General features: G+C 71.6%; 59 protein-coding genes (1 of these 59 only partly in view). 34 read left to right on the top strand and 25 right to left on the bottom strand.

All coding sequences use genetic code 11. The features are described from left to right. On the bottom strand, positions 1-596 hold the 5' portion of the coding sequence (locus GVL05_RS11540; protein WP_159573224.1) for an ABC transporter ATP-binding protein. It extends 367 nt beyond the left edge of the window; 596 of the gene's 963 nt are visible here — the first part of the coding sequence; it begins with the start codon at positions 594-596; the stop codon falls past the left edge of the window. Between the two features lie 38 nt (positions 597-634). Then, positions 635-1,711 (bottom strand): sigma-E factor regulatory protein RseB domain-containing protein, encoded by a 1,077-nt coding sequence (locus tag GVL05_RS11535; RefSeq protein WP_159573223.1) that lies wholly within the window; start codon positions 1,709-1,711, stop codon positions 635-637. Positions 1,712-1,850: 139 nt separating this feature from the next. Between GVL05_RS11535 and GVL05_RS11530 the strand changes: the two genes are divergently transcribed. Next, positions 1,851-3,320 carry an FGGY-family carbohydrate kinase gene (locus tag GVL05_RS11530; protein ID WP_159573222.1) on the top strand — a complete coding sequence of 490 codons (1,470 nt, stop codon included), beginning with the start codon at positions 1,851-1,853 and terminating at the stop codon, positions 3,318-3,320. Between the two features lie 86 nt (positions 3,321-3,406). On the opposite strand, the gene GVL05_RS11525 is transcribed toward GVL05_RS11530, so the two are convergent. The 4 genes from GVL05_RS11525 to GVL05_RS11510 are packed head-to-tail and all read right to left on the bottom strand — an operon-like array spanning position 3,407 to position 8,114. Continuing rightward, the gene (locus GVL05_RS11525; RefSeq protein ID WP_159573221.1) at positions 3,407-3,889 is read right to left on the bottom strand and encodes a ribose-5-phosphate isomerase; all 483 of its coding nucleotides are present in this window, start codon (positions 3,887-3,889) and stop codon (positions 3,407-3,409) included. Then, entirely contained in the window at positions 3,886-5,628 is a 1,743-nt protein-coding gene (locus GVL05_RS11520) for a dihydroxyacetone kinase family protein (protein WP_159573220.1), read from the bottom strand. Before GVL05_RS11520 ends, GVL05_RS11525 begins: the two co-directional genes overlap by 4 nt. A gap of 11 nt (positions 5,629-5,639) precedes the next feature. After that, positions 5,640-6,956 carry an MFS transporter gene (locus tag GVL05_RS11515; protein WP_207895492.1) on the bottom strand — a complete coding sequence of 439 codons (1,317 nt, stop codon included), beginning with the start codon at positions 6,954-6,956 and terminating at the stop codon, positions 5,640-5,642. A gap of 27 nt (positions 6,957-6,983) precedes the next feature. Further along, complete coding sequence (locus GVL05_RS11510) at positions 6,984-8,114, bottom strand: zinc-binding dehydrogenase (protein ID WP_123672438.1); 1,131 nt, start codon at positions 8,112-8,114, stop codon at positions 6,984-6,986. A 105-nt stretch (positions 8,115-8,219) separates the two neighbouring features. Here GVL05_RS11510 and GVL05_RS11505 point away from each other — a divergent pair, with 105 nt between their 5' ends. Together GVL05_RS11505 and GVL05_RS11500 are read left to right on the top strand one after the other, a co-directional pair. Next, positions 8,220-9,032, top strand: coding sequence for a GolD/DthD family dehydrogenase (locus GVL05_RS11505; protein WP_159573219.1), 813 nt, complete (start codon positions 8,220-8,222; stop codon positions 9,030-9,032). Between the two features lie 25 nt (positions 9,033-9,057). After that, positions 9,058-10,020 (top strand): sugar-binding transcriptional regulator, encoded by a 963-nt coding sequence (locus tag GVL05_RS11500; RefSeq protein WP_131879444.1) that lies wholly within the window; start codon positions 9,058-9,060, stop codon positions 10,018-10,020. A gap of 126 nt (positions 10,021-10,146) precedes the next feature. Here the strand turns inward: GVL05_RS11500 and GVL05_RS11495 are convergent, their stop codons facing one another. Next, positions 10,147-10,671 (bottom strand): DinB family protein, encoded by a 525-nt coding sequence (locus GVL05_RS11495; RefSeq protein WP_132100000.1) that lies wholly within the window; start codon positions 10,669-10,671, stop codon positions 10,147-10,149. Between the two features lie 210 nt (positions 10,672-10,881). Between GVL05_RS11495 and GVL05_RS11490 the strand changes: the two genes are divergently transcribed. After that, on the top strand, positions 10,882-12,414 hold the full coding sequence (locus GVL05_RS11490) for an MFS transporter (protein ID WP_159573218.1): 1,533 nt from the start codon (positions 10,882-10,884) through the stop codon (positions 12,412-12,414). Positions 12,415-12,635: 221 nt separating this feature from the next. On the opposite strand, the gene GVL05_RS11485 is transcribed toward GVL05_RS11490, so the two are convergent. Next, positions 12,636-13,664 carry a GTP-binding protein gene (locus GVL05_RS11485; protein ID WP_159573217.1) on the bottom strand — a complete coding sequence of 343 codons (1,029 nt, stop codon included), beginning with the start codon at positions 13,662-13,664 and terminating at the stop codon, positions 12,636-12,638. A 57-nt stretch (positions 13,665-13,721) separates the two neighbouring features. On the opposite strand from GVL05_RS11485, the gene ykgO reads away from it, so the two are divergent. Then, the gene (gene ykgO / locus GVL05_RS11480) at positions 13,722-13,844 is read left to right on the top strand and encodes a type B 50S ribosomal protein L36 (RefSeq protein WP_022905672.1); all 123 of its coding nucleotides are present in this window, start codon (positions 13,722-13,724) and stop codon (positions 13,842-13,844) included. Positions 13,845-13,872: 28 nt separating this feature from the next. Beyond that, positions 13,873-14,529: a histidine phosphatase family protein gene (locus GVL05_RS11475; protein WP_159573216.1), complete on the top strand. Its 657-nt coding sequence runs from the start codon at positions 13,873-13,875 to the stop codon at positions 14,527-14,529. A gap of 100 nt (positions 14,530-14,629) precedes the next feature. On the opposite strand, the gene GVL05_RS11470 is transcribed toward GVL05_RS11475, so the two are convergent. Next, positions 14,630-16,408 carry a glycerol-3-phosphate dehydrogenase/oxidase gene (locus tag GVL05_RS11470; protein ID WP_159573215.1) on the bottom strand — a complete coding sequence of 593 codons (1,779 nt, stop codon included), beginning with the start codon at positions 16,406-16,408 and terminating at the stop codon, positions 14,630-14,632. A gap of 191 nt (positions 16,409-16,599) precedes the next feature. Here GVL05_RS11470 and GVL05_RS11465 point away from each other — a divergent pair, with 191 nt between their 5' ends. The 4 genes from GVL05_RS11465 (at position 16,600) to ald (ending at position 21,243) form a co-directional block, all read left to right on the top strand. Beyond that, positions 16,600-17,562 carry a sugar-binding transcriptional regulator gene (locus tag GVL05_RS11465; protein ID WP_165901120.1) on the top strand — a complete coding sequence of 321 codons (963 nt, stop codon included), beginning with the start codon at positions 16,600-16,602 and terminating at the stop codon, positions 17,560-17,562. 49 nt (positions 17,563-17,611) lie between these two features. Then, on the top strand, positions 17,612-18,571 hold the full coding sequence (locus tag GVL05_RS11460; protein WP_133937936.1) for an AraC family transcriptional regulator: 960 nt from the start codon (positions 17,612-17,614) through the stop codon (positions 18,569-18,571). A gap of 54 nt (positions 18,572-18,625) precedes the next feature. Next, positions 18,626-20,014, top strand: coding sequence for an FAD-binding oxidoreductase (locus GVL05_RS11455; RefSeq protein ID WP_159573214.1), 1,389 nt, complete (start codon positions 18,626-18,628; stop codon positions 20,012-20,014). Positions 20,015-20,142: 128 nt separating this feature from the next. Beyond that, complete coding sequence (gene ald / locus GVL05_RS11450) at positions 20,143-21,243, top strand: alanine dehydrogenase (protein ID WP_159573213.1); 1,101 nt, start codon at positions 20,143-20,145, stop codon at positions 21,241-21,243. 101 nt (positions 21,244-21,344) lie between these two features. Here ald and GVL05_RS11445 read toward each other — a convergent pair whose 3' ends face one another. Next, positions 21,345-22,145, bottom strand: coding sequence for a tryptophan-rich sensory protein (locus GVL05_RS11445; protein WP_159573212.1), 801 nt, complete (start codon positions 22,143-22,145; stop codon positions 21,345-21,347). Positions 22,146-22,309: 164 nt separating this feature from the next. Between GVL05_RS11445 and GVL05_RS11440 the strand changes: the two genes are divergently transcribed. The 7 genes from GVL05_RS11440 to GVL05_RS11410 all read left to right on the top strand — a co-directional run bounded on the left by GVL05_RS11440 (position 22,310) and on the right by GVL05_RS11410 (position 29,554). After that, complete coding sequence (locus GVL05_RS11440; protein WP_235035943.1) at positions 22,310-23,293, top strand: magnesium and cobalt transport protein CorA; 984 nt, start codon at positions 22,310-22,312, stop codon at positions 23,291-23,293. Between the two features lie 14 nt (positions 23,294-23,307). Next, positions 23,308-25,422 (top strand): alpha-galactosidase, encoded by a 2,115-nt coding sequence (locus tag GVL05_RS11435; protein ID WP_200849210.1) that lies wholly within the window; start codon positions 23,308-23,310, stop codon positions 25,420-25,422. A gap of 60 nt (positions 25,423-25,482) precedes the next feature. Continuing rightward, positions 25,483-26,766 carry a chloride channel protein gene (locus GVL05_RS11430; protein ID WP_131921814.1) on the top strand — a complete coding sequence of 428 codons (1,284 nt, stop codon included), beginning with the start codon at positions 25,483-25,485 and terminating at the stop codon, positions 26,764-26,766. 54 nt (positions 26,767-26,820) lie between these two features. Further along, a complete protein-coding gene (locus tag GVL05_RS11425; protein WP_327785640.1) occupies positions 26,821-27,075 on the top strand; it encodes an antitoxin in 255 nt (84 codons plus the stop codon). A 134-nt stretch (positions 27,076-27,209) separates the two neighbouring features. Beyond that, positions 27,210-28,502: an aminotransferase class V-fold PLP-dependent enzyme gene (locus GVL05_RS11420; protein WP_159573228.1), complete on the top strand. Its 1,293-nt coding sequence runs from the start codon at positions 27,210-27,212 to the stop codon at positions 28,500-28,502. Then, positions 28,499-28,948: a Fe-S cluster assembly sulfur transfer protein SufU gene (sufU, locus tag GVL05_RS11415; RefSeq protein WP_123291997.1), complete on the top strand. Its 450-nt coding sequence runs from the start codon at positions 28,499-28,501 to the stop codon at positions 28,946-28,948. Before GVL05_RS11420 ends, sufU begins: the two co-directional genes overlap by 4 nt. A gap of 135 nt (positions 28,949-29,083) precedes the next feature. Beyond that, positions 29,084-29,554 carry a GNAT family N-acetyltransferase gene (locus GVL05_RS11410; protein ID WP_159573211.1) on the top strand — a complete coding sequence of 157 codons (471 nt, stop codon included), beginning with the start codon at positions 29,084-29,086 and terminating at the stop codon, positions 29,552-29,554. Here GVL05_RS11410 and GVL05_RS11405 read toward each other — a convergent pair. Together GVL05_RS11405 and GVL05_RS11400 are read right to left on the bottom strand one after the other, a co-directional pair. Then, complete coding sequence (locus tag GVL05_RS11405) at positions 29,547-29,954, bottom strand: hypothetical protein (RefSeq protein WP_159573210.1); 408 nt, start codon at positions 29,952-29,954, stop codon at positions 29,547-29,549. The genes GVL05_RS11410 and GVL05_RS11405 overlap by 8 nt on opposite strands. A gap of 421 nt (positions 29,955-30,375) precedes the next feature. Beyond that, positions 30,376-31,428, bottom strand: a complete 1,053-nt coding sequence (locus tag GVL05_RS11400; protein WP_159573209.1) for a zinc-binding alcohol dehydrogenase family protein — start codon at positions 31,426-31,428, stop codon at positions 30,376-30,378. 95 nt (positions 31,429-31,523) lie between these two features. Between GVL05_RS11400 and GVL05_RS11395 the strand changes: the two genes are divergently transcribed. Continuing rightward, entirely contained in the window at positions 31,524-32,099 is a 576-nt protein-coding gene (locus GVL05_RS11395) for a TetR family transcriptional regulator (protein ID WP_159573208.1), read from the top strand. Here GVL05_RS11395 and GVL05_RS11390 read toward each other — a convergent pair. The 4 genes from GVL05_RS11390 to GVL05_RS11375 form a co-directional block, all read right to left on the bottom strand. Further along, positions 32,053-32,508: a GNAT family N-acetyltransferase gene (locus GVL05_RS11390; protein WP_159573207.1), complete on the bottom strand. Its 456-nt coding sequence runs from the start codon at positions 32,506-32,508 to the stop codon at positions 32,053-32,055. The genes GVL05_RS11395 and GVL05_RS11390 overlap by 47 nt on opposite strands. A 61-nt stretch (positions 32,509-32,569) precedes the next feature. Continuing rightward, positions 32,570-33,145, bottom strand: coding sequence for an HdeD family acid-resistance protein (locus tag GVL05_RS11385; protein WP_159573206.1), 576 nt, complete (start codon positions 33,143-33,145; stop codon positions 32,570-32,572). Positions 33,146-33,197: 52 nt separating this feature from the next. After that, positions 33,198-33,464 (bottom strand): hypothetical protein, encoded by a 267-nt coding sequence (locus tag GVL05_RS11380; protein WP_200849209.1) that lies wholly within the window; start codon positions 33,462-33,464, stop codon positions 33,198-33,200. A gap of 27 nt (positions 33,465-33,491) precedes the next feature. Beyond that, complete coding sequence (locus GVL05_RS11375; RefSeq protein ID WP_123938545.1) at positions 33,492-33,974, bottom strand: MarR family winged helix-turn-helix transcriptional regulator; 483 nt, start codon at positions 33,972-33,974, stop codon at positions 33,492-33,494. A 61-nt stretch (positions 33,975-34,035) separates the two neighbouring features. On the opposite strand from GVL05_RS11375, the gene GVL05_RS11370 reads away from it, so the two are divergent. The 3 genes from GVL05_RS11370 (at position 34,036) to GVL05_RS11360 (ending at position 36,382) form a co-directional block, all read left to right on the top strand. After that, positions 34,036-34,404 carry a VOC family protein gene (locus GVL05_RS11370; RefSeq protein WP_123292001.1) on the top strand — a complete coding sequence of 123 codons (369 nt, stop codon included), beginning with the start codon at positions 34,036-34,038 and terminating at the stop codon, positions 34,402-34,404. A gap of 66 nt (positions 34,405-34,470) precedes the next feature. Next, positions 34,471-35,874, top strand: a complete 1,404-nt coding sequence (locus tag GVL05_RS11365; RefSeq protein ID WP_200849208.1) for an LLM class flavin-dependent oxidoreductase — start codon at positions 34,471-34,473, stop codon at positions 35,872-35,874. Positions 35,875-35,878: 4 nt separating this feature from the next. After that, the gene (locus GVL05_RS11360) at positions 35,879-36,382 is read left to right on the top strand and encodes a GNAT family N-acetyltransferase (protein WP_123938546.1); all 504 of its coding nucleotides are present in this window, start codon (positions 35,879-35,881) and stop codon (positions 36,380-36,382) included. Between the two features lie 4 nt (positions 36,383-36,386). Here the strand turns inward: GVL05_RS11360 and GVL05_RS11355 are convergent, their stop codons facing one another. Then, on the bottom strand, positions 36,387-36,974 hold the full coding sequence (locus GVL05_RS11355) for a VOC family protein (RefSeq protein ID WP_123292003.1): 588 nt from the start codon (positions 36,972-36,974) through the stop codon (positions 36,387-36,389). Between the two features lie 117 nt (positions 36,975-37,091). Next, positions 37,092-37,847: an SGNH/GDSL hydrolase family protein gene (locus GVL05_RS11350; protein WP_200849207.1), complete on the bottom strand. Its 756-nt coding sequence runs from the start codon at positions 37,845-37,847 to the stop codon at positions 37,092-37,094. A 173-nt stretch (positions 37,848-38,020) separates the two neighbouring features. Here GVL05_RS11350 and GVL05_RS11345 point away from each other — a divergent pair, with 173 nt between their 5' ends. The 6 genes from GVL05_RS11345 (at position 38,021) to GVL05_RS11320 (ending at position 45,204) form a co-directional block, all read left to right on the top strand. Beyond that, positions 38,021-39,580 (top strand): NCS1 family nucleobase:cation symporter-1, encoded by a 1,560-nt coding sequence (locus GVL05_RS11345; RefSeq protein ID WP_123292004.1) that lies wholly within the window; start codon positions 38,021-38,023, stop codon positions 39,578-39,580. A gap of 82 nt (positions 39,581-39,662) precedes the next feature. Then, entirely contained in the window at positions 39,663-40,427 is a 765-nt protein-coding gene (locus GVL05_RS11340; RefSeq protein WP_131879412.1) for an aspartate/glutamate racemase family protein, read from the top strand. Continuing rightward, complete coding sequence (allB, locus tag GVL05_RS11335) at positions 40,424-41,842, top strand: allantoinase AllB (protein ID WP_159573205.1); 1,419 nt, start codon at positions 40,424-40,426, stop codon at positions 41,840-41,842. The genes GVL05_RS11340 and allB overlap by 4 nt, the downstream gene beginning before the upstream one ends. 43 nt (positions 41,843-41,885) lie before the next feature. Beyond that, complete coding sequence (locus GVL05_RS11330) at positions 41,886-43,118, top strand: alanine--glyoxylate aminotransferase family protein (protein WP_159573204.1); 1,233 nt, start codon at positions 41,886-41,888, stop codon at positions 43,116-43,118. After that, positions 43,115-44,374: an allantoate amidohydrolase gene (locus GVL05_RS11325; RefSeq protein ID WP_159573203.1), complete on the top strand. Its 1,260-nt coding sequence runs from the start codon at positions 43,115-43,117 to the stop codon at positions 44,372-44,374. The genes GVL05_RS11330 and GVL05_RS11325 overlap by 4 nt, the downstream gene beginning before the upstream one ends. Continuing rightward, on the top strand, positions 44,371-45,204 hold the full coding sequence (locus tag GVL05_RS11320) for a MurR/RpiR family transcriptional regulator (protein WP_123292009.1): 834 nt from the start codon (positions 44,371-44,373) through the stop codon (positions 45,202-45,204). The genes GVL05_RS11325 and GVL05_RS11320 overlap by 4 nt, the downstream gene beginning before the upstream one ends. On the opposite strand, the gene GVL05_RS11315 is transcribed toward GVL05_RS11320, so the two are convergent. Beyond that, positions 45,171-45,686 carry an SRPBCC family protein gene (locus tag GVL05_RS11315; protein WP_159573202.1) on the bottom strand — a complete coding sequence of 172 codons (516 nt, stop codon included), beginning with the start codon at positions 45,684-45,686 and terminating at the stop codon, positions 45,171-45,173. The two genes, GVL05_RS11320 and GVL05_RS11315, sit on opposite strands and share 34 nt — an antisense overlap. Continuing rightward, a complete protein-coding gene (locus tag GVL05_RS11310) occupies positions 45,683-46,258 on the bottom strand; it encodes a GNAT family N-acetyltransferase (RefSeq protein ID WP_159573201.1) in 576 nt (191 codons plus the stop codon). The genes GVL05_RS11315 and GVL05_RS11310 overlap by 4 nt, the downstream gene beginning before the upstream one ends. Positions 46,259-46,302: 44 nt before the next feature. On the opposite strand from GVL05_RS11310, the gene GVL05_RS11305 reads away from it, so the two are divergent. After that, entirely contained in the window at positions 46,303-47,340 is a 1,038-nt protein-coding gene (locus tag GVL05_RS11305; protein WP_159573200.1) for a dipeptidase, read from the top strand. 53 nt (positions 47,341-47,393) lie between these two features. Here the strand turns inward: GVL05_RS11305 and GVL05_RS11300 are convergent, their stop codons facing one another. Further along, entirely contained in the window at positions 47,394-48,065 is a 672-nt protein-coding gene (locus tag GVL05_RS11300) for a DUF899 family protein (protein WP_159573199.1), read from the bottom strand. A 166-nt stretch (positions 48,066-48,231) separates the two neighbouring features. On the opposite strand from GVL05_RS11300, the gene cysK reads away from it, so the two are divergent. Further along, positions 48,232-49,170 carry a cysteine synthase A gene (cysK, locus tag GVL05_RS11295; protein WP_123292013.1) on the top strand — a complete coding sequence of 313 codons (939 nt, stop codon included), beginning with the start codon at positions 48,232-48,234 and terminating at the stop codon, positions 49,168-49,170. After that, on the top strand, positions 49,167-49,751 hold the full coding sequence (gene epsC / locus GVL05_RS11290) for a serine O-acetyltransferase EpsC (protein WP_235035942.1): 585 nt from the start codon (positions 49,167-49,169) through the stop codon (positions 49,749-49,751). The genes cysK and epsC overlap by 4 nt, the downstream gene beginning before the upstream one ends. A gap of 64 nt (positions 49,752-49,815) precedes the next feature. On the opposite strand, the gene GVL05_RS11285 is transcribed toward epsC, so the two are convergent. Then, entirely contained in the window at positions 49,816-50,115 is a 300-nt protein-coding gene (locus tag GVL05_RS11285) for an excalibur calcium-binding domain-containing protein (RefSeq protein WP_235035941.1), read from the bottom strand. A 155-nt stretch (positions 50,116-50,270) separates the two neighbouring features. Between GVL05_RS11285 and GVL05_RS11280 the strand changes: the two genes are divergently transcribed. Beyond that, positions 50,271-50,645: an MmcQ/YjbR family DNA-binding protein gene (locus GVL05_RS11280; RefSeq protein ID WP_159573198.1), complete on the top strand. Its 375-nt coding sequence runs from the start codon at positions 50,271-50,273 to the stop codon at positions 50,643-50,645. On the opposite strand, the gene GVL05_RS11275 is transcribed toward GVL05_RS11280, so the two are convergent. Then, complete coding sequence (locus GVL05_RS11275) at positions 50,646-51,293, bottom strand: MOSC domain-containing protein (protein ID WP_123938558.1); 648 nt, start codon at positions 51,291-51,293, stop codon at positions 50,646-50,648. Between the two features lie 106 nt (positions 51,294-51,399). Here GVL05_RS11275 and GVL05_RS11270 point away from each other — a divergent pair, with 106 nt between their 5' ends. Genes GVL05_RS11270 through GVL05_RS11260 form a run of 3 tightly spaced genes read left to right on the top strand, consistent with a single transcriptional unit; the run spans position 51,400 to position 52,900 of the window. Then, positions 51,400-51,954 carry an RNA polymerase sigma factor gene (locus GVL05_RS11270; protein WP_111084365.1) on the top strand — a complete coding sequence of 185 codons (555 nt, stop codon included), beginning with the start codon at positions 51,400-51,402 and terminating at the stop codon, positions 51,952-51,954. Beyond that, entirely contained in the window at positions 51,951-52,595 is a 645-nt protein-coding gene (locus GVL05_RS11265) for a hypothetical protein (protein ID WP_131921795.1), read from the top strand. Before GVL05_RS11270 ends, GVL05_RS11265 begins: the two co-directional genes overlap by 4 nt. Next, positions 52,592-52,900 (top strand): hypothetical protein, encoded by a 309-nt coding sequence (locus GVL05_RS11260; protein ID WP_159573197.1) that lies wholly within the window; start codon positions 52,592-52,594, stop codon positions 52,898-52,900. The genes GVL05_RS11265 and GVL05_RS11260 overlap by 4 nt, the downstream gene beginning before the upstream one ends. 166 nt (positions 52,901-53,066) lie before the next feature. Here the strand turns inward: GVL05_RS11260 and GVL05_RS11255 are convergent, their stop codons facing one another. Continuing rightward, positions 53,067-54,233: a low temperature requirement protein A gene (locus GVL05_RS11255; RefSeq protein ID WP_235035940.1), complete on the bottom strand. Its 1,167-nt coding sequence runs from the start codon at positions 54,231-54,233 to the stop codon at positions 53,067-53,069. A gap of 93 nt (positions 54,234-54,326) precedes the next feature. Beyond that, the coding region (locus GVL05_RS11250) for a phospholipase (protein WP_159573196.1) at positions 54,327-55,197 on the bottom strand (871 nt) is incomplete at its 5' end.

The raw sequence follows: 55,197 nt of genomic DNA, 5'->3' as shown, positions 1-55,197 counted from the left end.
AACACCGTCGTGCCGTCGTCCGCCAGGGACCGGATGAGGTTGCGGACCTCGCGCGTGCCCTGTGGGTCGAGCCCGTTCGTCGGTTCGTCGAGCACCAGCAGGTCCCGCGGGGAGAGCAGGGCGTTCGCCAGGCCCAGTCGCTGCTTCATGCCGAGCGAGTACGCGTGCGCCTTCTTGTCCGCCGCGTGCGTCAGGCCGACTCGGTCGAGGGCACTGGCCACGCGGGCCTTGCGGGTGCGCGGGTCCGACGTGGGGTCGGCCGCGTCGAAGCGCTGCAGGTTCGCGCGCCCGGACAGGTACGGGTAGAAGGCCGGCCCCTCGACCAGGGCACCGACGCGCGGCAGCACCTGGTGGAGCGCCTTCGGCATCGACTGGCCGAGCACCTCGATCGTGCCGCCGGTCGCGCTCGACAGCCCGAGGAGCATCCGGATCGTGGTCGTCTTGCCGGAGCCGTTCGGCCCGAGGAACCCGAACACCGCGCCGCGCGGCACCGACAGGTCGATGCCGTCGACGGCGCGCTGCTTGCGGAAGACCTTCTGGAGGCCCGTGGTGCGGATCGCGAGGTCGGTGCCCGTGGTCGGACGGGTCGCGTCCACGGCGGCCGGTTCCGTCGTGTGCGCGGGTTCCGGTGCGCTCACTTCGCGGCGGCGACCAGCGACGACACCGGCACGGCGCCGGCGAGGACCCGGCCGTCGTCGGCCAGGTAGACCGACACGAGCGAGGTCTGCACGGCACGGCCGCCGTCGACGGCCTTCGTGAGCTGGCCGAGCAGGCCCGAGGCCTCGTCGCCGAGGGACGACTGGTCCACCGTGCCGGCGGGGAGCTCGGCGATCGTGCCCCAGCCCTCGCCCGTGAAGGTCGGCTCGTCACCGTCGTGCGCACCGCGGGCGTGGTCGCCCTTCGCGTGCGCACCGTGCTCGGCGTCGGACAGGTCCTTCTCGGTGACCTTCGCGTTCGACGGGGGTGTGAAGTCGAAGAGCCGCGCGGCCGGTGCGCCGTAGTCGAGGCTCGTGAACCCGACCTGCACCGCGGGGGCGTCCTGCCCGGCGGCCTGGATCGTCGCGCGCAGCGGGAGCCCGGTCTGCTGGTCGACCGCCAGTCGGACGGTGCCGACCAGGGTGTCGGAGGACTTCGGCGTCAGCGTGATCTGCCAGGCGTCGTGACCCGCGACGCTGACCTCGGTCGGCTTCGAGACCGTGGTGCTGGGGGTGATGGCGTCGATGGCCTGCTCGGCGATGTCGGTCGGCGTGGTGGCGCCGTCCTGCAGATCCTTCGCGGTGTCGGAGGGCAGGGTCACGTGCGTGGCCGTGCGCTCCTTCGAGTCCCAGGTCCAGACCTCGGACCCGTTGCGGACCACGTCCTGCTCGGCGAGCTGCTGCGTCAACTGCACGCGCTGCTTGTCAGCGCCGTCGACGTACACGCGGGCGGTGTGCGACGAGGTGAGCAGCCCGAGCACGTCCGAGGCGTCGCCCTCGAGCGAGGAGCCGCCGGAACCGGTCGGCAGTTCAGGGAGTCCGAGGTCGCTCGACTGCGAGAGCTTGCCGGAGTACTGCGCGTCCGAGGACTTCGCGATGCTGGCGATGACGTCGGCCGCGGTCGGGTTCGTCCCCGCGATCGGGTCGTTCGCCGCGTTCGCGATCATCGGGGCGGCGACGGCGCCGGCGACGACCACCGGCGCGATGACTGCTGGCAGCCAGGCTGACTTCTTCATCGGGTTCCCCTCGTGGAGCATCGGAGTCGTGAGTACGGTACGTCCGGCCCCCGACAGGACGCTGGGCGTCGACGGATCGCGATCGTTCGTAGACTCGGGACGCGACCGACGGCGGTCGCGTGGCGGCGAAGGAGGCGGCATGCGGGCGGTGCTCGGTCTGGACATCGGGACGTCGAGCACGAAGGCGCTGCTGGCCCGGTTCGACGGCACCGTGATCGCCGAGGTGAGCCGCCGACACGACGTCGACCGTCCTGCCCAGGGACTGGTCGAGATGGACGCGGCCGTGTGGTGGGACGAGTTCACGACGCTGACGCACGAGCTCCTCACGCTCGTCCCCGATGCCGACGTGCAGGCCGTGGGCGTGAGCGGCATCGGCCCCTGCGTCCTGCTGACCGACGACGTGGGTGATCCGCTGCGCCCGGCGGTCCTGTACGGCATCGACACCCGGACGGCCGACCTGCTCGACGAGGTCACGGCGGAGCTCGGGGGCGAGGACACGATCCGCGCCCGGTGTGGCTCCGGACTGAGCACCCAGGCCGCCGGCGCGAAGCTCGCGTGGGTCGCCCGCCACGAGCCCGACGTCTGGGAGCGGGCGGTCCGGTTCACGATGCCGGCGTCACGCGTGGTGGAGCTGCTGACGGGGGAGTACGTCCTCGACCACCACTCGGCCAGCCAGACCACGCCGCTCTACGACGTCCACGAGAACACCTGGATCACCGAGTGGTGCGAGCATCTTGCGCCCGGCCTGCCCCTGCCGCGGCTGCTGTGGTCCGGCGACCAGGCGGGCGTGGTGACGCGCGAGGCGGCCGCGGCCACGGGCCTCCCGGTCGGTATCCCCGTGACGGCCGGCACCATCGACGCATGGGCGGAGGGCGTGAGCGTCGGGGAGTCCGTGCCGGGCCGGATGTTCCTGCAGTACGGCACCACGATGTTCATGATCGCGCCGACCGCCGAGCCGACGCCGGTGCCGGGCATGTGGACGACGGTCGGGACGCACCCGGGGCAGCCGAGTGTGTCGGGTGGGATGGCGACCTCCGGGGCGATCACCGACTGGCTGCGACGGCTGGTCGACGGCGAGTGGCCGACGATGCTCGAAGAGGCTCGGTGCGCCGGGATCGGCGCGAACGGGCTGCTGATGCTGCCGTACTTCGCGGGGGAGCGGACGCCCATCGCCGATCCGGACGCGCGCGGGGTGATCGCCGGGCTGACGGTGCGGCACACGCGTGGGGACATCTACCGGGCGACGCTCGAGGCGACGGCCTACGCGGTCCGGCACAACATCGAGGTGCTGCGCGCGGCCGGGGTCGAGGTCCGCGAGCTCGTGGGGGCGGGCGGCGGGTTGCTCGGACGGCTCTGGCCGACGATCGTGTCGGACGTCACCGGGCTGCGGCAGACGGTGCCGTCGGTGACCGTGGGAGCGTCGTACGGGTCGGCGTTCTTGGCGGCAGCGCTCGTGGCCGACGTCGACATCCGGCAGTGGAACCCGCCGGCCACCGTCATCGAGCCCGACCCCGTCGCGACGGCGGCCTACGAGCCCGGGTACCGCGACTACCGCGAGCTCTACGAGGCGACGAAGGCCGTCGTGCACCGGTTGGCCGCGCGCAGCTGACCGTTCGACCCCGCGCAACGGACGCAGCACCGCGCAGATGCACGGTGCTGTGTCCGGAACCTGGTTCCGCGGGAGTGCCGCCGCGCCTACGCCGAAGCGTCGACGCCGGCGGGCGCGCTGCCGTCGTACTCGCAGATGGCCGCGACCTTCTCGGCGCTTGCGCTCGTTCGGTCGAACTCGTAGCCCAACCACTCGCGAGCCATCCGGCGGGCGACCTCGACGCCGACGACCCGCTGGCCCATGCAGAGGACCTGGGCGTCGTTCGACAGGACCGAACGCTCGACGCTGAACGAGTCGTGCGCCGTGACGGCCCGGATGCCCGGGACCTTGTTCGCCGCGATCGCGACGCCGAGTCCGGTGCCGCAGATCAGGATCGCGCGGTCCGCTTCACCCGACGCGACGAGTCGCGCTGCGTCGACGGCCACGTGCGGGTACGCGGTGTGCCCGTCCGCGTCCACACCGACATCGACGACCGACGCCACCCGCGGGTCGGCCTGCAGGTCCTGCTTGATGATCTCCTTGTAGTCGAACCCGGCATCGTCCGAGCCGATCACGAGACGGTACGTCATGCGTGTGTTCCTTCCAGTTCGTTCGCACGGGCAGCGAGGACCTCGCCGACCCGCGTGAGGATCATCCCCATCGAGGTGGCACCCGCGTCGGGTGTCCCCAGGCTCTTCTCCGCCAGCGGCCGGGCACGCCCGACCTTCGGCGTGAGGTCGGCGGTCTTGTCGGCCTCGTCACGAGCGACTTCCGCTGCAGCCTGCCACGCGTCGGTGAGCGAGGAACCAACCGACACCGAGGTCCGCAGTGCGTCCACGAACGGCAGCAGCGCGTCGAGCAGCGTCTTGTCCCCGCGGGACGCCCCGCCCAGGTGCACGATCGAGTCGGCAAAGGCCTGCGCGGCCTCGACGACGTCGGACGCCTCGTACGCGGAGCGGTCGTCGCGCAGCGACCGACCGAAGGCCTCGAGTGCCGCACCCCACAGGACTCCCGAGGTGCCGCCCGCGAACTCGGCCCACGCGTCACCGGCGCGTCCGAGGACGAAGGCGACCCCTGCCTCCTGGCCGACCCGGTCGACCGCCTTCCGGGCCGCGCCGATCCCCTTGACCATGCCGCGTCCGTGGTCGCCGTCGCCGGCGACGGCGTCGATGCGGCCGAGCTCCTCCTCGTGCTCCCGCAGGAGCGCGTCGATCGCCTCGATCGCGTCGCGTGCCGTCTGCGCGGCCTGCCGGGAGGCATCACTCGCGTCCGGCACGGCCGTCGCCTCGTCCTCGGCGTCGTCCACGGCGTCGGCCGGCAGCAACGCCGCGATCGGCGCCGCCGCCTTGCGGTAGGCCGGCGTGTAGGTGTCGGCGCGCCACAGGGGGTCGAGCTCGTCGTCGAGCCACTGGAGGGTCAGCGAGCAGCCGCCCATGTCGAGGCTCGTGACGAGTTCGCCGACCTCGGGTTCGACGATCTCGAGGCCGGCGTCCCGCAGCAGCGGGAGCACGCGGCCCCAGAGCAGGAACAGTTCCTCGTACTTGGTGTCGCCGAGGCCGTTGAGGATCGGGGCGACCCGGGTGCCCGCGTTCGCCGGTCGGTCGGCGAGCAGCCGTTCGACGAGCAGCGCCGCGAGGTCGGTCGCGCGGAGCAGTGGGACGTCCTCGATGCCGGGCTCGCCGTGGATGCCGAGCCCGAGTCCGAGGTGACCGTCGGGCACGGTGAAGAGCGGCTCGGTCGCGCCGGGCATGGTGCACCCGGAGAACGCGACACCGATCGTGCGGGTGGCGGCGTTGCTGGCGTTGCCGAGGCGCTCGACCTCGTCGAGGTCCGCGCCCGCGGCAGCCGCGGCACCCATCGCCTTGAAGACCGAGAAGTCCCCGGCGATGCCACGACGCTTCGACTCGTCGTCGGCGCTCGCGATGTCGTCCGTGACCACGACGATCCGGGTGTCGATGCCCTCGGCACGCAGCCGCTCGGCGGCGAGTCCGAAGTTCATCGTGTCACCGGCGTAGTTGCCGAACGACAGCACGACGCCCTTCCCCTGGTCGGCCGCCTTGGCGACCGCGTACACCTGCGCGGTGGACGGCGAGGTGAAGACGTTGCCGACGACGGCGCCGGTGGCGAACCCCGGGCCGACGATCCCGCAGAACGCGGGGTAGTGGCCGGAACCGCCGCCGACGACCACCGCGACCTGGGGGTCGGCGCCGTCGGTGGGCAGGGCGACGACGCCGCCGTGGACGCCGCGGACGCGGTCGGCGTAGAGCGCGAGCCAGCCGGCGAGCTGGTCCTCGGCGAACTCGTCGGGGGCGTCGTGGATCGTGGTCATGCTCGAGTCCTTCAGTGGGAGGTGCGGGTGCCCTGCGGCACCTTGAGGAAGTGGATCATCACGAACGCGCAGGCGTACAGGCCGACGAACGTCCAGGTCGCGGCCTGACCGCCACCGCCGAGCGCGAAGACCGCGGCGACCACACCGGTGCCGAGGAACGCCGCGCCGCCGGCCGCCGTCGTGTACATCGCCATCGCGGCGCCCTTGTGCTCGGGGGCGAGCGCCGGCATGATCGCGCCCATCGGCACGAAGCCGGCGAGCAGGCAGCCGAACACGCAGCCGGCGACGACGGAGAGCACGTACCCCCAGTCCGAACCGGCGGGGACGAGCTGCGGGACGTACCACCAGGCGATGAGGCCGAGGGCGGACCCGACGATGCCGAACCACTTGACGGTGCGCTGCCAGCCGATCTTGTCGCCGACCCAGCCGAACAGCGCGTTCACCAGGATGTTCGTCGCGTAGACGCACACGGTCATGAGCAGCCAGCGGCTCTGGCCCCACCCGCGCTCGTTCGCGATCACGGCGGGCAGGACGACGAACATGCCGAACTCGGGCGCGGTGTTGATCAGGCGGACCAGGAAGCCCATCAGGATCTTCGGCCGGGTGACGGTCAGGCGGATGCCGCTCGTCAGTACCTGCCAGGCGCTCTCGCCGGCCGGGGCGATGCGGGAGAACCCGTTCGGCAGCCGGACGCCGAACAGCATGATGAGGAACCCGATCACGACCAGGCCGATCGAGGCGACCATCGCGCCGGTCTCACCGATCGTGCCGCCGCCGAACACCGGGATGGCGCCGATCGCGAAGAGGGAACCGAGCGTCGGCAGGCCACCCGTGAAGGCGACGTAGAACCAGCCGACCGCCGAACCGTTCCGCTCGACCGGGGTGGTGATGTTCACCCAGACCAGGAACGCGAAGGCGAAGAGCGGGTAGCCGAAGCCCCGGACGGCGTAGGCGACGGCCGCGAACGGCACGCTGCCGATGTTCAGCGCGAGCAGGAAGAGCACCTCGAAGACGACCCAGACGGCGAACCCGAGGATCATCACCCGGCGCGGCCCGATCAGGTCGGAGAGGGCGCCGGAGACGTAGCTGCCGATCAGGGCGGCGAGGCTGTAGAAGGTCACGATCGTCGCGACGGTGGCCTCGGGACTGCCGAGGACCGCGACCATGTGCGGGGTGATGAAGTTCGACTCGACGCCGTTCCCGGTCATGAAGACCAGGACGGCGACGAACCCGAGGGCGAGCGGGCGGGGGATCCCCATCCGGTCGAGGCGGCCCTCGGCGCGAGGGGTCGTGGGCGCACCGGTGGCGCGCTGTGTCGTCGTTGACATGCTTGCTGACTCCAGGGGTCGGCGGGCTCAGGCCTGCAGGGACGGGAGGATCGAGACCTTGACGCTCGCGCCGGCGGAGTCGCCGACCAGGTCGAGGGCCTCTTGGAACCGCTCGAGCGGGAACTGGTGCGTGCAGATCTCCGACATCGGCAGGGTCTCGGCCTCGAGCAGCTTGATCGCCGCCGGCCAGGTGTGCGGGCCGAGGTGGGCGCCCCGGACGTCGAGCTCCTTGTCGTCCGAGATGATCGACCAGTCGACGGAGACGGCGTCCTTGAACACCGAGTACTCGACGAAGGTGCCGAGCTTGCGCAGCAGGTTGAGGCCCTGGGGCACCGCCGACGGGTGGCCGGTCGCCTCGATGTAGACGTCGGCGCCGTAGCCGTCGGTCAGTTCCTTGACCCGGGCGACGGCGTCGTCCTCGGCGATGTTGATCGTCAGGTCCGCGCCGACCTTGCGGGCCAGCTCGAGCTTCGCCTCGACCACGTCGAGGGCGATGATCCGGAGCGGGTTCTTCTGTCGAGCACCAGCGATCGCGGAGAGGCCGATCGGTCCGGCGCCGGCGATCACGACCGTGTCGCCGAACTTGATGTCGCCCCGCTCGACGGCGTGGAACGCGCAGGACAGCGGCTCGGCGAACGCGGCGACCTGACCGGGCAGGGCGCTCGACACCGGGTGGGTCAGGGCCTTGGCGGGGACGAGCACGTACTCGGCCATCGCGCCGTCGTAGCCCTTGAAGCCGAACATGTCGTGGACGTTGCACATCCAGTACGCGCCTTCGAGGCAGTAGCGGCACTCCCAGCACGGCACGATCTGCTCGCACGCGATGCGGTCCCCGAGCGAGACCTTCCGCTTCGCCAGGGTGTCGTCGTCGCCGGAGACGATCGTCCCGACGAACTCGTGCCCGGGGATGCGGTCCGTCTCGGCCCAGGCGGCGCGGTTCTCGTCACCCCAGAACTTCGCGGCGCCGTGGTAGCACTTCAGGTCGCTCGCGCAGATGCCGACGGCGTCGGTGCGGAGCAGGAGCTCGCCGGGGCCGGGCGTCGGCACGGGGCGTTCCTCGAGCCGGTAGTCGCCCGGGCCGTGGACGACGACGGCTCGCATCGTCGTGGGGATGGTCGTGGTGGCGGTCGTGGCCGCGTTCTCGGTCGTCGTCGACATGCGCTGCTCCTTCGTTGGATGGCTTCGGCGACGACTGTACACCTCGCAGAACGTTTGTCCAGAACACAATTTCTGCTAGGTTCGACCCGACGCAAAGGAGCGAACATGACGACCAGCACCACCCCCGACTTCGCCGCAGCCCTGCGCCCGGGCCCGGACACCGTCGACCTGACGAACGACTTCACCGGCCGCACCGCAGTGGTGACCGGCGGCGCCTCCGGCATCGGGAACGCCATCGCCCGGGCACTCGCCGCACGGGGTGCGCGGGTCGCGATCGTCGACGTCCGTGCCGACGGCGCCACGACGGCGGCGGCCGACCTGCCGGCCGCGGGCCTCCATGCCGGGTTCGGCTGCGACGTGACGGACGAGACATCCGTGGCGCGCACCGTCGCCGTCGTCGTCGCGCACTTCGGTCGCGTCGACGTGCTCGTCAACTGCGCCGGGATCGCCGCACTCGCTCCGGCGGACGAACTGTCCGCCGAGACCTGGTCGAGGACGATCGACGTCAACCTGACCGGCACCTTCCGCGTTGCCCAGGCCGTCGGTCGGCACATGCTCGCCGCCGGGTACGGGCGGGTGGTGAACATCGCTTCGCAGGCCGCGCACGTCGGCATCGACGGGCACGCCGCGTACTGCGCCTCGAAGGCGGGCGTCATCGGACTCACCCGTGTGCTCGCGCTCGAGTGGGGCGGTCGCGGCGTCACCGTCAACACCGTGTCGCCGACCGTCGTCCTCACCGACCTCGGCCGTGCCGCGTGGGCGAACGAGAACGGCATCCGGCACCAGGACGAGATCCCCACCGGCCGCTTCGCCACCCCGGACGAGATCGCCGCCGCGGTGCTGTTCCTGGCGGGGGAGTCGAGCGCGATGGTGAACGGCGCCGACCTCCGGGTGGACGGCGGGTTCACGATCCGCTGAGGTGTGCCGGGGATACGATCGGCGCATGTCCGCCGAGAACCCTGCCGCCGAGGGTGCCCGGACCCGGTTCCCGCTCGACACCGTGTACCAGGCGGCGCGGATGTACTACCTCGAGGACGCCACCCAGGTCGAGATCGCCTCGCGCCTGGGTGTCTCGCGTCCGACGGTGTCGCGGCTCGTGGCCGAGGCGCGCAAGGCCGGTCTCGTCCGCATCGAGGTCGTCGACCCGTTCCAGGACGAGACCGTCGCGCTCGCCGAACGGCTGCAGGTCGTGCTCGGCATCCGAGCGGTGCACCTGGCCGCCGTCACGCACACCGCCACGCTCGGCGCCGACCTCGCCGCGCCCCTGGCCGCAGCGGTCGAGGGCATGGGACTCGTCCCCGGCGACGCCGTCCTGATGTCGTCGGGCCGCACGGTGTACGACGTCGCACACGCCGGCATGCCGAGCCTGCCCGGCGTGCAGCTCGTCCCGACGGTGGGCGGGCAGGCGGACCCGATGCCGTGGTTCCAGACGAACGAGATCACCCGGACCGCTGCGGAGCACTCCGGAGCGATCCCCGCCTTCCTGTTCGCCCAGGCGCTGCCGTCGCCCGCGATGCGGTCCTCGCTCGACGAGGACCCGGCCTTCCAGCACGTCGTCGGGCTCTGGGGCCGGGCGAAGGGCGCGATCCTCGGCATCGGGGCGCCGACCCCGACGCGCGACGCCCTGGCGCGGGGCGTCCCCGTCGAGGACGCCGCGTTCGACCAGGCCGCCGGTGACGTCTGCCTCAACTTCTACGCCGCGGACGGTTCGCCCATCGAGTTCCCCGGCAGCGACCGGATGGTCCGGACCTCACGCGAGGTCCTGTCCGGTGTGCCGCACGCCGTCGGCGTCGCCGTCGGCAGCGCCAAGGTCGGCAGCATCGTCGGCGCCGTGCGCGGAGGGCTCGTCAACGAGCTGGTGTCGGACGCCGCGACGGCCCGCGCCCTGCTCGACGCGCTCGCCTGAGCGGTCTGCTCGACGCCTGGCAGGTGCGCGTTCCTTCCCAGAACGGGCGCGATGGAAGGCGCTTTCGGGCATACCTGGTCGTTTCTTCGTGGCAGGTACGCCCGATTCCGGCAGGTACGCCCGAACCTAGTGTGTGCGCCGCACGTCCCAGAGGTGGTGGACGGGGTCGTGCGCGTAGTACGTCGCGAGGCTCGCGACGGTGAAGGCGCTGCCGTCCGACCGCAGTCCGGTGCGCTCGAGCTGGTCGTCACGGACCTCGTCGAACGCCCGCGCTGCCCGGTGTGCGGCCTCGCCGAGCTCCCGGACGACGACGGCCGGGTCCTGCTCGCCGTACCGGTCCTGGACCGCGGTGGCGTCCTGGTCCCAGTTCGGGAACGTCGGGGCGTCCTCTGTGAGCATCAGGGCGAGCCGCTCGGTCATCTTCCGGTGCACGTCGCGCACGTGGGCGCCGTACTCGAGTGCCGACCAGGTGTGGTCGTCGGGACGCTCGCGCACGTCATCCCGGCCGAGTTCGGTCGGCCACGCAGTCGTGTTCGCGTCGATGATCCCCGGCACGTCGCGGATCGACACCGTGGTGCCGTCGTAGCCGCACTCGGGGCAGGTGCCCTCGATGACCCAGGTCCAGCTCTTCGTCTCGGGTTCGATCGCCATGCGCCGATGTTATGTCCTCGTTACTCAGCCTTCCGGATCCGCAGGCGCATGCGGATCGGGCCCTCCCCCCGTTCGGGTGACACGCCGCTGCCTGGGAATCACCGGCCAATGACATTTCGGTCGCTCGGTAACGTCGCTCGCTGTTCCTGAGCCGGTCTCCACCGGCCCGAGCCGGTCCCTGCCGGCTCGTCACGATCCTCGAGGAGAGACATGGGCTCCGATCCCAGCCATACCCCGACCCGGCCGCACCGACGTCTGCGCGAGAGCGACGTCACCGTGGTCGACAAGAGCATGATGCGCCGCGCGGTGAGCGGCATGGTCGTCGGCAACACGATGGAGTGGTACGACGTCGGCGTCTACGGCTACCTGGCGGTCACGATGGGGAAGGTCTTCCTGCCGACCGCCGAGCCCGCCGTGCAGATCCTGTTCAGCCTCGGTGTCTTCGCTGCGACGTACATCGCCCGTCCGCTCGGCGGCATCGTCTTCGGCCGTCTCGGCGACCGCATCGGGCGCCAGAAGGTGCTCGCGACGACGCTCATCATGATGGCGGCGTCGACGTTCCTCATCGGAGCGCTGCCCGCCTACGCGACGATCGGGGTGTTCGCACCGATCGTGCTGGTCGTGCTGAAGCTGGCGCAGGGGTTCTCCACCGGCGGTGAGTACGCCGGTGCGACGACCTTCGTGACCGAGTACGCCCCGGACCGTCGCCGCGGGTTCTTCGCGAGCATCCTGGACTTCGGCAGCTACCTGGGCTTCGCGCTCGGAGCGACCGTGGTCTCGGTGCTGCAGATCACCCTCGGCGAGGACGCGATGGTCGCCTACGGCTGGCGCTTCCCGTTCCTGGCGGCCGGTGTGATCGGCGTCGTCGCGATCTGGTTCCGTCTGCGCATCGAGGAGTCGCCGGTGTTCCAGGCGACCCAGGCCGCGCAGGAGGCCGCGTCCGAGACCCGCGCGTCCTTCGACGGGGAGCGTCCCGCGAACGTGCTCGTGATGGTCCGAGACCACTGGCGGCCGATCGTCATCGCGATCATGCTCGTCGCGGCGTCGAACACCGTCGGGTACGCCCTGACCTCGTACATGCCGACCTACCTGACCGACTCGCTCGGGTACTCGCCGCTCGACGGCACACTGCTGACGATCCCGGTGCTCCTGCTCCTGGCGGTCATGCTCCCGCTCACCGGCAAGCTGTCCGACAAGCTCGGTCGACGCGTCGTGATGTGGATCGGTGCCGCGACGACCGTGGTGCTCGTCGTGCCGGCGTTCATGCTGATCGGGCACGGTGCGCAGTGGTCCACGCTGGCCGGACTCGGGCTGCTCGCACTGATGACCGCGCTGTGGGTGTCGAACCAGGCGGCGTCGCTGCCGGCGCTGTTCCCGACCTCGACGCGGTACGGCGGCATGGGCTTCGCCTACAACATCGCCATCGCGGTCTTCGGTGGGACCACGCCTCTGATCGTGCAGGCGCTGCTGACCGTGACCGGGGACGAACTCGCCCCGGCGTACTTCTTGATGGCGATGAGCGTGGTCGGTGCGATCGGCGTCTTCTGCATGAAGGAGTCCTCGCGCCGTCCGCTGCCGGGTTCGATGCCGGCGGTGGAGACCGAGGCCGAGGCGAAGGAACTCGTGCTCACGCAGGACACGAACCCGAACCTGGACCTGGGGGACCTGCCGTTCGCCGCGCAGGACGCTGCCGCCCGGGCCGCGGGCGAGGCCGCCGACGCCGAGGCCGTGCCGGCGCGCTGACGCCGGGGGCGCTCGCGACGCGACCACGGGCGGGAGGCGCGGTGCAGGTCCGACCTGCACCGCGCCTCCCGTCTGTGCGTGCGCATGCTGCGACGATCCACGCGTCGATCGACTCGTGTTCTGTCGGAAGATGCGCACGCACCGGATGCGTGCACATGCTGCGACGATCCACGCGTCGATCGACTCGTGTTCTGTCGGAAGATGCGCACGCACGGGACGCCTCACTCGTGCCGGTGCTCCGACGCCGGGTCCACCGCCGGCCACACGGGGAACGGGTCCGCCCACCCGCGCCACAGGTCCGGCCCGGCCAGCAGCTCCGGCGGCGTGAGCAGCGCCCCGTCGAGGGCACGTTCGATCGCCCGCACGTCGAGCCGCTCGCCGACGAACCACAGCGCCTGCCCGATCGGGGCGTCGGCGTCCCACGACGGGTTCGCGGTGGGGTCGAGCGCGAGCATCGCCCCGAAGCTCGACCACGAGCCGACGTGGTCCGGGCGTGACGCGAGCCGGAAGAACCCCTTCGAGCGGAGCACCCGGCCCGAGCTACCGGCGGCCAGGTCCCGCTCGATCACGGTGGCCAGTCGCCCAGGGTGGAACGGCAGCGGCTCCCGGTAGCGCATCGCGACCAGGTCGTCGCGGGCGTCCCGGCCGGTGTCGGCGCCGCTCGACAGGGCGCGCATCCACCCGGCGCCCGAGGCCAGGACCCGAGCGGCCCCGCCGTTCGACGCGGGCAGGTCGCGCGCGGTCCGGAGTGCGGGCAGCGCCACGATCACGGCCTGCGGCGCGAGCCGGTGCAGCAGTGCGACCAGTGCGCGACGGCGGCGGAGGGACAGCGGAGCGAGACGGTCGAGCGCGATGACGGTCGCGTACTCGACGAGGGACGCCACCCGGTCGGCGGCCACGAACGCGTCGTCGACGTCGGACCACAGCAGGTGGGCGACGTCGTCGGCGCGCAGTACCCCGACCACGTGCCGGAGCACCCGGTCGTCACCGGTCTCGCTCCGGGCGGCGTTCGCGAGCATCATGCCCACGGCGCGGGCGTCGGAGCCGGGCTGCAGCGTGACGACGAGGCCGTGGTCGGCGTCGGGGCCGCAGGCGCGGTCGAGGTGGTCAGCCCGCTCGGCGACCGCGCGGGCCGCTGCGAACGCGCTCCCGTCCACGTGCATCCGGTGCCCGGTGGTGATCCGGGCGGCGACGCGGTCGGCGTCGGCCTCGTGGAGGGCGGTGACGAGGGTGATGGCAGCAGAACGCATGTCGGGTACCCTACCTGAAAACCGTTCTCAACAAGAGAGCGCCGACGGAGGAGAACCATGAAGGTCCGCAACTCGCTCAAGGCACTGAAGAAGATCCCGGGCTCGCAGGTCGTCCGTCGCCGCGGCCGGGTCTACGTCATCAACAAGCAGAACCCCCGCTGGAACACCCGCCAGGGCTGACGTCGGCGGTGGTCCGTAGGGTGGATCCATGCGACTGCTGCTCATCCGCCACGGCCAGACCCCCGCGAACGTGAACGGTGTCCTCGACGCCGTGGTGCCCGGACCCGGCCTGACCGAGCTCGGCCAGCAGCAGGCGGATGCCCTGCCGGCAGCCCTGGCCGACCGGGGGATCGAGCGGCTCTTCGCCTCCACCATGGTCCGGACGCAGATCACCGCGGCACCCCTGGCGGCGTCGCTCGGGCTCGATCCCGTCGTGCTGCCCGGTCTGCGTGAGATCGAGGCCGGGGACACCCAGGGCAAGAGCGACACGGTGTCCGTGCAGCTGTACATCTCCACCGTGCACGGCTGGTCCGGCGGGGACCGCACGACCCGGATGCCCGGGGCGGAGAGCGGGCTCGAGTTCTTCGAGCGGTACGACGACGCCGTGCGGCAGATCGAGGCCACCGGCGTCGGCGTGGCGGCGGCGGTGAGTCACGGTGCGGCGATCCGTACCTGGGCGAGCGCGGCCGCCGACAACACCCCTGACCACTTCGGCACCAAGCGCCACCTGGAGAACACCGGCATCGTCGAGCTCGAGGGGTCCTTCGCCGACGGCTGGCACCTGGTCGACTGGGAGGGCGAGCCGATCGGTGGTGACCAGCTCATCGACCGCACCGCGCTGGACCCGACCGGCGAGCGGTTCTGACGCGCGATCGCGACCGGGCGAACGGAACGAGACCAGACGAACGACGGGAGGCCCGGTACCAGCTGGTACCGGGCCTCCCGTCCGTTCGTGGTCGCGTCGACTACGCGAGCTGCGACGCCGACGCCTGTGCCGTTGCGGACGCCTGTGCCGTTGCGGACGTCAGCGGCACGATCACGCGGTGCGCCTCGCGCAGCACGTCGAGCGTGCGCTGGACCTCGTCCGCGCGCTCCTCGGGCGTCCAGTCGAGCGCCCCGGCGAGCACGTCGGCCAGCTCGTCGAGCAGGTCGATCGTGACACCGCCGACGAACGCCAGGTTCGTGCGGCGCAGCACCACGTCGACCAGGTGGACGGCCTGCTCGTGCTCGGCGAAGTACGCGACCTCGGCGCGGGTGAGCGACGGGTCGGACTCGAGGGCCTCGACGGGGCCGTCGGTCAGGACGTCCACGACCTCGGCCGCACGGGTGCCGTAGCGCTCCAGCAGGCCCTCGACCAGGGACTCGTCCAGGCCGTCACGGTGCGAGGTGATCCACAGGGCGCGCTGCGCGTCGGTGGTGGGGAACTCCTTGCCACCGCCGATCGCCATGCCGGTCGTGTCGACCTTGCGGGGCATGCCGAGCTTCGTGGTGGCCTCGGTCGACAGGTGCGCGGCGAGGGCACGGAACGTCGTCCACTTGCCGCCGACGAGCGACAGCACGGTCGACCCCGGCAGCCCGGCGATCTGGGTGTCCACGATCCGGTAGTCACGCGAGACGAAGCCGGGGGCGGTGTCCTCGTGGCGGGGGAGCGGACGGATGCCGGAGTAGCTGTAGACGATGTGGTCGCGGGTGACGTCGATCTGCGGGAACACGTGCTTCACGAGCCCGAAGAAGTAGTCGATCTCCTCGTCGGTCGTCGTGACCGGCTTCGAGGGGTCGGCGTCGATGTCGGTCGTGCCGATGAGGACCCGGCCCTTGAGCGGGTAGATGAGGACGATGCGTCCGTCGTCGTTCTCGAAGAACAGCTCGCGTCCCTTGGTGGCCTCGAGCAGCTCGTCGTTCTGGACGACGATGTGCGAGCCCTTCGTACCGCCCATGAACTTCGTCTCGCCGCCGAACGCCTCGTTCGTCAGGTCGGTCCAGGGACCGGAGGCGTTGATGACGACCTCGGCGGTGAACACGAACTCCTCGCCGGTCTCGCGGTCGCGCAGCAGCACGCCGCCGTCGCGGGTGCCGGCTGCCTCGACGTAGTTCGTCGCGCGGGCGGTCGCGGCGGAGCCGGTCCCGGTGCCGGCGGCGATGCCGTCCTTGAGGACGTCGAGGGCCAGGCGCTCGGGCTCGTGCACGCTCGCGTCGTAGTAGGTGCCCGTGTACTTCAGGTCCTTGTTGAGGGCGGGCATGTCCTCGAGCGCGGCCTTCTTGGTGCGGAAGACGTGCTTCGGGACGGAGCCGCCGTCGCGCGAGAAGGAGTCGTAGATCGTCATGCCGATCTTGATGAGCATCGCGCCGCGCTCCTTGGTGGAACGCTGCTTGTGCGTCAGCATGCGCAGTGGGGCGTTCATGATGCCGGAGAACGTCGAGAAGATCGGCATCGTGGTCTGCAGCGGCTTGACGTAGTGCGGGGCGATGCGGATGAGGCCGTTGCGCTCCTGGACGCTCTCGCGCACCAGGCGGAACTCGCCGTTCTCGAGGTAGCGGATGCCGCCGTGGATCATGTGGCTCGACGCGGCGGACGCACCGGAGGCGTAGTCGCCGCGCTCGACCAGGGCGACGTCGACGCCCTGCAGCGCGAGGTCGCGGAACGTGGCGATGCCGTTGATGCCGCCGCCGACGACGAGGACCTGCGCGTTCGGGCGCTCGGTGAGGGCGGTCACCGTGTCCCGGGGCTGTGTCTTCTTCGACATGGTTCGTCGCTTCCTTCGTCGGTTCTCGTGGTCAGGATCGATCGTGCGCCGGTTTGGGAGGTCGGGCAACTTGCATGCACGAACGTGCAGCACACGTGTCGTGCGCTCCGATCCGGGGGCCGGGAGGCGCGACAGGGGTTGCAGAGGCCGTGCACGTCCGTGCATGGTTGCGTTCGACAGATCGGAGCACCATGAGCGATGCGGCTCAGCCCATGCGCACGCAGCAGGCGCTGCGCGCCGCCCACCTGTACTACCTGCAGGACCTGACGATGGACGCCATCGCGGACGAACTCGCCACCTCGCGCTCCTCGGTGTCGCGCCTGCTGAAGTACGCCAGGGACACCGGCCTCGTCGACATCCAGATCCGCTCACCCCTCGACCAGGCGGCCGCGCTGAGCCGCAGCATCCGCTCGCGGTTCGGCGTGCACGCGCACGTCGTCCCGGTGCCGGACCACACGAGCGACGTCGACCGCCTGGAACGGGTCGCCCTGTCCGCCGCCCGGATCCTGACGCAGTACGTCGAGTCGAACATGGTGATCGGGATCTCGTGGGGCTCGACGGTGAGCGCGGTCAGCCGGTACCTCGTGCCGAAGACCACGCACGGCTCGACGATCGTGCAGATCAACGGCGCCGCGAACACACGGACCACGGGCATCGTCTACGCCTCGGAGATCCTGCGGCGGTTCGGCGAGGCGTACGGCGCGTTCGTGCAGCAGTTCCCGGTGCCCGCGTTCTTCGACGACCCCGCCACGAAGGAGGCGCTGTTCCGCGAGCGGTCGATCCGCCGTGTGCTCGACCTGCACGAGCGGATGGACCTGGTGGTGTTCGGTGTGGGCGCCCCGCAGGCCCCGGTGCCGTCGCACGTGTACTCCGGCGGCTACCTCGACCCCGCGGACCGCGACGAGCTCACGAAGGCCCAGGTCGTCGGGGACGTCTCGACGGTGTTCTACCGGGCCGACGGGTCGTGGCGGGACATCGGCGTGAACGCGCGCGCCGGCGGGCCGGACCTCGACACCATCAAGCGCGCGCCCCGTCGGGTGTGCGTCGTCGCGGGCCGCTCGAAGGCCGCGTCGTTGCGGGGTGCGCTGGCGTCCGGGCTCGTCACGGACCTGATCCTGGACGAGAGCGTCGGGCAGGCGATCCTGCAGCCCTGAGTCAGGATGTGACCCGGTTCTGTCGGGGGTGCCGGGTACGGTCTCGGCCATGGTGATCTCGATGGACCGACCGGGCGGCCGGTACTCCCGTCGCGTGGTCGGCACGGACGTCGACCAGGCGCTCGCGTTCTTCGGGCGCGACTACGACTTCCGGGCACCCGCGGTCCGGCGCACCCGCCCCACCGCGCACTGGGACTTCGCCGGAGTCGGCGACGACCGGATGTCGCTGCGGTCGTCGCGGTTCATGGTCGACCTGCGCAGCGAGAGCCAGGTCGACGACGAGTTCCTGGTGGCCTGGATGCGGAGTGGCTCCAGCCGGATCACCTGCGGCGGCGAGACCTGGGCGCTCGAAGCCGGCGTGCCCGTCGTGCTGCCGTTCGCCGAGCCGTACTCCCTGCACCACCGCGACATCGCGCTGAACCTCGTGCACCTGGACCGTGACTTCGTCCGGGCGCTGGTCGGCGAGGACGACTTCGCCTTCGAGCCGATGCAGCGCCCGACGGCTGCGGGCACGGCTGCGTGGCAGGACGTGGTCCGGACGCACTCGTCGACGTGGCTCGACGTGGACCACGACCTCGACCCGATCGCGCAGCGCGACATCGCCGAGGCCTTCGCGACCGCTGCGATCCGTGCGTTCCCGCAGCGCGATCGCTGGCGCTCGACCGTGGCCGGCGGCGGTCCGGAGCACGGACGCGTCCGCCGGGCGCTCGACTTCGTGCACGAGCACGCCCGCGAACCCATCGGCACACCGGAGATCGCCGCGGCGGCGGGGCTCAGCCCGCGCGGGCTGCAGCAGTCCCTGCGACGGCACCTCGACCAGACGCCCGGCGACCTGCTGCGCGAGGTGCGGCTCGACGGTGCGCGGGCGGACCTGCTCGGGGGTGCGCGCGACGAGACCTCGGTCGCCGAGATCGCCCGGTCGTGGGGCTTCGGGCACCTCGGGCGGTTCTCGGCGACGTACCGCGCCCGCTTCGGCGAGCTGCCGAGCGAGTCGCTCCGCACGCGCTGACCGCCGTGGGGGCACCGAGCCGGGGAGTCCACTCGGCGGCGGTAGCGTGACGACATGGACACCGTCGTCACCGAGCTCCGCTCCGCCCTGCAGGACCCCGACGGCACCGTCGTCCGGACCGAACCGGGCGTGCTCGACGCCGCGCGGACCGACAAGTCCGGCTGGATCGCCCCTGGCGGTCCGGTCGCGGTCGTCGAGGCCCGCACCGTCGAGCACGTGCAGGCGACACTCCGGACCTGCTCGGCCCTGGGCGTCCCCGTCGTTCCGCGCGGCGCCGGCACCGGTCTGGCGGGTGGCGCGAACGGCACCGAGGGCACGGTGGTCCTCAGCGTCGCGCGGATGGACCGCATCGTCGAGGTGTCCGTCGAGGACGAACTCGCCGGCGTCGAACCCGGGGTGCTCAACGGTGCGCTGAACGCCGCCGTCGCCGAGCACGGGCTGCGCTTCGCACCGGACCCCGCGAGCGCGGCGATCGCGAGCGTCGGCGGGAACATCGCCACGAACGCCGGTGGTCTGCGGTGCGTGAAGTACGGCGTCACGCGCGAGGCCGTGCTCGGGCTCGACGTCGTGCTGGCGGACGGCCGGCTCGTGTCGACCGGCCACCGCACCGTCAAGGGCGTGACCGGTCTCGACCTGACGGCGCTGCTCGTCGGGTCCGAGGGCACGCTCGGCGTCATCGTCGGCGCGACGGTCCGACTCGTCCCGATCCCGGCGGGTGAGCCCGCGACGCTCGGGGCCGTCTACCCGTCGGTGCAGCAGGCCGCCGCGGCGGCAGCGGCCGTGGTGGCGGGAGTGGACCGGCCGTCGACGGTCGAGCTGCTGGACGCCCTCGCCCTCGAGGGGATCGCGGCGTACCTCGGATCCGAGGTGATCGTCGAGACGGTGGGGAGCACCGCGGCGGGCGGGGTCTTCCTGCTCGTGGAGTTCGACGGTCCGGGCGCGACCGAGGCCGCGCTGGGAGCCATGCCGCGCCTCCAGGCCGAGGGCGGAACCGTGCACCTGGCCGGGTCGGCGGCGGAACGCGAGCGCCTGCTGACGATCCGCCGGTCCTTCCACGCCGCGATGGAGTCGCGAGGCCGGGTGCTCATCGAGGACGTCGCGGTGCCGCGCAGCCGGCTCGCCGAGATGTTCGCCCGCGTGGAGGAGATCGGTCGCGAACACGGTGTCCCGATCCCGACCGTGGCGCACGCCGGCGACGGCAACCTGCACCCGAACTTCGTCTTCGACGGCGACGAGGTGCCGGCTCACGTCTGGGACGCCGCCGACGCAATGTTCCGTGCCGCGATCGAGTTGGGCGGGACACTGACCGGCGAGCACGGCGTGGGGGTGTTGAAGCGTCGGTGGATCGGTGACGAGCTCGGCGACGACGTGCTCGAGCTGCAGCGGGGGATCCGACGGGTGTTCGACCCGGCAGGCATCCTGAACCCGGGCAAGGTCTTCTGAGCGACTGATCGCCGAATCTCATCGCACGGATGCGCCGTGCGTCGTCAGGATCTTCGGCCCTAACGTCACCGCAACGAATCCGGCGCTGAATGGTGTGGACGAGAGCACCACCCACGAAGGAGTCTGCGATGCGCATCGGCGTCCCCACCGAGATCAAGAACAACGAGTACCGCGTGGCGGCCACCCCGGCGGGTGTCGCGGAGCTGGCGCTGCACGGCCACCAGGTCCTGGTGCAGGCCGGCGCCGGCACCGGGTCGGCGTTCCCCGACGACGAGTACCGCACCGCGGGCGCCGAGATCGTCGACACCGCCGCCGAGGTCTGGGCGCGCGCCGAGCTGATCCTGAAGGTCAAGGAGCCGGTGGCGTCCGAGTACCCGCTCATCCGTCCGGGCCAGGTGCTCTTCACGTACCTGCACCTGGCGGCCGACCGCCCGCTGACCGACGCGCTCATCGACTCCGGAGCCACCGCGATCGCCTACGAGACCGTGCAGCTGCCGGACCGCTCGCTGCCCCTGCTGTCGCCGATGTCCGAGGTCGCCGGGCGGCTGTCGGCCCAGGTCGGCGCCTACAACCTGATGCGCACGAACGGCGGACGCGGGCTGTTGCTCGGTGGGGTGCCCGGCACGCCGAAGGGCCGCGTCGTCGTGATCGGCGGTGGCGTCGCGGGCGAGCACGCGGCGACGATGGCGCTCGGCATGGGGGCCGACGTCACGGTCTTCGACATCAGCCTGCCCCGCCTGCGCGCGCTCGACGCCCGGTTCGACGGGCGGATCACGACGCTGCGTTCGTCGGCGCACGCCATCGCGGAAGCCCTGCGGGACGCCGACCTGGTGATCGGTTCCGTGCTCATCCCCGGGGCGTCCGCGCCGAAGCTCGTCACCGACGCCATGGTCGCGGACATGCGGCCGGGATCGGTGCTCGTCGACATCGCGATCGACCAGGGCGGCTGCTTCGAGGGCTCGCACCCGACCACCCACGACGACCCGACGTTCGCGGTGCACGACACCGTGTACTACTGCGTGGCGAACATGCCCGGTGCCGTCCCGCGCACGAGCACGATCTCGCTGACGAACGCGACGCTGCCGTACGCCGTCGCGATCGCCGACCGCGGGTGGGAGGCCGCGCTGGCCGCCGACCCGTCGCTCGCCCTCGGCCTGAACGTGCACGCCGGCCAGGTCACGAACGAGGCCGTGGCGGCCGCGCACGGCTTGGTGGCGTCCGCGTGGTAGGCCGGCCGCCTGCGGGCCCGGCGCTGGCGCGCGTTGTTTCGCGTTCAGCGACAGTTCACGCAGGCTCGCGGCCGTGAACTGTCGCTGAGCGCGAATGTTGGCTAGGCCGTGCGCGCCGCCAGGCCACGCGCGCCGGACCAACCCGCACGCGCCCGCACGGCGACCGTCACCACGACGACCGCGGCGGCTGCGACCACCGCGGCCACAGCGGTCGGCGTCGACACCAGCGGACCGTCGAGCCGCGCGACCGCCACCCACGCCAGACCCCAGGCCAGGGACAGCATCGGCGCCAGGCGACCCCGACCCCACACCGCCAGCAGCAGCCCGACGAGCCCGGCCACCGCTGCGACGAGCACACCCCAGACGTCCTGCCCGAGTTCGAAGCCCCGGAAGCCCGCTGCCGTCAGCACCGCGGCCGTGTTCGCTGCCGTCGCGACGCACACCCACCCGAGGTAGAGGCCGAACGTGCCGTCGGTGACGATCGCCTCGACGACACCGGAGGGCTTCGACCGCCGCAGGATCGTGAACGTCCAGACCAGCACCGCGAGCAGGGCCACGATGATCGGTTCGCTCGCCCACAGGAACCCGAACTGCACCGACAGGATCCACGCCGCGTTGAGCAGCAGCGACAGGATCGCCGGCACCGCCAGCTTCGCGTGCCGGTCGTCGTCCGACGTGCGGAAGAGCTGGCGGATGGCGTAGGCGATGAGGCCGACGTAGACGACGCTCCAGATCGAGAACGCCGGGCCGTCCGGTGCGATGGCGGTCGACGACGCCGACAGTGCTCCGCCGGCAGCGTCCTGGATCGGCGTCCCGCCGGCGGCGCCGGACCCGACGAACGCCCCGACCACCGCGACGACGGCACTCACGGCGACTGCGATGCGCTTCCAGATCCTCTTCATGACCGTTCCCTTCGTCAGCATGCTGATGACCTGCACCGTAGGCGGGCGGTCCTGTCGGGCGCGCAGCGTGCGTTCAGCCTGTGGGGGACGGCGGACGGGAGGCGCGTGGCGGGCCTGCCACGGGCCTCCCGTCCGAAAGCCGGTCACCTGCGTACGGTGGTCGCGTGAGCGTCGAGATGAACACCGTGTACGTCGACCGGATCGCCCCGATGGCGAGTCCGTCGCTGGACGACACCTTCCGGATGCTCGACGAGCAGGGCGCGAGCGCGTGCATCGTGCTGTACCAACCGGACGCGCAGGAGCTCGGCGACGTCGCGGTCGCCCTGGGCCTGCACGAGCTCGCGGTCGAGGACTCCGCCGAGGGGCACCAGCGGCCGAAGCTCGAGCGGTACGGCTCGACGCTCTTCGTGGTCCTCAAGCCCGCGCTCTACAACGACGGGCAGGAAGAGGTGGCGTTCGGCGAGGTGCACGCCTTCGTCGGTGAGGACTTCTTCCTCGTCGTGGTGAAGGCCGACCCTCGCGGCAGGGCCACGGTCCCGCGGGCGCTCCAGCGGATGAGCGGCAAGCCCGGCCTGGTGACGGTCGGACCGCAGGCGCAGCTCTGGGCGTTGATGGACACGATCGTCGACGGCTACGTGCCGGTGATCGACGGCCTGGAAGAGGACATCAACCAGATCGAGGACCAGCTGTTCGCCGGCGAGGCCGGGGTCTCCCGCCGCGTCTACGAGCTGTTCGGCGAGGTCGTCGACTTCCAGCGGGCCGCCCGTCCGCTGATCCACATCATCGAGAACCTGCACCGCGGCGCGGAGAAGTACCACCTGCCGATCGAGATGCAGCGCCGGTTCCGCGACGTCCTCGACCACGCGATCCGGACGGTGGAGCGGCTGGACACCTTCCGGCAGCTGCTGCAGAACGCCCTGACGGTCGACTCGACGCTGGCGGCGCAGAAGCAGAACGACGACACGAAGCGGATCTCCGGCTGGGCGGCGATCCTGTTCGCCCCGACGCTCATCGCCGCCATCTACGGCATGAACTTCACGCACATGCCCGAGCTGACGTGGACCTGGGGCTACCCGCTGTCGATCGTCGGGATGGTCCTGTTCGCCGCGATCCTGTGGGTCGTGTTCAAGGTCAAGCGCTGGTTCTGAGGAAGACTGGGGCCGTGACCTCGTACGACCTCGTCCACCTGACCGCCGGGGGCGTCTCCCTCGTCCTCGACTGCCGTGACCACGCGCTGCCCGCGGTGGTCCACTGGGGAGCAGCCCTCGGGCCACTCGACGACGACGCGCTCGTCGCACTCGCCGACGCGGACGTCGCCCCCGTGGCCCAGAACGAGATGGACGACCCCGTCCGTGTCGCCGTGCTGCCCGAGCCGAACCGCGGGTGGAGCGGACGACCCGGCCTGGCCGGACACCGCGACGGCCACGACTGGTCGCCGGCGTTCACCGTGCGGGCGCTCGACGTCACCGACACGACCGTCACGGCCGAGGCTGCCGACGACACCGCGGGGCTCGCCGTCCGGCTGACGATCGAGGTGCTCGTCTCCGGACTCGTCCGTGCCCGGGCTGCCGTCACGAACACCGCCGACGGCGTCTACACGGTGGACGACCTGACGGTGGCGATGCCGATCCCGTCCGGTGCGCGCGAGGTCCTGGACTTCGCCGGTCGGTGGGGCAAGGAACGCACCCCGCAACGCCGTGAACTCGTCGTCGGCACCCACCAGCGTGAGAGCCGCAAGGGCCGGACCGGCGCCGACGCCGCGACCGTCCTGACGGTGGGGGAGCCCGGCTTCGGCTTCGCCCGCGGGCAGGTCTGGGGCGTGCACACCGGGTGGAGCGGGAACCACCGGCACCACGCCGAACGCCTGTCGACCGGGCGCCAGGTGATCGGCGGCGGCGAACTGCTGCTGCCGGGCGAGGTCCGGCTCGGCACGGGCGAGACGTACGAGGGGCCGTGGGTGTGGTTCACCCACGGTGACGGGCTCGACGACCAGGCCCGACGCTTCCACCGGTGGCTCCGCAGCCGGCCGCAGCACCCGACGACGCCGCGGCCGATGACGATCAACGTCTGGGAGGCCGTGTACTTCGACCACGACCTCGCCCGGCTGACCGACCTGGCGGAGCGCGCCGCGGCCCTCGGGGTCGAGCGGTACGTGCTCGACGACGGGTGGTTCCGCGGCCGCCGGAACGACCACCTCGGGCTCGGTGACTGGTACGTCGACGAGGACGTCTGGCCCGACGGGCTCGGGCCGATCGTGGACCGTGTCCGGGCCCTCGGCATGGAGTTCGGCCTGTGGTTCGAACCCGAGATGGTGAACGAGGACAGCGACCTCGCCCGCGCCCACCCGGAGTGGATCATGCAGGCGGACGGCCGACTGCCGATGCGGTCCCGCGACCAGCAGGTGCTCGACCTGGCGATCCCCGAGGCGTACGAGTACGTGCTCGAGCGGATGACGGCGATCATCGGCGAGTACGGCATCGAGTACGTCAAGTGGGACCACAACCGCGACCTGGTGGAGGCCGGGTTCCCCGGTGCCGGCGCGGCGGTGCACGAGCAGACCCTGGCGACGTACCGGCTGATGGCGACCCTGAAGGCACGCTTCCCGACGCTCGAGATCGAGTCGTGCGCGTCGGGTGGCGCCCGGGTCGACCTCGGCGTGATCGAGCACACCGACCGCGTCTGGGTGTCCGACGACATCGACCCCCTCGAGCGGCAGCAGATGCACCGGTGGACGCAGCAGCTCCTGCCCCCGGAACTGCTCGGTGCGCACATCGCGAGCGGCAGGAACCACTCGACGGGCCGCGTGCACGACCTGGCCTTCCGGGCCGGCACCGCGCTCGTCGGGCACCTGGGCATCGAGTGGGACCTCACCGAGGCGACGGCGGAGGAGTCGGCGTCGCTGGCCGAGTGGATCGCGCTGTACAAGGAGCTGCGCGGGCTGCTGCACGGCGGCGACCTGGTGCGGATGGACGAGGTCGACGACTCCCGGCTCGTGTACGGCACGGTCACGCCGGACCGGCAGCAGGCCGTCTTCTTCCTGGCGAGCATCGGGCGGTCCGAGGTGTCCGGCACCGGTCGGGTCACCTTCCGCGACCTCGACCCGGACGTCTCGTACCGCGTCGACCCGATCGTGGTCGGTGACGGGCACGGGATCGTCCGGCCGGACTGGTGGAGCGGCGCACGGGTGTTCAGCGGTCGGGTGCTCGGCACGGTCGGCCTGCACCCGCCGCTCATGCCCGCCGACTGCGTGGTCCCGTTCCGTCTGACGGCCGTCTGACGGCAGGTGGGACGACCGGGAGGCCCGGTGCCGGTGATCGGAGCCGCTAGGGTTTCCGACATGCCGCGCTCCGGACACGCGACCCCCGTCTGGGCGCTCAAGCTCGCCGTCGTCACCGCCCTGGTGGGCGTCTCCGGTGGCATCGCCGGCATCGCCGTGTGGCTCGCGCTGCAGCTCATCCAGTTCGTGGCCTTCGGGTACGGCTTCGGTGGGCACCTCGAGGCGGCGGACGCACCGTCGGCGCTGAACCGGTTCCTCGCCCTCGTGGCCGCCGGTGTCCTGACGGGCTTCGCCTGGTGGGCGCTCCGGCGCTGGGGGCGTCCGATCGTGTCGGTCACCGCGGCGGTCGGCGGCAAGCGGATGCCCGCACTCGCGACCCTGGCGAACGCCGGCGTGCAGATCCTGGCGGTCGGTCTCGGCGCCTCGATCGGCAAGGAGGTCGCCCCGCGCGAGGTCGGCGCCTGGCTCTCCCAGCTCGTCACCCGTCGTGCCGGTCTCACCCCGCGCGAGACGAAGATCCTGGTCGCCTGCGGAGCGGCAGCGGGTCTCGCCGCGGTGTACGACGTCCCGCTCGGTGGTGCGCTGTTCGCCGTCGAGGTCCTGCTCGGCGAGATCAGCTTCGCCACGGCCCTGCCCGCGTTCGCCACGAGTGCCGTCGCCGCGTTCGTCGCCCGGCTCGTGATCCCGGACGAGGTGCTCTACCATGTGCCGGCGATGCACATGTCGCCGTCGCTGCTCGTCTGGGCGATCGTCGTCGGGCCGGTCCTCGGCCTGGCGGGCGTCGGGTTCGTGAAGCTCACCAACCGGCTGCAGGGCATCGCGCCCAAGGGCTGGCACCTGCTCGTCGTGCTGCCGGTGGTGTTCGCGATGGTCGGGCTCATCGCGGTGCCGTTCCCCGAGATCCTCGGCAACGGGCGGGCGCTGGGCCTCGTCGCGATGAACGCCTCGCTCGACGACGACACCGTCGCCGGCCTGGCGCCGATCGTGCTGCTCCTGCTGCTCGGCGTCGTCCGGACGATCACCACGTCGGCCACCATCGGTGCCGGCGCGGTCGGCGGCACCCTGACGCCCTCGATCGCGATCGGTTCGGCGATCGGCGGCGGCCTCGGGGGCGCGTGGCTCCTGCTCTGGCCGGCTGACGGCCCGGGCCTGGCGGCCTTCGCGTTCGTCGGCGCCGCGGCGTTCCTGGCGACCACGATGCGGGCCCCGTTCACGGCGCTCGTCCTGGTGGTCGAGTTCACCCAGGAGGGCACCGACATCCTCATCCCGTCGCTCCTCGCGGTGTCGGGGGCGGTCGCGGTCGGGTACGTCCTGGCACGTCGACGCAGCGCCCAGATGGTGTGAACACTTCGTCACGTTCCGGGACAGACGGCGGTTCTGCGGCCTACGATCTGCGGCATGACGGAGCGACGGGCTCCGCACCGAGCTGAGGAGCAGGCCATGGCGGGGTTCGACGACATCACGAAGAAGGCCCAGGACTTCCTGAAGGACAACAAGGTCCAGGACGCCCTGAAGAGCGAGAAGGCCGAGGACATCAGCGACAAGGTCCTCGGGGGCGTCGCCGACGCGGTCAAGAAGGCCACCGGCGGCAAGTACGACGACAAGATCGACGGTGCCCGCCACGCTGCGGACAAGAAGATCGGCAACGAGTAGCCCCACCGTGCGACGGCCCAGGGCCCGGCGTGGTCCTGGGCCGTTCCCGTGCCGACTGGACGCCGTCGGGAACAACGGCCACCATTGACGGGTTGCTCCGGACAGCAACACCAGGAGGACGAGACGTGACAGTCGTGGCGCCGAACCAGCCGCTCACCGAGGCCGAGGTCGAGACGATCAAGTCGGACTTCCCGATCCTCGCGCAGGACGTGAACGGGCAACCGTTGGCGTACCTGGACTCCGGGGCGACGGCGGAACGCCCGACCCAGGTCCTCGACGCCGAGCGCCGGTTCCTCGAGCACGACAACGCCGCCGTGCACCGCGGCGCGCACACGCTCGCGGCGCTGAGCACCGATGCCTACGAGGACGCCCGTGCCACCGTCGCCGACTTCATCGGCGCTGCCGGTCCGAGCGAGGTCGTGTGGACCGCGAACGCCACCGACGCCCTCAACCTCGTCGCCTACGGCATCGCGAACGCCAGCCGTGGCCGCGGCGGGGTCGACGCCGCTCGCTTCCGCATCGGACCGGACGACGAGATCCTGGTCACCGAGGCCGAGCACCACGCGAACCTCGTGCCGTGGCAGGAACTCGCCGCGCTGACCGGTGCGACGCTCCGCTGGGTCCCGGTCGCCGACGACGGCACCTGGACCGCCGAGGACGCCGCGGCCCTGATCACCGACCACACCAAGGTCGTCGCGTTCGCGCACGTCTCGAACGTCACCGGCATGGTCGCCCCCGTCGAGCAGATCGTCGGTCTCGCCCACGCCCGCGGCGCACTGGTCGTCCTCGACGCCTGCCAGTCCGCGCCGCACCGGCCGCTCGACGTGCAGCAGCTCGGCGTCGACTTCGCCGCGTTCTCCGGGCACAAGATGCTCGGTCCGAACGGCATCGGCGTGCTCTGGGGCCGCAGCGAGCTGTTGAACGCGCTGCCCCCGTTCCGCACCGGCGGGTCCATGATCACCACCGTGACCATGGAGGCGTCGGAGTTCATGCCGGCCCCCGAGCGGTTCGAGGCCGGCACGCAGCCCGTGTCGCAGGCCGTCGCCCTTGCCGAGGCCGTCCGCTACCTGCAGGGCATCGGCATGGAGCGTGTCCGCGCGCACGAGGAGCACCTCGCCCGGCGCATGCTCGACGGCCTGGCCGCCGTCCCCGGCATCCGCGTCGTCGGTCCGCCGGTCGGCGTCCCGCGATCGGGCCTGGTGTCGTTCGACGTCGACGGCGTGCACGCCCACGACGTGTCGCAGTACCTCGACGCGCAGGGCATCGCCGTCCGCTCGGGGCACCACTGCGCCCAACCCCTGCACCGCCGACTCGGCCTGGTCGCCACCAGCCGCGCGAGCACCTACGTCTACACGACCGAGCACGACGTGGACCGGTTCATCGCGGCCGTCGGCGAAGTCCGCGGCTACTTCGGAGCGACCGCATGAACTCCCTCGACAGCCTGTACCAGCAGGTCATCCTCGACCACGCCAAGGCCCGGCACGGCGACGGCGACCTGCCCGACGCCGACGCCTCGCACTTCGAGCGCAACCCCACGTGCGGCGACGAGATCACCGTCCGCATCCGTCTCGAACCGGGCACCGACCGCATCGCCGGTCTCGCCTGGCAGGGCGACGGCTGCTCGATCTCGATGGCCTCGGCATCGGTCCTCACCGACATGGCCGTGGGCCGCACGGTCCCGGAGCTCCTCGCACTGACCGACGAGTTCCGCACGATGATGCGCTCCCGCGGCATCGGCGAGCCCGACGAGGACGTCCTCGAGGACCTCATCGCCTTCCACGGCGTCTCGAAGTTCGTCATGCGGGTCAAGTGCGGCATGCTCGCCTGGGTCGCGGCGGAAGCCGCCGCGCGTGAGGCGACGGCGTCCCGCTGAGCCGGGTGCGGCTCGCGATCGCGACCACGTGACGGCCAGGAGGCCCGTGGCGGGCCCGCCACGCGCCTCCCGTCCGCAGCTGGTCGCCGACCGGGCCCAAAAAGGCTTGGATGGTATGCCTGTTCAAGGGGCGCGATGATCTTCGAGACGGAGCGACCCGGCGCAGGCCGGGCCGACGCGATCGTGCGGGCCTACCTGACCGAGGTCGCGTCGCGGTGGTACGGGCGAGCGGCGACGCCGGCCGAGGTCGACCGCGCGATGCTCGACGAGCCCCTCGACGACCTGCAAGGGGATTCCGGGCTGTTCGTCGTCGCCTCGGACGGAGGAGCGGTGGTCGCGTGTGCCGGCGTGCGTTTCGTGGGTGTCGTCGGTGAGCTGACGAAGGTCTTCACGCTGCCGGATTGCCGCGGTCGGGGTGTCGGTTCGGCACTCCTGCGGCACGTCGCGGAGGTCAGCCGGGCGCGCGGGATCACGTCGCTGCGGCTCGACACCCGGGCCGAGCTCGCCGAGGCCTGTGCCCTCTACGAGCGGCTCGGGTTCGTGCAGGTCGCGCCGTTCAACGACGACCCGTACTCCGACCGCTGGTACGCGAAGCCGCTCAGCTGACCGCGCCGATCTCGCGGAGCGCATCGCCGACCGTGATGCGCTCGTCGCGTTCCTGCGCTCGTGCCCAGCGGGCTTTCGCGAGCGCGACGGCCCGGTCGTCGAGACCGAGGAGCTCGTAGAGACCGTCCAGTTCTCGGGGAACGAGGTCGGCGAGCGGCAGGGGGAACTTCCGGTCGGGGCTGGCGTAGCTCTGCTGGGCGAGCTGGTCGAGGAGGCCCGGGTCGGTCTCTCGCTGTTCCATGAGCAGGACGACGGTTCGCGACCTCGTCATCATGAGGAAGGCGGACCGCACGTTCTCGTCCGGGTCGGTCGCCAAGGTGATCTCGACGGCGAGGGGGAGGTCCTCTTCGCACGCGAGCTCCCAGCGCTGCGAGGTGTCCCCTCGAACCGCCGTGAGCATGTCCGGGTGGACGCCGAAGGCGCGCTCGCCGAGTTCCGGTCGCAGAGCGGGCGGGCGGGAGCCGTCCCCGACGCGCGCCGTGGAAGCCGACGCCCGCGTAGACGGTGTGGGCGATCGGGAGGAACTGGAGTGCCTCGTGGAGTGCGGTCGCGGCGTCGTGCACCGCCAGGGCAGTCACGTCGCCGTCGGCGGCATCGAGTGCCGCGGCGTACGCCGTCAGCGCCGTGTGCTGCTGGTCCATCGCCCGGGTGAACATCTCCTTGCCCCGGGCCGCGTCGCCGATGCGCCGCGGATCGAGGTGCAGGGTCACGGAGCTCGGATCCTGCAGGTGGCCCCGTGGCGTGCCGCCGCCCGACATCGTGAAGCTGAAGGTCTCGTCGTCGGGCACGTCGGCATCGGTCACGTCGCTGACGCTACCGGGTCAGGGGAGCGTGACGACGAGCTTCCGGGCAGAGACACCGGCGCGGAGCTCGGCGAGGGCCTCCGGGATCGCGGCGAGTCCGGATCCGACGACGGATGCGGTCGGCGTCGCCTGGTACCGACCGGTGCGGAGTGCCTCGGGCAGGAAGTCGCGGTAGATCGCGGGGCCGACCTCCGATTCGGTCGGGCGGCCGCCCCAGATCGCGGTGATGTGGATGCCGTGTCGACGCTCCAGCCGCGCACGGATCGTCGTCACCGGCGTCGGGTACGCCGATGCGAGTCGGCCGGACCCGGTGGCTGCCCGGACGATCGGGAGCGTACGGGGCAGCGAGCCCTGGCCGAAGGCGAGGGTACCGACGAGCTCGCGGTCGGCGACTGCGTCGAGGACGCGGCGTGCGGCACCGTCGTCGCGGTAGTCGAACACGGCCTCGGCACCGAGGGACTGCACGAACCCGTGGTTCTTCGGCGACGCGGTGCCGATCACGGCGTGCCCGGCGGCCCGGGCGAGCTGGACGGCGTTGGCCCCGACGCTCGTCGACGCGCCCCACACCAGGACGACCCCCGGGCGCTCGGACGTGTCGGCCGTCGGGAGTGACAGCGCGAGCTGATCCGGTTCGAAGAGCCCGGCCGCTGCGGTCGAGACGGCGAGCGGCAGGACCGCTGCCTGCTCGGCGCGCAGGTCGTCCGGCACCGGGGTCGTCACACGTTCGAGCAGGAGGACTTGGCGCTGGAAGGCTCCTTCGGCGGAGCTGTTCCGATGCTGCTCCTGCCCCGCTGCGTGCCCGACGACCCGGTCGCCCACGCGGAAACGCTCGGCGCCGGCGCCGGTCGCGACGACGGTGCCGGCGACGTCCGACCCGAGCACCGCCGGGAACCGGAGCTTCGGGAACACCAGGTGTCGGAAGAGTCCGCCGACGGCGTCGACCGGGTTCACGGCGACGGCTTCGGCCCGGACGACGAGTTCGCCGGGGCCGGGCTGGGGGACCGGCGCGGGGCCGACGGTGAACCGCCCGGTCGACGTGGTCCAGAGTGCTGCGTTGTCCGTTGACGACATGGTGTCCGGATCCCTTGCTCGAAGTGGGTCATGACACGACGTGTCATCGACCATTCAATCATGACACGGCGTGTCATCACCGCTACTGTTGACCCATGCGTTGGTCTCCGGATGCCCGAGGGCGACTCGAGCGAGCGGCCTTCGAGCTCTTCGCCGAGCAGGGCTACTCGGCGACGACCGTGCCGCAGATCACCGCACGTGCGGGGCTCACCACCCGGACCTTCTTCCGGTACTTCGCCGACAAGCGCGAGGTGATCTTCGCCGGCGACGAGATCCCCGACCTCGCCCGGGCCGCCATCGAGGCCGCGCCGGCGGGGATCGACCCGCTCGACATCGTCGTGCACGGTCTCCGCCAGGTCGCCGACGGACGGTTCGAGGGGCATCACGACCAGGTCGGTGCGGTGCGGCGGCTGGTGCTGTCCGAGCCCTCACTGCGGGAGCGTGACGCCCGGAAGCGCGCTGACCTCACCGACGCGGTCCGTGCGGCATTCGTCGCTCGGGGCCTCGACCGGCCCGAATCCGCTGTGATCGCGGAGACGACCGTGATGCTCTTCCACCTGGCACTCGAAGCATGGCTCACGGGCCCCGCCGAGCGCCGGATGGCCGACGTGGTCGACGAGCAGCTCAGGATACTCCGTACCGTGCTCGGTCCGGAGCGCGCAGGGTCATGAAGACGTCGACGTCGCCCTCGGTGTCGACGACGAAACCGTGCCGTTCGTAGAGCCGGCGCGCGGCGCTGCCCTGCAGGACGTTGAGTCGCGTCGCACCCGTGTGGGGCTCGGCCAGGACGGTCCGGAGCACTGTCGATCCGACGCCCCGCCCCTGGACCTCCGGCGCGAGGTAGAAGTGCTCGACCCACCGGGTGTCGGCGTCCGGCCGCACGGTGATCGAGCCGCGATCACACCCGTCGACCACGACGACCCGGGTGTGCTCGGGCGCGAAGGCATCACGCATCCGCCCGCGGACCCGGACCGCGTCGAAGCGGCCGAGACGCTCCAGGTCGGCACGGAGGACCTGTGCACGCAGCTCGACGAGCCACTCGATGTCCTCGGGGATGCTGTTCCGCAGGGTGACGTCCACCCGTCGAGCCTAGGAGTCGTCGGCGCCGATCCCGTGACGGGCCCCTGCGCAGCGGCCGTGGTCAGGCCGCTCGACCGGCGGTCGTGGCGGATCGGTCAGCGCGTCCGACGGTGACCCCGAGGGCGATCTGCACGATGCCGAACAGGATCAGGAAGCCCGCGATGGCGACGACGGCCAGCGCTGCCCCGATGGACGGCAGGTTGATGACGAGCACGCCGATGACGATGCTGAGCACCGCGGCGCCGATCGTCAGAGCACGATTCGTCGGTGTCGGGGCGTAGAGCAGGGTGATGCCCTCGACCAGCCAGGCAAAGCCGATCACGAACGCGATCCACCGCACCCCGACCGGCGGGGCGACGAGCGCCACGAGGCCCCCGGCGAGGATCAGCGCGCCGAGGACGACCAGGCCGATGCGGCGGCCGGTGCCGATCCCGTGGGCGAACGCACGGACGACCATCGACAGGCCGGACACCAGCAGGTAGATGCCGAACACCCACGCGACCGCGAACAGCGTCGCGTGCGGGAGCACGAGGGAGGCGACACCGACGAGGACCGCCACGATGCCGACGATCAGCAGCGCGGTCCGTAGTCGTCGATCCCCGCCGACGTCGGTGACGACGTCGTCCTGCAGCGCCATGGTGTCCGCCCTTCCCTGAGAGGATCTGGTCCTGCGCGCTTCTGCGTCAGGGCTACTCCTCGGAACCGCCCGTGTCCGGTGCCGATGCGGACGCATCGGTCCGCGCGGGGTTGATGCGGCGTGGCGGACGCGCCGGCCACGTGACGAGCAGCAGCACCGCGAGCGGGCCGAACAGCAGCGTCAGGAGGAACCAGGTCCACGCCGATCGGTTCCGGGTCCGGGCGTACCCACCGGCGAGCATCGCGACGCTGAGCCAGAGGCTCGACAGGTACAGGTTGGTGAAGTCCTCGTGCACGACAGTTCCCTTCGAGAGATACATCAATACCGGTCGAAGGGTAGCGCGTCCTCAGACCGTGCTGGCCTCGTCGTTGGTGGTGCGGCGGAGTGAGCGCACCATGCTGCGCAGCGCCCCCCGCGCCGCCACCTGCTGCTCACCCGACAACCCGTCGAGCATCCGGACCTCGACGCCGCGGACAGCCGCGCTCGCGAGCTCGAGGCTCGCCCGCCCGCTCGCCGTCAACCGCGTCGGGAGCGCCTTGCCCACCGGCGCCTCGGTGGCCCGCGTCACGAAGCCGTCCCGTTCCAGGGCCTGCAGCAGCACGTTCATCGACTGCCGCGTGACGAAGGCGCCGCGTGCGAGCTCGGAGTTCGACAGCCCGGGCCGCTGTGCCAGGAGTTCGAGGCACGAGTAGTGCGTCATCGTCATGCCGAGCGGGCGCAGCACGGCCTCCATCGCAGCGCGGAGCGCGCTCGCGGCTTCCTTGAGCAGGTATCCGAGGGACGTCTCGAGGTCGATGACGTCGCTGCTGTCGGTGCCGTCTTGACTCATGTCAGGAGTCTGACATAGGTTGTGCCGTGTCAGAAGACTGACACAACCGAAGGAGCACCACATGCCCGTCACCGGCCCCGACTTCATCTCCCTGCAGACCCGCGACCTGGCGGCGTCGCAGGCGTTCTACGAGCAGTACCTCGGTCTCGTCCGCTCCCAGGCCGGCCCGCCACACGCCGTCGTCTTCGAGACGACGCCCATCGCCTTCGCGCTGCGGGACGTCGTCCCCGGCACCGACCTCGACGCGGTCTCGCAACCGGGCATCGGGGCGGCGATCTGGCTGCACGCGACCGACGTGCAGGCCATCCACGACGCCCTGGTGGCCGACGGCCACACGATCGTGTCGGCACCGATCGACGGCCCGTTCGGCCGGACGTTCACGTTCGCCGACCCGGACGGCTACCAGGTCACGCTCCACGACCGCGCCTGAGCTGCGGCCGTCACGCTTCGTCACGATGGATGACGGACGCAGACCCCGCACGTAGCGTCGCCAAGCGTGACCAGCAGCAGCGAACCCCGGCAGATCCGCTTCAACGCGTTCGACATGAACTGCGTCGCCCACCAGTCCTCCGGGCTGTGGCGGCACCCGCGCGACCGATCGCGGGACTACCGCGACCTGACGTACTGGACGGACCTGGCGAAGACGCTCGAAGGCGGGGCGTTCGACGGCATCTTCATCGCCGACGTGCTGGGCACGTACGACGTGTACGGCGACTCGAACGAGGCCGCGCTCCGCACGGGCTCGCAGGTGCCGGTCAACGACCCGATCCTGCTGGTGTCGGCGATGGCGTCGGTGACCGAGCACCTCGGCTTCGGGATCACGGCGGGCACGGCGTACGAGCACCCGTACCCGTTCGCCCGGCGGATCTCCACGCTCGACCACCTGACCAAGGGGCGCGTCGGCTGGAACGTCGTCACCGGCTACCTGCCGAGCGCCGCGCGCAACATGGGCCAGACCGACCAGCTGTCGCACGACGACCGGTACGACGTGGCCGACGAGTACCTCGAGGTCCTCTACAAGCTGTGGGAGGGCTCGTGGGAGGACGACGCGGTCGTCGCCGACCGCGCGTCCGGCGTCTTCACCGACCCGGCGAAGGTGCACCCGATCGAGCACCACGGCAAGCACTTCGACGTGCCGGGCATCCACCTGTCCGAGCCGTCGGTGCAGCGTTCGCCCGTCATCTACCAGGCGGGCGCGTCGCCGCGCGGCATCCGCTTCGCAGCGGAGAACGCCGAAGCCGTCTTCGTGGGCGCACCGACCGTCGAGCAGCTCGCGTCGACCGTCGCGAAGGTCCGTGACGCCCTGGAGGCAGCTGGTCGCGACCGCTACGCCGCTCGCGTCTACACACTGCTCACCGTGATCACGGACGCCACCGACGAGCTGGCCCAGGCGAAGTACGAGGACTACCTGTCGTACGCGTCGGAGCTCGGTGCCCTGGTGCTCAACTCCGGCTGGATGGGCGTCGACCTGTCGCAGTGGGACCTCGACGAGCCCCTCGGCGATGTCGAGTCGAACGCGATCCAGTCGGCTGCGGCCAACATCGCGGCGGCCACCGGCGAGGACGGCAGCTCGTGGACGATCCGCGACCTCGCCCGGCACACCGCGATCGGCGGACTCGGGCCGGTCGCCGTCGGCGGGGGAGCGACCATCGCCGACCGCCTGCAGGAGATCCAGGAGCTCACCGACGTCGACGGCTTCAACTTGGCGTACGCGGTGACGCCGGGCACGTGGGAGGACGTCATCGAGTTCGTCATCCCCGAACTCCGGGCGCGCGGGGCGTACCCGACCGGCTACGAGCCCGGTTCGCTGCGGCACAAGCTGCACGGCCGCGGTGACCGGCTGCCCGACGAGCACCGTGGGGCGTCGTTCAGGATCGGCAGCAGCGCGGTCGTAGGCTGACCGGGTGATCGAACCGTCCGTGTCCGTGCGTCCAGCGGCCCCGGACGAAGTGTCGGCGTGTGTCGACCTGTGGGTCGCAGCGGTCGCGGCACGGGACGGCGTGCCGGAATCCGAGGCGGTGCGAGCCCGCGCGGCGTCGAAGTTCGCCGTGCCTCGGGTCGCCCTGCTCGTCGCTGTCGGAGCGGCCGGTGCGATCGACGGCTTCGCGCTCGTGACGGCGCCGGGGTCCGGGCGGTCGACCGACCCGTCCGACGCCGCCTACCTGTCGCTGCTCGCCGTCCGCCCGGACGTGCAGGCGCGGGGTGTCGGGCGTGCGCTCCTGGCCGCGTCGGTCGACGCGGCGTCGGCGGCGGGACACCCCGCGGTGGTCCTGCACGCACTCGCCGGCAACGAGCGAGCGCTGCGGCTCTACGAAGCCGGCGGGTTCCGGGCGGACGGGGTCGAGTTCCCGCACGCCCTGACGGGCGGGCCGACGCGGACGTACATCGCGACGGCCCCGGCGCGCTGAACCGTCAGACGCGCCACTTCGGTCGCGGGGCGTGGTCCTCGTACGACTGCCGACTCGGGTAGGTGATCAGCTCGATCGTCGATCCCCACGGCGTTCCGACGTACACGAACCGGTTGCCGAACCCACCCTCGTTGCCGCCGAGGTCACGCGGGTCGGCGTACCGCTGGCCGCCCGCCGTCTCGATGTGCGACAGCGCGTGGTCGATGTCGTCGACGTAGAACGCCACGTGCTGCCAGCCGAGGTCGCTCGCGCGGACGGCCGGGCGCTGGTCGGGGCCGTGGTACTCGAAGAGCTCGAGTCCCGGCCCGTTCGGCAGCGCGAGCATACGCAGTGCCCCCTGGGCCATGGTCTTCGGGATGCCGAGGCGCCGCTGGACGTCGGGTTCACCGCGGAGCGGTTCGCTCCGGAGGAACCGGTCGTACAGGGGGACGGCGTCGAGTCCCAGGACGAAGAAGTCGGTGGCCTGGTCGATGTCGGGCACGGTGAGGCCGATGTGGTCGATGCCGTGTGCGGTGCTGGGGGTGCCCGTCGGGGTGGTGACGGTTGCAGGACGTGTCGCGGTGGTGCCGGATGGGCGTGGCGCAGTGTGCATGGTGCCGTCTCCCCTGAGTTCGGCTCGGACGTGGATCACCCGAGTAGAACGGCTGTTCGCGGGGGAGGACAAGCGGAGCGCGGGACGCGTGCGGAGAACCGCCGCGATCGTGCGTGATCAGTCGACGGGGGTCCACGCCGGGTAGGTTGCCGAGCGTCCGTCGCCCGAGGACCGCCGGGTGACGCGGCGCTGTACCCAGGGCAGGACGTGCTCGCGGTAGTAGCGGAGTTCCTCGGAGAGTCGGGTGCGGCCGGTCTGTTCGGACGCCGGCTCGATCGGTGCCGGTCCGTCCTCGATCGCGTGCAGGGCGAGGTCCGCGACGCGCTGGTGGCCGGTGTCGTTCATGTGCAGCCGGTCCTCGGACCAGAACTCGGCACGGCGCAGGTGCGGATCACGGGACACGTCGACGAAGGGCAGGTCGTACCGGTCGGCGAGGTCGGCGAGGGCGTCCGCCCAGGCGTCGCCGCGCGCGTTGATGAGGCGTCCGAGGGGGAGTCGTGCGCTCGGGTCGGCGGGGCTCAGCAGCGCCAGCCGGACCCCGCGGCCCAGGACCGTGTCGACCGCCGCTTCGAGTGGTGCGATGAGGGCGTGGGCGTCGAACCGTGGCCGCAGCAGGTCGTTGCCGCCCGCGCAGAACGTGATCAGCGTCGGTGCGGGGTCGAGTGCGAGAGCCGCGTCGAGCTGCTCTCCGAGGACCCCGGCGAGCAGGCGCCCGCGGACCGCGAGGTTGGCGTACCGGACGTCTGCGTCGTGCGCACGGGCCATGCCGCTCGCGAGTCGGCCGGTCCAGCCGGGGAACGGTACGGCGCCGGCGTCGCCGATGCCCTCCGAGAAGCTGTCGCCGATCGCGACGTAACGGATGGTGTCGGGCATGCGGCCATCATCGTGCACATGTCTGTGCACGTTCTGGTGTGGAACGAGCGTTTCAGGACAGCGACCACGACACACGACCGTTACACGAGGGAAACGGCGGGCGCGAAGAGGCTCCCTAACTTCTGTGGTGGAGGCGATCACCGCCTCCCCACCCCACTCCCTCGGAGGACGCCATGGCTACCGATCTCGTGACACCCGTCGCAGCGCCCCACGCCCCCACCACGACCGCCGCACCCGCTGGTGCCGGCGTCGTCAAGCCCGGGTACGACCCGGCGCTCACGAACGAGGACCTCGCCCCGCTGCGCAAGCAGAGCTGGACGAGCTACAACTTCTTCGCCTTCTGGATGTCCGACGTGCACTCGGTCGGCGGCTACGTCACCGCCGGGTCGCTCTTCGCACTGGGCATCGCGAGCTGGCAGGTGCTCATCGCCCTGGTGGTCGGCATCCTGATCGTGCAGGTCTTCGCCAACCTCGTCGCCAAGCCGTCGCAGCGCACCGGCGTGCCCTACCCGGTCATCAACCGTGCGGTGTTCGGGGTGCTCGGGGCGAACGTGCCCGCGATCATCCGCGGGCTGATCGCGATGGCCTGGTACGGCGTGCAGACGTTCCTCGCCGCGCAGTCGCTCAACATCATCTTCCTGAAGTTCATCCCCGCCTCGGCCGGGTTGCTCGACCACTCGTTCCTGGGGCTGTCAGCGCTCGGGTGGATCTCGTACGCGATCCTGTGGGTCGCGCAGGGGGCCCTGTTCTGGATGGGCATGGAGGCCATCAAGAAGTTCATCGACTGGGCGGGCCCGGCGGTGTACGTCGTGATGATCGCGCTGGCGATCTACCTCGTCAGCCAGGCCGGCATCGGCAACATCTCGTTCACGCTGTCGGTGGGGGAGCCGCTCTCGTTCGGCGCGTCGATCCCGGTCATGCTCTCCGCGGTCGCCCTGGTGGTCAGCTACTTCTCCGGCCCGATGCTCAACTTCGGTGACTTCTCGCGCTACGGCAAGTCCTTCGCGGCCGTCAAGCGGGGCAACTTCTGGGGCCTCCCGATCAACTTCCTGTTCTTCTCGGTGCTCACCGTGCTGTGTGCGAGTGCGACCGTGCCGGTCTTCGGCAAGCTCATCACCGACCCGATCGAGACCGTGCAGGCGATCGGCGCCCCGTTCGCGATCCTGCTCGGCGGCCTGACCTTCGTCACGGCGACGGTCGGCATCAACATCGTCGCGAACTTCATCAGCCCCGCGTTCGACTTCTCGAACGTCGCTCCACGCAAGATCTCGTGGCGAGCCGGCGGCATGATCGCCGCGGTCGGCTCCGTGCTGCTGACCCCGTGGAACTGGTACGGCAACGACCAGGCCATCCTGTACACGCTCGGGGTGCTCGGCGCCCTCATCGGCCCGCTGTTCGGCATCCTGATCGCCGGGTACTACATCGTCGGGAAGCAGCGCATCGCCGTCGACGACATGTACACGAAGGACACCTCGGCCCGGTACTGGTACCGCGGCGGCTTCAACCCGAACGCCATCGGTACCCTCGTCGTCACCGGGGTGGTCTCGGTCGCCAGTGCGGTCCTGCCGCCCGCGCTCGGGATCCTGCCGGGGCTGAACAACTACAGCTGGTTCATCGGCTGCGGCCTGGGACTCGTGGTGTTCTGGGGACTCGAGCGGGTCCGGCCGAGCATGCCGGAACTCGCCTCGGACGACCCGACGGTCGACGACGGCGCCGCCGTCGGACGAGCCTGAGACGCCGCAGCGACACCGCACCACCAGCGACACCCGCACCACCAGCGACACCCGCACCGCCCGCTCCACCGGAAGGACCCCGATGCGCATCCGCGTCGTCAACCCGAACACCACCGCCTCGATGACCCGCTCGATCGGCGTCGCCGCCACCGCGGTCGCCGGCCCGGGCACCATCGTCGAGGCGGTGAACCCCACGATGGGCCCGGCGTCGATCGAGAGCCACTACGAAGAGGCGCTCGCGGTGCCGGGGCTCCTCGAGCAGATCGCACTCGGGGAGCAGGACGGCGTGGACGCCTACGTCGTCGCCTGCTTCGGTGACCCGGGCCTCGACGCCGCGCGGGAGCTCGCCGCCGGGCCGGTCATCGGGATCGCCGAGGCGGGCTTCCACGCGGCGGCGATGCTCGGGCGCCGGTTCGGCGTCGTGACGACCCTGGCGCGGACGACCGGCCGGGCCCACGAGCTCGCCGAGCGCTACGGCTTCGCGTCGCTCGTCACCGAGATCCGGGCGTGCGAGGTCGCGGTGCTCGAGCTCGACGACCCCGCTTCGGGCGCACGCGCCCTGGTGATCGAGGAGTGCCGGGCCGTCATCGCCGGCGGAGCCGACGCGGTCGTGCTCGGCTGCGCGGGGATGGCGGACTTCTGCGCCGAGGTCTCGCGGGCGATCGGGGCACCGGTCGTCGACGGCGTCGCCGCGGCGACCGTGCTCGCCGAGTCGCTCGTGCGGCTCGGGCTCTCGACGGGCAAGCACGGCGAGTACGCCACCCCGCCGACGAAGGCGATGTCGGGTCTGCTGGCGGGCTTCGAACGCCAACCGGCGGCGGGCGCGACGGTCGGGGCGGGCGCATGACGGGCCTCCCGGCCGACGGCAGCACCGAGTCCCGCACCGACGTCGACACCGTCGCGGACCTCGTCCTGCGCGCAGACCGCGCCTGGATCGACGGAGCCTTCCGCCCCGCAGCGGTCGTCGTGCGCGACGGCCGTGTCGACACCGTCCTGCCGGTCGACGCGCCCGTGGCCGCCGTCGACGACCGCACCGTGCCGGCCGACCAGGTCCTGCTGCCCGGCCTCGTCGACACCCACGTGCACGTCAACGAACCCGGACGCACCGAGTGGGAGGGGTTCGCGTCCGCGACCCGGGCCGCCGCACTCGGCGGGGTCACGACCATCATCGACATGCCGCTCAACTCGATCCCCGCGACGACGACGGTCGAGGCGCTCGCCGTGAAGCGCGCGAGTGCCGAGGGGCGGGTCGCCGTCGACGTCGGGTTCTGGGGCGGGGCGGTCCCCGACAACGCCGGCTCGCTCGGCGCACTGCACGACGCGGGCGTCTTCGGGTTCAAGTGCTTCACCGCGCCGTCCGGGGTCGACGAGTTCCCGCACCTCGACGCCGACCAACTGCGCGACGCGATCGAGGAGGTCGCCCGGATCGACGCCCTGCTCATCGTGCACGCCGAGGACCCCGAGTTCCTGGTCGACCACGCTGCGCTCGGCGGGCACTACGAGGACTTCCTCGCCACCCGCCCGGTCGACGCCGAGCGGTCCGCCATCGCGCGGGTCATCGACGGCGCACGGGCCACCGGCGCCCGGGTCCACATCCTGCACCTGTCCGACGCCGGTGCGATCCCGATGATCCGCGCCGCGAAGGACGACGGCGTCCGGATCACGGTCGAGACCTGCCCGCACTACCTGTCGTTCGAAGCGGGGTCCATCCCCGACGGCGCGACCGAGTACAAGTGCTGCCCGCCGATCCGTGACGACGCGAACCGCGACGCCCTGTGGGCCGGTGTGCTCGACGGCACGATCGACATGATCGTGTCGGACCACTCGCCGTCGACCGCCGACCTCAAGGTCGACGACTGGGGACTCGCCTGGGGCGGGATCGCCGGCCTGCAGGTCGGCTTCCGGGCCGTCTGGACCGAGGCCCTCCGCCGCGGCGTCCCGCTCGAGGTGCTGTTGCCGCTGTTCACGACCGGTCCGGCAGCACTCGTCGGCTTCCCCGACCGCGGGGTCATCGCCCCCGGCTCGCTGGCCCACTTCGCCGTGTTCGACCCGTCCGCCACGGCGGTCATCGACGTGGCCGGCCTCGCACACCGCAACCCGGTCTCCGCGTTCGCCGGCCTGGAGGCCCGTGGCCGCGTCACCGAGACCTGGCTGCGCGGGCGCGTGGTGGCGTCCACCGCGTCCGGCGTCACCGCCGTCGAGGGGCAGCTCGTCGCGGCTCCCGTGACCGCGGATGCCCGGGTCACCGAAACACGGCTGTAACGATCGTTCCGGTACGCTCGTGACCGGAACGGAAGGACCAACCATGCACCCCGTGAACCCGCCAGCCCGCCTCCTCATGGGCCCCGGCCCGATCACCGCCGACCCGCGTGTGCTCCGCGCCCTGTCGACCCCGCTCGTCGGGCAGTACGACCCGTGGATGACCTCCGCCATGAACGACACCCAGGAGCTCTACCGCGGTGTGTTCGGCACCACGAACGAGGCCACCGTGCTCGTCGACGGCACCTCGCGCGCCGGGATCGAAGCGGTGCTCGTGTCGCTCCTCGTGCCGGGTGACCGCGTGCTCGTGCCGGTGTTCGGCCGGTTCGGGCACCTGCTCGCCGAGATCGCGGGCCGTGCCGGGGCCGAGGTCCACACCATCGAGACCGCGTGGGGCCAGGTCTTCACGCCGTCCGCGATCGAGGACGCCATCGTCCGTGTCCGGCCGAAGGTGCTGGCGATCGTGCAGGGCGACACCTCCACCACGATGAACCAGCCGCTCGACGAACTGGGCGCGATCTGCGAGCGGCACGGCGTGCTGTTCTACACCGACGCCACGGCGACCGTCGGCGGCAACCCGCTCGAGGTCGACGCCTGGGGCATCGACGCCGTCAGCGCCGGCCTGCAGAAGTGCCTCGGCGGGCCGTCCGGCAGCGCGCCGGTCACCGTCTCGCCGCGTGCGACCGCCGTGCTCGACGAGCGCCGCAGCGTCGAGGCCGGCATCCGCGAACCCGGTGACGACGTCGCCGACGAGCCGATCCGCTCGAACTACCTCGACCTCGCGATGATCCTGGACTACTGGGGTCCGCGGCGGCTGAACCACCACACCGAGGCCGCGTCGATGCTCTACGCCGCCAACGAGTGCGCCCGCATCCTGCTCGACGAAGGGCGCGAGCAGGCGATCGCACGCCACGAACTCGCGGGCCGCGCGATGCTGCAGGGCGTCCAGGCGCTCGGGCTCGGGGTGTTCGGTGACGTCGCACACAAGATGCACAACGTCGTCGCGGTGGAGATCCCGTCCGACGTCGTCGGCGACCAGGTCCGTGGTTCGATGCTCGACGACCACGGCATCGAGATCGGCACCTCGTTCGGACCGCTGCACGGCAAGGTCTGGCGCATCGGCACCATGGGGTACAACGCCCGCAAGGACACCGTCGTGACGACGCTCGCCGCCCTCGAGCACGCGCTCCGCCGTGCGGGGCACGCCGTCCCGCACGGCGGTGGGGTCGACGCGGCCCTCGACGTCTTCTCCGGTGCGCCGGTCGGGGTGCTGGCGTGAGCGCGGCCCCGGTCGTGACCGCCACCGCCCTGGGTACCGCCGACGCCGAGCTCGTGGCGCGCTGGTGCGACGAGCTGGCCCTGGTCACCGAGGAGACCGGCCGGATCACCCGCGTGTACCTGTCGCCCGAGCACGCCCGTGTCAACGGGATCGTCGCCGGGTGGATGCAGGACGCCGGACTCACCACCTGGCAGGACGCCGCCGGCAACCTGCACGGACGGGTCGGCGGGATGGCCCCCGACGCCCCCGTGCTGCTGCTCGGCTCGCACCTCGACACCGTGGTGGACGCCGGCCGCTACGACGGGATCGTCGGGGTCCTGATGGCCATCCGCACCGCTGCGCGACTGACGGCCGCGGGGCCGCTGCCCGTCGCGCTCGAGGTCATCGCGTTCTCCGACGAAGAGGGGACCCGCTTCGGCAAGGCCCTGCTCGGGTCGTCCGCCGTCGCCGGGGTGTGGGACGAGTCCTGGTGGGACCTGGCGGACGGCGACGGCGTGACCCTGCGCGAGGCCTTCACCCGGTTCGGGCTCGACCCGGCCCGGGTGGGTGACGCGGCGGCCGACCCGACGACGCTCGCCGGGTACCTCGAGGCGCACATCGAACAGGGCCCGTACCTCGAGCAGGCCGGTCAGGCGCTCGGCGTCGTCACGAGCATCGCGAGCGCACGACGGTTCTCGGTCGAGGCCGTGGGCGAGGCCCGGCACGCGGGCGGCACCCCCTACGAGCGCCGCCACGACGCGCTGCTCGCCGCGGCCGAGGCCGCCTTGGCCGTCGAGCGGATCTGCCGGGCGTCGCACCACGTCGGCACCGTCGGCACGATGACCGTCGAACCGGGCGCGGTGAACGTGGTCCCCGGCCTCGCACGGTTCTCGGTGGACCTGCGCGGCGAGTTCGACGACGGCCGCGACGCGGTGTGGGACGAGCTCACGAAGGCGTTCTCGCTGATCGGGGAACGACGCGGGGTCAGCGTCACGCCGACCGAGGTGCACCGCGCGCCGGCGGTGTTCTGCGCGCCGCGGCTGATGGACGCCGTCCGCGCCGGCATCGAGTCGACGGGTGAGGCCGCGCCGATGGAGCTGTTCTCGCGGGCCGGACACGACGCCATGTCGCTCGGGCTCGTCACCGACGTCGCGATGCTGTTCCTGCGCAACCCGGACGGCATCAGCCACCACCCGGACGAGTTCGTCTCGACGCCCGACATCGCGCTCGGGCTCGACGCGCTCGCCGTCGCGGTGGAGCGGGTGGCCCGGGCATGAGCACCGCCGGACCGGACGTCCGCGCCCGCATCGACTCCGTCTGGGAGCAGCTCTCGCCCGCCGAACGACGCGTCGCCGCGATGGTCCGGCACGACCCGGAACTCCTGCTCGTCGGGACCTCGGCCGAACTCGCCGCCGAGTCGGGCACGTCGAAGGCCACGGTGTCCCGGCTCGTCCGATCGCTCGGGTTCCAGGACGCGGCCGAGGTCCGGCAGAACCTGATGTCCGCACGCGGCTCCGGCCTGCCGTGGGTTGCGGAAGACGCCGCCCACGTCGACCAGCGCGCCGTCGAGGCCCGCAACCTCGACGCGGCCTTCGCCTCGCTGGCCCGTGCCGATCGTCCGCGACTCGCTCGCCGCATCGTCCGCGCTCATCGCGTGCTCGTGTTCGGGGAGCGCGGCGCCTACCCGGTGGCGCTGCAGCTCCGCGCGCAGCTCGCCCAGGTCCGCTCCGACGTCCGGGTCGGTCCGGCACCGGGGCAGCGGCTCGGCGAAGAGGTCGCCGACCTCGACCGCCGTGACCTCGTCGTCCTGGTGACCGTGCGTCGGCACACGGCCGGGGTCGACCGGATCGTGCGGCACTGCGTGTCGACCGGCGCCGACGTCGTCGTGCTGGGCGATCCGACCGCAGCCGTCATCGCGGCACCGGCGAACACCGCGATCCTGTGCCCGGTCGACTCACCGGCGGCGTTCGACTCGATGGCGGCCTTGTTCGCGGTCGTCGCGGCCATCGCGAACGACGTGTACGAAGCCTCGGGACCGGCCGGCCGCGCGCGGGTCGATGCGGTGGCGAGTGCCTACGACGCGCTGGGGGAGCTCGCAGCGCCCTGACCGTCGGGGCTGTCGGAGCCGTCGCGGCCGTCGGCGCCCAGCTCGGTGGCGAGCGACGCGTTGCGCTCACGGATGAGCCGCGGCAGGTAGCGCTCCAGGGCGACGACCTCGGCCAGACGACCGAGCGGGCCGAACGGTGCTCGGAACGTGATGGTGTCGACCATGCGCGTGCCGCCGGCCGACGGCTCGAACCGGTGCTCGTGGTGGAAGCGGGCGAACGGACCACGCACCTGTTCGTCGACGAACCGGTGCGGAGCCTCCAGGCTGGTGATCTCACTCGTCATCCGCCAGACGATCCCGAAGTGCCGCGCGCGCCAGGTGACGGACTCGCCCAAGCCGATCGTGCCGGACGTCGTGCCGGCGACGGCGCGTTCGTCGGTCGCAGCCATCGACCGCTCGTGCGCGCCGATGTCGAGCGACAGCGCGAACGCGCGCTCGGGCGGTGCGGCGAGCTCGGTCACCACGCGGAACGTCACCGTCACGACGCAGGCCAGACCGTCGGCGTCGAGCGGTCGTCGTCGCGCAGAGCAGCTGCGATGAGCTGGTCGTGGCGTCGTCCGCGGTGGAACACGCCGGACCGGAGTCGCCCCTCGTAGCGGAGCCCGAGCCGCTGCGCGATCGTCGCAGACGGGGCGTTCGTGGCGATCGCTCGCCACTGCACGCGGACGAGCCCGAGTCCGTCGGGAGACGGCGCGAACGCCCACGCCAGGACGGCGGCTGCGGCCTCGGTCACGAAGCCGTGGCCGCGACCGTCCGGGTGCACGGCGTAGCCGACCTCGGCCGCGCCGTCGACGAACCCGAACAGCCCGATCGTCCCGAGGAGTCGGAGGTCGTCGGCTCGCCGGATGCCGAACTCGTAGCGGGAGTCCGTGGACCAGCCAGCGCGCACGACGTCGGTGATCCAGTGGTGCGCTTCGGCGTGGCCGTACGGCACCGGTACCGGTGCGTAGGCGACGACGTCGGGATCGTTCGCGTAGGCGACGACGTCCTCCGCATCGGCGGGCACCGGCACGGAGAGCACCAGGCGATCGGTCCGGAGGGTGACGGGGTCCACGCACCGAGCCTAGCCACAGGGACGTGCGCGGTAGCGTCGGGGGCATGACGTTCGACGCGATCCCGTTCCCGGTCATCGACGGCCACAACGACCTGCCGTGGGAGCGCCGCGAGACCCACGACTCCGGGGTCGAGGGCATCGGCACCGAGGTCGACTCGCTGCACACCGACCTGCCGAAGCTCCGCGCCGGTGGGGTCGTCGGCCAGTTCTGGTCGGTCTTCGTGCCCGTCGACGAACCGGACCCGGTGCGGACGACGCTGCAGCAGATCGACCTGGCGCACCGGATCATCGAGCGGTACCCGGAGTCGCTCGCACTCGCCCGGACGGCGGCCGAGGTGCGGGCTGCGGTCGAGTCCGGCCGGATCGCGTCGCTGCTCGGCGCCGAGGGCGGGCACTCCATCGGCGACGACCTGGCGGTGCTCCGCGACTTCGCCCGACTCGGCGTGCGCTACATGACGCTCACGCACAACGACGACACCCCCTGGGCCGACTCGGCGACGGGCTCGCGTCCGCACGGCGGGCTGACCGACCGCGGCCGCCAGGTGGTGGCCGAGATGGAGCGGATCGGCATGCTCGTCGACCTGTCCCACACCGCACCGGCGACCATGCGGGACACCCTCGACGTCGCCACGCAGCCCGTCGTCTTCAGTCACTCGTCCACCGTCGCCGTCGACGACCACCCGCGGAACGTGCCGGACGACGTGCTCGCCCGGTTGTCGGACAACGGCGGCATCGTGATGATCACGTTCGTGCCGAAGTTCGTCTCCCGCGACTGGGCGGACTGGGAGGACGCCGGCTCGGTGGGGGAGCCGCCGCTCGTGACGGTGTCGGACGTCGCCGACCACGTCGAGCACGCCCGCGACCTCGCCGGCGCAGCACACATCGGCCTCGGCGGGGACTACGACGGCACCCCGGTGCTGCCGCCGGACCTGCGAGACGTGTCGCGGTACCCGGTGCTCGCGGCCGAGCTGCAGCGGCGCGGGTGGGGAGCGGATGACCTGCGGGCGCTCGCCGGGGGCAACGTGCTGCGGGTGCTCGAAGCGACTGACGAGCGGTTCGCGCGGACGGCGTTCGTGCGCTGACGAATCGTCAATAGGTCAACAGCCTGTTGACCGATTGGCACGGAGCGCCGGCGTCAACCGTAGGTGGGGTACTGCGGCCAGCCCTCGGGGCTGTCCTCCCAGTCCTGCTGGCGGCCGTACGCGGTGCGGTCCATGATGTGCGCGACGGGCAGGATCGCCTCGGTCCCACGCGATCCGGTGGCGTACGTCAGGTAGGGCACGCCGTCGCGCAGCAGGTAGTACGAGTAGCCCGGCACCGGACCGTCGTAGTCGTCGTGGTGCAGGGTCCAGCCCCAGTCGTCGTGGTAGCTCGTGGCGCCCGACGACACCCACCGGTGCGGCCAGCCGCGCAGCTCCCGCCAGCGCTCGAGCTTCTCGATCGGAGCCTGCGAGACCATGGCGAACGCGATGCCCTCGTCGTCGAGCCGGCCCGTGTTCGCCGGCAGGTTGTCCACGGCCCAGGTGCAGCTCGGGCAGCCGTCGTCCCAGTCGGGCGCGAACATCACGTTCTGCACGAGGAGCAGGTAGCGGCCGTCGAACAGCTCGGAGAGCCGGACCGGGCCGTCGGCGCCCTGGAACTCGTAGTCCTCCACCTGGGCCATCGGGAGTCGTCGGCGGGCGGCGGACACGCGGTCGCCGTGCCGGGTGAGTTCCTTCTCGTCGCGGACCTGGGTGGCGAGTGCCTCGTCGAACGCGGCACGGTCGACCACGGGCGGTGCGACCTCGGGTTGCTGCAGCTTGGACATGGCGACCTCCTCGTCGTTGCCCGGCACCGTACGCCCAGGTGGGCCACACGGCAACGGGAGCCCGACGCCGTGGACAGGACCACCTGGGGTCCGGTCGCTAGGATCGGGCGCACACCGCGCCTCCAGGAAGAGCGATGCGCGACCTGACCCGATGAGGACGGACCGGATGAGCGGCACGATCTACGACAACATCTCCCAGGCGTTCGGCAACACCCCGCTCGTCAAGCTGAACCGGCTGCCGAAGGCGGGCGGCGCCGAGGTGCTGGCCAAGCTCGAGTTCTACAACCCCGGCGCCAGCGTGAAGGACCGCCTCGGCGTCGCGATCATCGACGCGGCCGAGCAGTCCGGCGACCTGCAGCCGGGCGGCACCATCGTCGAGGGGTCGTCGGGCAACACCGGCATCGCCCTCGCGCTCGTCGGTGCGGCCCGCGGGTACAAGGTGATCATCACGATGCCGGAGACGATGAGCGTCGAGCGTCGTGCGGTGATGCGCGCCTACGGGGCCGAGATCGTGCTCACCCCCGGTCCCGAGGGCATGAAGGGCGCGGTCGAACGCGCCGCCGCGATCGTCGACGAGACGCCCGGCGCGATCCTCGCCCACCAGTTCGAGACCGCCGCGAACGCCGCGATCCACCGGAAGACCACCGCTGAGGAGATCCTGCGCGACACCGAGGAGCACGTCGACGTGTTCGTCGCCGGCGTCGGGACCGGTGGCACGATCACGGGTGTCGGCCAGGTGCTCAAGGAGCGCGTGCCCGGCGTGCAGATCGTCGCGGTCGAGCCGAAGGACTCCCCGCTGCTGACCGAGGGCAAGGCCGGACCGCACAAGATCGCGGGCATCGGTGCGAACTTCATCCCCGAGGTCCTCGACCAGTCCGTCATCGACGAGGTGTTCGACGTCGAGCTCGACGACGCCCTGCGTGTGGCGCGGGCGCTCGCGACCGACGAGGGCATCCTCGCCGGCATCTCGTCCGGCGCGATCATCCACGCCGCGCTCGAGATCGCCGCACGACCCGAGAACGCCGGCAAGCGCGTCGTCGCGATCGTCTGCGACACCGGGGAGCGCTACCTGTCGACGGTGCTCTTCGAGGGACTCACTGCGTGAGTCGTCCCGTCCGACGCGGCGTGCTGCGGACGGTCCGGGAGGACCTGGCCGCAGCACGCCGCGGCGACCCCGCCGCCCGTGGTGACCTCGAGAACGCGATCGTCTACTCCGGGCTGCACGCCATCTGGACCTACCGCGTGACGCACCGGCTCTGGCTCGCCAGAGGCCTGCCCGGGTCCCGGTTCGTCGCACGGGTCATCGGCCAGGCAGCACGGTCGGTCACGGGCATCGAGATCCACCCCGGCGCCCGCATCGGCCGACGGTTCTTCATCGACCACGGCATGGGCGTCGTGATCGGGGAGACCGCGGTGATCGGGGACGACGTCGTGCTGTTCCACGGGGTGACCCTCGGCGGGCGCGGTGGCGACCACGGCCCAGGAGCTCGCCGGCATCCGGTCGTCGGCGACCGCGTCGTGCTGGGCGCGGGATCGTCCCTGATCGGGGCGATCAGCATCGGACAGGACTCCGTCGTCGGTGCGAACACCGTGGTGACGAAGGACGTCCCCGCGGGGTCGGTCGTCACCGGGGTCGCCGGGACCGCCCGCCCGCGGTCCGGGCACGAGGGCGTCCCGACGCTCTGAACGCCCCGCCGGATCGACGGGGCGTTCGAGGGCCAGCGCTTCGGTGCGTCAGCGCGTCAGCGCCTCAGCTCTTCTCGCAGGCGATGCCGTCCTTGTCGCGGTCGAGCTTCGCGTTCGCCTTGTACAGAGCGTCGTCCTTCTTCACCGTGCCCTTGAGCGCACGGGTCGTGGTCTTGCCGCCGGAGACCACCTTGTTCTTCGTGACCGACTTCTTCGCGATGCCGCCCGAGTACACCTTGTGCACCGCGGTGCAGTTGGCGTAGGTCTTCGGGGCGGCCTGCGCGGTCGAGGCCCCACCGACGACGACGGTGGTGGCGAGGACTGCGGTGGCGGCGGCGATGCCGAGGGTACGGATGATGCGCACGGGTTCCCCCTGGAACGAGTGGGTGATCGCCGGAGCGACCGCCGCGTCGGGTACGCGGCGACCTGATCCTACGATGTGAACGACGCTCAGGACATGCCCCCGAACAGGTCCGGTCCGCGAGCCGCGGTGTCGGGCGTCTGGGGCATGCTGGGTGCATGGACGGCGCGCAGTTGCACGAGATCGCGAGTCGCACCGCGATGGCCCTGCCCGCGGTGTTCGAGACCGAGCCCTTCGGCGAGGGCGCCGTGGTCTACAAGGTCGTCGACAAGATGTTCGTGATGACGAGCGAGCTCCGGGGTGTGCCGATCGTCAACCTGAAGTGCGCGCCACCGCACGGGGCAGCACTCGTCCGCGACCACGCCGAGATCACACCGGGGTGGCACATGAACAAGCGGCACTGGATCACGCTCGCTCCCGGTGACGGCATCGACGAGACCCTGGTCGAGGACCTCGTCGCGAACGCCTACGACCTGGTCGTCGCCGGGTTGCCCCGAGCGAAGCGGCCCCTCGACCCGACGCGCGGCGACTGATCAGGAGCTGGCGGCTGCCGAGGACCGGGCGAGGACCTTCGAGACGTCGCGGACGACCTTCGGCGCGAGTCGCTCCCCGGACTCGAGCACGGCACGGGCACGCTCAGGGGTCAGCCCTGCGAAGACCTCGCCGATCGTCACCCCGTGCTCCGGCCGGTACGTCACGACGACCGGGTCGCCAGCTGCAACCGGGCCGGACTTCACGACCCGCAGGTACGCGCCCGGACGGCCTTCCTCGGTGAACCGCCGGACCCACTTGTCGACGCCCATCCGGCGCGCGAACGTGCCGCACGGGATCCGCGGGATCGTCACCTCGAGCTCCAGCGTCTCGCCGATGCGCCACCGCTCGCCCGTCACGGCCCCGGTGACGTCGACACCCGTCGTCCGCAGGTTCTCGCCGAACAGGCCCGGCGGGATCTCGCGCTCCAGCGACGCGGCGAAGTACGCGGCGTCCTCGTCGGCGTAGGCGTACACGGCCTGGTCCTCGCCACCGTGGTGCTTCCGGTCAGCCTGGACGTCGGCGTACAGCCCGAGCGGTCGGACCCGGACCTTGCCGTCGACCGGACGCTTGTCGATGGCGGTGACGCCGATCGTGCCGGAGTCGGGCAGCAGGCGGTCGACGCGGCAGACGGCGGTGACGAGCGACATGCCACAACTCTGGCGCAAGTGTGACGAGAAGTGTGACGATCCGCCGTCCTCGCGCGTCCCATCAGCGGCCGACCTCGTTCCCAGCCCCGACCAGTAGAAGGAAAGCGTGCACCACCAGTCCCTCGCCGAGCTCGACGACGCGGTCCTCGCCGGCCGGTCGTCCGATGGCGACGTCCGGGCCTTCGAGGTCCTGATCCGCCGCTACACACCGCTCCTGCGCGCCTACGCCCGTCGGACCCTGGGATCGACCGACGAACTCGACGACGTCGTGCAGGAGACCTTCATCACCGCGTGGGACCGCCTGGACCGGCTCGAGGACCACGCCAAGGTGAAGTCCTGGCTGATGCGGATCCTCAGCCGGAAGTGCCTGGACCGCATCCGGGCCCGCCGGTTCCACGACGACGTCACCGAACTCGAGGTCGCCGCACCCGCCGACGACGCTCCCGACCGGGTCGCCGAGGCCCGCTCGCGTGAGGAAGCGGCGGAGACGGCGCTCGCTGAACTGCCCGAAGCCCAACGACGCTGCTGGATCATGAAGGAGGTGCTCGAGTACAGCTACGACGACATCGCCGCAGAACTCGACCTGCCTCCCTCGACGGTCCGCGGACTCCTGTCCCGAGCGAGGAAGAACATGATCCGACTCATGGAGGGATGGCGATGAGCGACCTCGACGCACTCGAACTCGACGACCTCGACGGCCACTCCATCGACGAGCTCGCCGACTACCTGGACGCCGGCATGCAGCCGCCGGACCCCACCATCGACGGCTCACCCGCCTGCCAGAACGCCCTCGCGGCGATCCTGCGCGTGCGGCACGCGTCGCTCGGCTCCCTCGAGGCCGCCGCCCGCGACGAAGCCCCGGCCGACGAGTCGTGGATCGGCGGCGTGCTCGCCAACATCTCGTTGGAGTCCCGCTCCGGACGGGACGTCCCGCTCCGCGCGCAGTCCGAGTCGGAGCGCCCGGTGATGACCGAGGGAGCCATCCGATCGCTCATCCGCCGGACCGGCGACGGTGTTCCCGGCGTCCTCGTCGCCCGGTGCCGGCTCGAGGGCGACGTCACCGAACTCGCCGCACCGATCCGCGTGGTCGTCGAGGTCGCGATCATGTCGGGTCCGTCGATCGTCGCGACGGCGGACCTGGTCCGCACCGGGGTCGCCCAGGCGCTGGCCGAGCAGACCGACCTGGTCGTCGAGTCGATCGACGTGGTGGTCCGCGACCTGCTCGAACCGCAGCCTGACGCCGACGCCGACGACCCGCACACCGACACCGGCACCGAGATCGACACCGAGGGGACCCGATGAGCACCACCGACGACACCCTCGCCGTGGTCGAACAGGCCGTGGTCGACGTGCCCGGCGTCGCCGACCTCTACCGTGCCCGACCGACCGTGGCCAGCACGGTCAGCGCCGTCCGCGGCATGGCGTCCAGCACGACCCCCGCACGCGTCGTGGTCGACGACGGCGTCCTGCGGGTCGTCATCGGCACCGACGGACACCGCCCCGCGCCCGAGGTCGCCCGCGCCGTGCACGACGTCGCCCTGACAACGGCGTCGGCGCACGGGCTGGCGCTCACGCGGGTCGACGTGCGGGTCGCGCGGGTGGGGTGAACCCGGCTCGTCAACGCGACACAGTCCCGTCACCGTGCACGGACCGTCCCGCTGAAGCGACAGAATCCCGTGAACAGTTCGCGGGATTCTGTCGCTTCGGCGACGGCGGACGGGAGGCCCGTGCCGGCGCCGCCACGGGCCTCCCGTCCGACCCCCGATCGCGTCCTCAGCGCACGCGGTGCGTCCCCGGCCGCCGCTCGGCGACCTCGAGCACCACGACGATCGCGGCGACGAGCAGCGCGGTCGCGACGAGGGAGACGTCGGGCACCGCGATCGTCGCGAGGATCGCGACGGCGAGCACGACGACGATCGCGTTCCACCCGGCGGACATCGACGGCCGGAGTGCGAGCGCCCAGATCGCGAGCACGAACAGCGCGACCGGGACGGCCACGGTCGCCGCCACCGTGGCGTGCGACAGGTCGGCCTCGCCTGCGTCCGCGCTGACCGCGACCTCGATCCCGGCCGGCAGCGCACCCGCGGCGGCGAAGACGAAGTAGTGGCCGTAGCCGAACACGAGCGCGCTCGGCAGGTTCCGGATGTGGTCGTGCTGCTCGCGCGAGAAGTAGATCCACCAGAGTCCGGCGACGATGACGAGCCCGGCGGCGGCCAGGACGAGCAGCGACGCGAGGTGGTCGGCCTGGGCGATGCCGTCGATGACCGCGTTCGCCGAGGCGACGAGCCCTTCGCCCAGCACGATGAGGGTGAACAGCGCGTACCGCTCGGCGATGTGGTGCGTGTGCCACGGCGTCGTCTCGCCCGTGCCCTCGGCGATCGGTGGGACAAGGACCTCGAGCAGGACGAGGACGGGGAACGCCCACACCGTCGATCCCTGCGGGAGCGCGAGCATGCCGACCCAGAGCGCCTGCACGACGACGATGCCCACGGCGTACCGGAGTGCGGTGCGGCGGTACCGCGAGGACGACACGGCGACGCGGAGCCACTGCGCCACCATCGCCAGGCGCATCACCACGTAGCCGATCACCGGCACCGTGAAGTCCCCCTCGGTCATGGCGGCGTGCACCCCGGCGGCGAGCACGAGCACGCCGGCCATCTGCACGAACGTGGTGACGCGGTAGAGCCAGTCGTCGGTGTCGAACGAAGTCGCGAACCAGCTGAAGTTCAGCCACGCCCACCAGATGGCGAAGAACACCATGGCGTACGCCACCACCGCGGAGCTGACGTGCCCCTCGGTCTCGATCTCGTGCAGGTTGGTGGCGGCGAAGCCCACCGCGACGACGAACACCAGGTCGAACAGCAGTTCCAGGGGGCTCGCGGCACGGTGTCGCTCGGCGGGGTCGCGGGGCGCCATCCGGCGCAGTCCGATCGTCGTCACCCGGCATGCCTACAGGACGAACGGCCCCGGGCGGTACCCGGGGCCGTTCGACGTGCAGGTGCGTGGGCCACCAGTCGGCCGGGCCCGCGCCGCTCAGTAGAAGTTGCTCGCCTGCGAGTGCGCCCACGCCGAGCACGGCGTGCCGTACGCGGCACTGATGTACTGCAGACCCCACTTGATCTGGGTCGTGGCGTTGGTCTGCCAGTCGGAGCCGATGGTCGCCATCTTCGAACCGGGCAGCGCCTGCGGGATGCCGGTCGCCCCGCCGTTCGCGTTGACGGCCTGGTAGTTCCAGCCCGACTCCTTGGTCCACAGGTTGTCGAGGCACTGGAACTGGTCGGAGCCCCAGCCGTACTCGGACGACGCCAGCGAGGTCGCCGTCGCCTTGGCGCCTGCGACGGTGTTGCCCGCCGCCAGCTTCTGTGCGGCCTCCGCTGCTGCTGCGGCCGCCCGCTTCTCGGCGGCGGCCTTCGCGACGGCTGCTGCCTTCGCGTCGACGTCGCGCTTGTCCTGCGTGGCGCTGGCCTGCGCGACGTGCGCGGTCGACTCGACGGTCGACGAGATGCGCGTCGTGAGCGCGGCGCCGGACAGCTCCGGGTAGTCACTGAGCGCGTCGATGTGCTGCTCGAGCGAGGCCGTGTCGGTCTTGGCGTTCGCCGTCGTCATCACGGTCTTCGCGGTGGAGATGGTCGCCGCTGCCTGGGCACGGTCGAGGGCGGTGCCTCGCAGGGCGGGCTGGGCCGTCGCGGACGCGCTCGCGGTGCCGGTCGGCATGCCGAGCGCTTCGCCGATGGCGGGCTGGGTGCCGATCGTGAGGGCACCGCCGGCGACGGCGAGGACCGCGGCGCCGCCGACGATCAACGTCGCACGGTGTCGGAGCGCACGGTGGCGGAGGGCGCGGCGCACGCGCCGGCTGGGGGAGTTCAGGGCCTCACGTCGGGTCGAGGCGGTGGTGGTGGGGAGG

Source organism: Curtobacterium sp. 18060, assembly GCF_902706105.1.
GTDB lineage: Bacteria > Actinomycetota > Actinomycetes > Actinomycetales > Microbacteriaceae > Curtobacterium.
Note: the sequence above shows the minus strand (reverse complement) of the source record. Positions and strands in the feature narration are given on the sequence as shown.

Excerpts from the sequence above, each read along its gene's own strand:
- GVL05_RS11535 (WP_159573223.1), bottom strand. The coding sequence starts at position 1,711 with ATGAAGAAGTCAGCCTGGCTGCCAGCAGTCATCGCGCCGGTGGTCGTC.
- GVL05_RS11530 (WP_159573222.1), top strand. The coding sequence starts at position 1,851 with ATGCGGGCGGTGCTCGGTCTGGACATCGGGACGTCGAGCACGAAGGCG.
- GVL05_RS11525 (WP_159573221.1), bottom strand. The coding sequence starts at position 3,889 with ATGACGTACCGTCTCGTGATCGGCTCGGACGATGCCGGGTTCGACTAC.
- GVL05_RS11520 (WP_159573220.1), bottom strand. The coding sequence starts at position 5,628 with ATGACCACGATCCACGACGCCCCCGACGAGTTCGCCGAGGACCAGCTC.
- GVL05_RS11515 (WP_207895492.1), bottom strand. The coding sequence starts at position 6,956 with ATGTCAACGACGACACAGCGCGCCACCGGTGCGCCCACGACCCCTCGC.
- GVL05_RS11510 (WP_123672438.1), bottom strand. The coding sequence starts at position 8,114 with ATGTCGACGACGACCGAGAACGCGGCCACGACCGCCACCACGACCATC.
- GVL05_RS11505 (WP_159573219.1), top strand. The coding sequence starts at position 8,220 with ATGACGACCAGCACCACCCCCGACTTCGCCGCAGCCCTGCGCCCGGGC.
- GVL05_RS11500 (WP_131879444.1), top strand. The coding sequence starts at position 9,058 with ATGTCCGCCGAGAACCCTGCCGCCGAGGGTGCCCGGACCCGGTTCCCG.
- GVL05_RS11495 (WP_132100000.1), bottom strand. The coding sequence starts at position 10,671 with ATGGCGATCGAACCCGAGACGAAGAGCTGGACCTGGGTCATCGAGGGC.
- GVL05_RS11490 (WP_159573218.1), top strand. The coding sequence starts at position 10,882 with ATGGGCTCCGATCCCAGCCATACCCCGACCCGGCCGCACCGACGTCTG.
- GVL05_RS11485 (WP_159573217.1), bottom strand. The coding sequence starts at position 13,664 with ATGCGTTCTGCTGCCATCACCCTCGTCACCGCCCTCCACGAGGCCGAC.
- ykgO (WP_022905672.1), top strand. The coding sequence starts at position 13,722 with ATGAAGGTCCGCAACTCGCTCAAGGCACTGAAGAAGATCCCGGGCTCG.
- GVL05_RS11475 (WP_159573216.1), top strand. The coding sequence starts at position 13,873 with ATGCGACTGCTGCTCATCCGCCACGGCCAGACCCCCGCGAACGTGAAC.
- GVL05_RS11470 (WP_159573215.1), bottom strand. The coding sequence starts at position 16,408 with ATGTCGAAGAAGACACAGCCCCGGGACACGGTGACCGCCCTCACCGAG.
- GVL05_RS11465 (WP_165901120.1), top strand. The coding sequence starts at position 16,600 with ATGAGCGATGCGGCTCAGCCCATGCGCACGCAGCAGGCGCTGCGCGCC.
- GVL05_RS11460 (WP_133937936.1), top strand. The coding sequence starts at position 17,612 with ATGGTGATCTCGATGGACCGACCGGGCGGCCGGTACTCCCGTCGCGTG.
- GVL05_RS11455 (WP_159573214.1), top strand. The coding sequence starts at position 18,626 with ATGGACACCGTCGTCACCGAGCTCCGCTCCGCCCTGCAGGACCCCGAC.
- ald (WP_159573213.1), top strand. The coding sequence starts at position 20,143 with ATGCGCATCGGCGTCCCCACCGAGATCAAGAACAACGAGTACCGCGTG.
- GVL05_RS11445 (WP_159573212.1), bottom strand. The coding sequence starts at position 22,145 with ATGAAGAGGATCTGGAAGCGCATCGCAGTCGCCGTGAGTGCCGTCGTC.
- GVL05_RS11430 (WP_131921814.1), top strand. The coding sequence starts at position 25,483 with ATGCCGCGCTCCGGACACGCGACCCCCGTCTGGGCGCTCAAGCTCGCC.
- GVL05_RS11425 (WP_327785640.1), top strand. The coding sequence starts at position 26,821 with ATGACGGAGCGACGGGCTCCGCACCGAGCTGAGGAGCAGGCCATGGCG.
- sufU (WP_123291997.1), top strand. The coding sequence starts at position 28,499 with ATGAACTCCCTCGACAGCCTGTACCAGCAGGTCATCCTCGACCACGCC.
- GVL05_RS11410 (WP_159573211.1), top strand. The coding sequence starts at position 29,084 with ATGATCTTCGAGACGGAGCGACCCGGCGCAGGCCGGGCCGACGCGATC.
- GVL05_RS11405 (WP_159573210.1), bottom strand. The coding sequence starts at position 29,954 with ATGCTCACGGCGGTTCGAGGGGACACCTCGCAGCGCTGGGAGCTCGCG.
- GVL05_RS11400 (WP_159573209.1), bottom strand. The coding sequence starts at position 31,428 with ATGTCGTCAACGGACAACGCAGCACTCTGGACCACGTCGACCGGGCGG.
- GVL05_RS11395 (WP_159573208.1), top strand. The coding sequence starts at position 31,524 with ATGCGTTGGTCTCCGGATGCCCGAGGGCGACTCGAGCGAGCGGCCTTC.
- GVL05_RS11385 (WP_159573206.1), bottom strand. The coding sequence starts at position 33,145 with ATGGCGCTGCAGGACGACGTCGTCACCGACGTCGGCGGGGATCGACGA.
- GVL05_RS11380 (WP_200849209.1), bottom strand. The coding sequence starts at position 33,464 with ATGTATCTCTCGAAGGGAACTGTCGTGCACGAGGACTTCACCAACCTG.
- GVL05_RS11375 (WP_123938545.1), bottom strand. The coding sequence starts at position 33,974 with ATGAGTCAAGACGGCACCGACAGCAGCGACGTCATCGACCTCGAGACG.
- GVL05_RS11370 (WP_123292001.1), top strand. The coding sequence starts at position 34,036 with ATGCCCGTCACCGGCCCCGACTTCATCTCCCTGCAGACCCGCGACCTG.
- GVL05_RS11355 (WP_123292003.1), bottom strand. The coding sequence starts at position 36,974 with ATGCACACTGCGCCACGCCCATCCGGCACCACCGCGACACGTCCTGCA.
- GVL05_RS11350 (WP_200849207.1), bottom strand. The coding sequence starts at position 37,847 with ATGCCCGACACCATCCGTTACGTCGCGATCGGCGACAGCTTCTCGGAG.
- GVL05_RS11345 (WP_123292004.1), top strand. The coding sequence starts at position 38,021 with ATGGCTACCGATCTCGTGACACCCGTCGCAGCGCCCCACGCCCCCACC.
- GVL05_RS11340 (WP_131879412.1), top strand. The coding sequence starts at position 39,663 with ATGCGCATCCGCGTCGTCAACCCGAACACCACCGCCTCGATGACCCGC.
- allB (WP_159573205.1), top strand. The coding sequence starts at position 40,424 with ATGACGGGCCTCCCGGCCGACGGCAGCACCGAGTCCCGCACCGACGTC.
- GVL05_RS11330 (WP_159573204.1), top strand. The coding sequence starts at position 41,886 with ATGCACCCCGTGAACCCGCCAGCCCGCCTCCTCATGGGCCCCGGCCCG.
- GVL05_RS11320 (WP_123292009.1), top strand. The coding sequence starts at position 44,371 with ATGAGCACCGCCGGACCGGACGTCCGCGCCCGCATCGACTCCGTCTGG.
- GVL05_RS11305 (WP_159573200.1), top strand. The coding sequence starts at position 46,303 with ATGACGTTCGACGCGATCCCGTTCCCGGTCATCGACGGCCACAACGAC.
- GVL05_RS11300 (WP_159573199.1), bottom strand. The coding sequence starts at position 48,065 with ATGTCCAAGCTGCAGCAACCCGAGGTCGCACCGCCCGTGGTCGACCGT.
- cysK (WP_123292013.1), top strand. The coding sequence starts at position 48,232 with ATGAGCGGCACGATCTACGACAACATCTCCCAGGCGTTCGGCAACACC.
- GVL05_RS11280 (WP_159573198.1), top strand. The coding sequence starts at position 50,271 with ATGGACGGCGCGCAGTTGCACGAGATCGCGAGTCGCACCGCGATGGCC.
- GVL05_RS11275 (WP_123938558.1), bottom strand. The coding sequence starts at position 51,293 with ATGTCGCTCGTCACCGCCGTCTGCCGCGTCGACCGCCTGCTGCCCGAC.
- GVL05_RS11265 (WP_131921795.1), top strand. The coding sequence starts at position 51,951 with ATGAGCGACCTCGACGCACTCGAACTCGACGACCTCGACGGCCACTCC.
- GVL05_RS11260 (WP_159573197.1), top strand. The coding sequence starts at position 52,592 with ATGAGCACCACCGACGACACCCTCGCCGTGGTCGAACAGGCCGTGGTC.